The 57,671-nt window shown below is 65.1% G+C and carries 46 protein-coding genes, 1 tRNA gene and 1 riboswitch (1 of these 48 running past the window's edge); of the genes, 33 read left to right on the forward strand and 14 right to left on the reverse strand.

Annotated features, from left to right (window positions below; translation table 11 throughout):
- Positions 1 to 5,563, forward strand: a 5,563-nt coding sequence (locus QO207_RS21980; RefSeq protein ID WP_301534415.1) for an Ig-like domain-containing protein, incomplete at its 5' end; no start/stop codon positions are given.
- A 116-nt stretch (positions 5,564 to 5,679) separates the two neighbouring features.
- The gene (locus QO207_RS21985) at positions 5,680 to 6,009 is read left to right on the forward strand and encodes a tryptophan synthase subunit beta (protein ID WP_184587194.1); all 330 of its coding nucleotides are present in this window, start codon (positions 5,680 to 5,682) and stop codon (positions 6,007 to 6,009) included.
- Between the two features lie 955 nt (positions 6,010 to 6,964).
- Here the strand turns inward: QO207_RS21985 and lapD are convergent.
- The 3 genes from lapD to QO207_RS22000 form a co-directional block, all read right to left on the reverse strand.
- Positions 6,965 to 8,908, reverse strand: a complete 1,944-nt coding sequence (gene lapD / locus QO207_RS21990) for a cyclic di-GMP receptor LapD (protein ID WP_301534416.1) — start codon at positions 8,906 to 8,908, stop codon at positions 6,965 to 6,967.
- 74 nt (positions 8,909 to 8,982) lie between these two features.
- The gene (lapG, locus tag QO207_RS21995; RefSeq protein WP_301534417.1) at positions 8,983 to 9,666 is read right to left on the reverse strand and encodes a cysteine protease LapG; all 684 of its coding nucleotides are present in this window, start codon (positions 9,664 to 9,666) and stop codon (positions 8,983 to 8,985) included.
- Between the two features lie 190 nt (positions 9,667 to 9,856).
- Positions 9,857 to 11,830: an alkyl/aryl-sulfatase gene (locus QO207_RS22000; protein WP_301534418.1), complete on the reverse strand. Its 1,974-nt coding sequence runs from the start codon at positions 11,828 to 11,830 to the stop codon at positions 9,857 to 9,859.
- A 97-nt stretch (positions 11,831 to 11,927) separates the two neighbouring features.
- On the opposite strand from QO207_RS22000, the gene QO207_RS22005 reads away from it, so the two are divergent.
- Entirely contained in the window at positions 11,928 to 12,839 is a 912-nt protein-coding gene (locus QO207_RS22005; RefSeq protein WP_301534419.1) for a LysR family transcriptional regulator, read from the forward strand.
- Between the two features lie 336 nt (positions 12,840 to 13,175).
- Here the strand turns inward: QO207_RS22005 and QO207_RS22010 are convergent, their stop codons facing one another.
- Positions 13,176 to 13,433 (reverse strand): DUF1145 domain-containing protein, encoded by a 258-nt coding sequence (locus QO207_RS22010; RefSeq protein ID WP_301534420.1) that lies wholly within the window; start codon positions 13,431 to 13,433, stop codon positions 13,176 to 13,178.
- Between the two features lie 267 nt (positions 13,434 to 13,700).
- Positions 13,701 to 13,799, forward strand: a riboswitch (guanidine-I (ykkC/yxkD leader).
- A 57-nt stretch (positions 13,800 to 13,856) separates the two neighbouring features.
- Between QO207_RS22010 and QO207_RS22015 the strand changes: the two genes are divergently transcribed.
- The 16 genes from QO207_RS22015 to QO207_RS22090 all read left to right on the forward strand — a co-directional run bounded on the left by QO207_RS22015 (position 13,857) and on the right by QO207_RS22090 (position 31,770).
- Positions 13,857 to 14,921: a putative urea ABC transporter substrate-binding protein gene (locus QO207_RS22015; RefSeq protein ID WP_301534421.1), complete on the forward strand. Its 1,065-nt coding sequence runs from the start codon at positions 13,857 to 13,859 to the stop codon at positions 14,919 to 14,921.
- 143 nt (positions 14,922 to 15,064) lie between these two features.
- Positions 15,065 to 15,880, forward strand: a complete 816-nt coding sequence (locus QO207_RS22020) for an ABC transporter permease (protein WP_301534422.1) — start codon at positions 15,065 to 15,067, stop codon at positions 15,878 to 15,880.
- A complete protein-coding gene (locus QO207_RS22025; protein WP_301534423.1) occupies positions 15,877 to 16,683 on the forward strand; it encodes an ABC transporter ATP-binding protein in 807 nt (268 codons plus the stop codon). Before QO207_RS22020 ends, QO207_RS22025 begins: the two co-directional genes overlap by 4 nt.
- Positions 16,684 to 16,694: 11 nt before the next feature.
- Positions 16,695 to 17,414: an urea amidolyase associated protein UAAP1 gene (locus QO207_RS22030; RefSeq protein WP_301534424.1), complete on the forward strand. Its 720-nt coding sequence runs from the start codon at positions 16,695 to 16,697 to the stop codon at positions 17,412 to 17,414.
- A gap of 11 nt (positions 17,415 to 17,425) precedes the next feature.
- On the forward strand, positions 17,426 to 18,061 hold the full coding sequence (locus QO207_RS22035; RefSeq protein ID WP_081517598.1) for an urea amidolyase associated protein UAAP2: 636 nt from the start codon (positions 17,426 to 17,428) through the stop codon (positions 18,059 to 18,061).
- Positions 18,062 to 18,310: 249 nt separating this feature from the next.
- A complete protein-coding gene (locus tag QO207_RS22040; RefSeq protein ID WP_301534425.1) occupies positions 18,311 to 22,105 on the forward strand; it encodes a 5-oxoprolinase/urea amidolyase family protein in 3,795 nt (1,264 codons plus the stop codon).
- Positions 22,106 to 22,334: 229 nt separating this feature from the next.
- Entirely contained in the window at positions 22,335 to 24,143 is a 1,809-nt protein-coding gene (gene atzF / locus QO207_RS22045) for an allophanate hydrolase (RefSeq protein ID WP_301534426.1), read from the forward strand.
- Positions 24,144 to 24,381: 238 nt separating this feature from the next.
- Positions 24,382 to 25,458 carry a DUF2157 domain-containing protein gene (locus tag QO207_RS22050; RefSeq protein ID WP_301534427.1) on the forward strand — a complete coding sequence of 359 codons (1,077 nt, stop codon included), beginning with the start codon at positions 24,382 to 24,384 and terminating at the stop codon, positions 25,456 to 25,458.
- Positions 25,455 to 26,291 (forward strand): DUF4824 family protein, encoded by an 837-nt coding sequence (locus tag QO207_RS22055; protein ID WP_301534428.1) that lies wholly within the window; start codon positions 25,455 to 25,457, stop codon positions 26,289 to 26,291. The genes QO207_RS22050 and QO207_RS22055 overlap by 4 nt, the downstream gene beginning before the upstream one ends.
- An 88-nt stretch (positions 26,292 to 26,379) precedes the next feature.
- A complete protein-coding gene (locus QO207_RS22060; RefSeq protein WP_301534429.1) occupies positions 26,380 to 26,595 on the forward strand; it encodes a cysteine-rich CWC family protein in 216 nt (71 codons plus the stop codon).
- The gene (locus tag QO207_RS22065; RefSeq protein WP_301534430.1) at positions 26,595 to 27,293 is read left to right on the forward strand and encodes a pseudouridine synthase; all 699 of its coding nucleotides are present in this window, start codon (positions 26,595 to 26,597) and stop codon (positions 27,291 to 27,293) included. The genes QO207_RS22060 and QO207_RS22065 overlap by 1 nt, the downstream gene beginning before the upstream one ends.
- Positions 27,294 to 27,653: 360 nt before the next feature.
- Positions 27,654 to 28,706, forward strand: coding sequence for a L,D-transpeptidase (locus QO207_RS22070; protein WP_301534431.1), 1,053 nt, complete (start codon positions 27,654 to 27,656; stop codon positions 28,704 to 28,706).
- 128 nt (positions 28,707 to 28,834) lie between these two features.
- Positions 28,835 to 29,857 carry a L,D-transpeptidase gene (locus QO207_RS22075; RefSeq protein ID WP_301534432.1) on the forward strand — a complete coding sequence of 341 codons (1,023 nt, stop codon included), beginning with the start codon at positions 28,835 to 28,837 and terminating at the stop codon, positions 29,855 to 29,857.
- Positions 29,858 to 30,245: 388 nt separating this feature from the next.
- A complete protein-coding gene (locus QO207_RS22080; protein ID WP_301534433.1) occupies positions 30,246 to 30,992 on the forward strand; it encodes a murein L,D-transpeptidase catalytic domain family protein in 747 nt (248 codons plus the stop codon).
- 140 nt (positions 30,993 to 31,132) lie between these two features.
- On the forward strand, positions 31,133 to 31,384 hold the full coding sequence (locus QO207_RS22085; RefSeq protein ID WP_301534434.1) for a type II toxin-antitoxin system Phd/YefM family antitoxin: 252 nt from the start codon (positions 31,133 to 31,135) through the stop codon (positions 31,382 to 31,384).
- The gene (locus QO207_RS22090; RefSeq protein WP_301534435.1) at positions 31,384 to 31,770 is read left to right on the forward strand and encodes a type II toxin-antitoxin system VapC family toxin; all 387 of its coding nucleotides are present in this window, start codon (positions 31,384 to 31,386) and stop codon (positions 31,768 to 31,770) included. The genes QO207_RS22085 and QO207_RS22090 overlap by 1 nt, the downstream gene beginning before the upstream one ends.
- A gap of 12 nt (positions 31,771 to 31,782) precedes the next feature.
- Here QO207_RS22090 and QO207_RS22095 read toward each other — a convergent pair whose 3' ends face one another.
- Positions 31,783 to 34,656: an HD domain-containing phosphohydrolase gene (locus QO207_RS22095; RefSeq protein WP_301534436.1), complete on the reverse strand. Its 2,874-nt coding sequence runs from the start codon at positions 34,654 to 34,656 to the stop codon at positions 31,783 to 31,785.
- Positions 34,657 to 34,659: 3 nt separating this feature from the next.
- Complete coding sequence (locus QO207_RS22100) at positions 34,660 to 35,493, reverse strand: ABC transporter substrate-binding protein (protein WP_301534437.1); 834 nt, start codon at positions 35,491 to 35,493, stop codon at positions 34,660 to 34,662.
- 503 nt (positions 35,494 to 35,996) lie between these two features.
- On the opposite strand from QO207_RS22100, the gene QO207_RS22105 reads away from it, so the two are divergent.
- The 3 genes from QO207_RS22105 to QO207_RS22115 all read left to right on the forward strand — a co-directional run bounded on the left by QO207_RS22105 (position 35,997) and on the right by QO207_RS22115 (position 39,082).
- A complete protein-coding gene (locus tag QO207_RS22105) occupies positions 35,997 to 36,890 on the forward strand; it encodes an alpha/beta fold hydrolase (protein ID WP_301534438.1) in 894 nt (297 codons plus the stop codon).
- A 152-nt stretch (positions 36,891 to 37,042) separates the two neighbouring features.
- Positions 37,043 to 37,116: transfer RNA gene (locus QO207_RS22110), tRNA-Gly, on the forward strand.
- A 115-nt stretch (positions 37,117 to 37,231) separates the two neighbouring features.
- Positions 37,232 to 39,082, forward strand: a complete 1,851-nt coding sequence (locus tag QO207_RS22115) for a diguanylate cyclase (protein ID WP_301534439.1) — start codon at positions 37,232 to 37,234, stop codon at positions 39,080 to 39,082.
- Between the two features lie 10 nt (positions 39,083 to 39,092).
- Here the strand turns inward: QO207_RS22115 and QO207_RS22120 are convergent, their stop codons facing one another.
- On the reverse strand, positions 39,093 to 39,596 hold the full coding sequence (locus tag QO207_RS22120; RefSeq protein WP_301534440.1) for a BRO family protein: 504 nt from the start codon (positions 39,594 to 39,596) through the stop codon (positions 39,093 to 39,095).
- Positions 39,597 to 39,808: 212 nt separating this feature from the next.
- On the opposite strand from QO207_RS22120, the gene QO207_RS22125 reads away from it, so the two are divergent.
- Both QO207_RS22125 and QO207_RS22130 read left to right on the forward strand, forming a co-directional pair.
- Entirely contained in the window at positions 39,809 to 40,042 is a 234-nt protein-coding gene (locus QO207_RS22125; protein ID WP_301534441.1) for a DNA-binding protein, read from the forward strand.
- Between the two features lie 47 nt (positions 40,043 to 40,089).
- Complete coding sequence (locus QO207_RS22130) at positions 40,090 to 41,664, forward strand: hypothetical protein (protein WP_301534442.1); 1,575 nt, start codon at positions 40,090 to 40,092, stop codon at positions 41,662 to 41,664.
- Between the two features lie 42 nt (positions 41,665 to 41,706).
- Here the strand turns inward: QO207_RS22130 and QO207_RS22135 are convergent, their stop codons facing one another.
- Together QO207_RS22135 and QO207_RS22140 are read right to left on the reverse strand one after the other, a co-directional pair.
- Positions 41,707 to 42,918, reverse strand: coding sequence for a cytochrome c biogenesis protein DipZ (locus tag QO207_RS22135; RefSeq protein ID WP_301534443.1), 1,212 nt, complete (start codon positions 42,916 to 42,918; stop codon positions 41,707 to 41,709).
- Between the two features lie 98 nt (positions 42,919 to 43,016).
- Positions 43,017 to 43,289, reverse strand: coding sequence for a DUF2790 domain-containing protein (locus tag QO207_RS22140; RefSeq protein WP_301534444.1), 273 nt, complete (start codon positions 43,287 to 43,289; stop codon positions 43,017 to 43,019).
- A gap of 225 nt (positions 43,290 to 43,514) precedes the next feature.
- On the opposite strand from QO207_RS22140, the gene QO207_RS22145 reads away from it, so the two are divergent.
- From QO207_RS22145 to QO207_RS22160, 4 genes are all read left to right on the forward strand, one after another.
- Complete coding sequence (locus tag QO207_RS22145; protein ID WP_301534445.1) at positions 43,515 to 44,255, forward strand: response regulator; 741 nt, start codon at positions 43,515 to 43,517, stop codon at positions 44,253 to 44,255.
- Positions 44,252 to 45,562 (forward strand): HAMP domain-containing sensor histidine kinase, encoded by a 1,311-nt coding sequence (locus QO207_RS22150; RefSeq protein WP_301534446.1) that lies wholly within the window; start codon positions 44,252 to 44,254, stop codon positions 45,560 to 45,562. The genes QO207_RS22145 and QO207_RS22150 overlap by 4 nt, the downstream gene beginning before the upstream one ends.
- Positions 45,563 to 45,680: 118 nt before the next feature.
- Positions 45,681 to 46,319: a ferric reductase-like transmembrane domain-containing protein gene (locus tag QO207_RS22155; protein WP_301534447.1), complete on the forward strand. Its 639-nt coding sequence runs from the start codon at positions 45,681 to 45,683 to the stop codon at positions 46,317 to 46,319.
- Positions 46,320 to 46,398: 79 nt separating this feature from the next.
- Positions 46,399 to 46,914: a DoxX family protein gene (locus tag QO207_RS22160; RefSeq protein WP_301534448.1), complete on the forward strand. Its 516-nt coding sequence runs from the start codon at positions 46,399 to 46,401 to the stop codon at positions 46,912 to 46,914.
- A gap of 1,028 nt (positions 46,915 to 47,942) precedes the next feature.
- Here the strand turns inward: QO207_RS22160 and QO207_RS22165 are convergent.
- The 5 genes from QO207_RS22165 to QO207_RS22185 all read right to left on the reverse strand — a co-directional run bounded on the left by QO207_RS22165 (position 47,943) and on the right by QO207_RS22185 (position 51,369).
- A complete protein-coding gene (locus QO207_RS22165; RefSeq protein WP_301534449.1) occupies positions 47,943 to 48,365 on the reverse strand; it encodes an organic hydroperoxide resistance protein in 423 nt (140 codons plus the stop codon).
- 12 nt (positions 48,366 to 48,377) lie between these two features.
- A complete protein-coding gene (locus QO207_RS22170; protein WP_301534450.1) occupies positions 48,378 to 49,151 on the reverse strand; it encodes a DUF2063 domain-containing protein in 774 nt (257 codons plus the stop codon).
- Positions 49,144 to 49,989, reverse strand: coding sequence for a DUF692 domain-containing protein (locus QO207_RS22175; RefSeq protein ID WP_301534451.1), 846 nt, complete (start codon positions 49,987 to 49,989; stop codon positions 49,144 to 49,146). Before QO207_RS22175 ends, QO207_RS22170 begins: the two co-directional genes overlap by 8 nt.
- A 61-nt stretch (positions 49,990 to 50,050) precedes the next feature.
- A complete protein-coding gene (locus tag QO207_RS22180; RefSeq protein WP_301534452.1) occupies positions 50,051 to 50,596 on the reverse strand; it encodes a hypothetical protein in 546 nt (181 codons plus the stop codon).
- Between the two features lie 395 nt (positions 50,597 to 50,991).
- The gene (locus QO207_RS22185; protein WP_301534453.1) at positions 50,992 to 51,369 is read right to left on the reverse strand and encodes a RidA family protein; all 378 of its coding nucleotides are present in this window, start codon (positions 51,367 to 51,369) and stop codon (positions 50,992 to 50,994) included.
- Positions 51,370 to 51,819: 450 nt separating this feature from the next.
- On the opposite strand from QO207_RS22185, the gene QO207_RS22190 reads away from it, so the two are divergent.
- The 5 genes from QO207_RS22190 to QO207_RS22210 form a co-directional block, all read left to right on the forward strand.
- Positions 51,820 to 53,148, forward strand: coding sequence for an OprD family porin (locus QO207_RS22190; protein WP_301534454.1), 1,329 nt, complete (start codon positions 51,820 to 51,822; stop codon positions 53,146 to 53,148).
- A gap of 392 nt (positions 53,149 to 53,540) precedes the next feature.
- The gene (locus QO207_RS22195; RefSeq protein ID WP_301534455.1) at positions 53,541 to 53,885 is read left to right on the forward strand and encodes a hypothetical protein; all 345 of its coding nucleotides are present in this window, start codon (positions 53,541 to 53,543) and stop codon (positions 53,883 to 53,885) included.
- A 192-nt stretch (positions 53,886 to 54,077) separates the two neighbouring features.
- A complete protein-coding gene (locus QO207_RS22200) occupies positions 54,078 to 55,748 on the forward strand; it encodes a sensor domain-containing diguanylate cyclase (protein WP_301534456.1) in 1,671 nt (556 codons plus the stop codon).
- A gap of 384 nt (positions 55,749 to 56,132) precedes the next feature.
- Positions 56,133 to 56,936, forward strand: coding sequence for a gamma-glutamyl-gamma-aminobutyrate hydrolase family protein (locus QO207_RS22205; RefSeq protein WP_301534457.1), 804 nt, complete (start codon positions 56,133 to 56,135; stop codon positions 56,934 to 56,936).
- 395 nt (positions 56,937 to 57,331) lie between these two features.
- Positions 57,332 to 57,671, forward strand: partial view of an SDR family NAD(P)-dependent oxidoreductase gene (locus QO207_RS22210; protein ID WP_301534458.1) — the beginning only. 434 nt of this gene lie beyond the right edge of the window; the window shows 340 of its 774 coding nt (coding positions 1-340); its start codon is at positions 57,332 to 57,334; its stop codon lies off the right edge, out of view.

The raw sequence follows: 57,671 nt of genomic DNA on the forward strand, positions 1-57,671 counted from the left end.
GAAGACCACTCCGGAAGACACCGCTCTGAAGACCACTCCGGAAGACACCGCTCTTACCGGCAAGATCATCGCCAACGACGTGGACGGCGACAGCCTGACCTACACCGTGAAAACCGGCGCAGCGCCTGCCCACGGCACCCTTGTGCTCAACGCGGCCACCGGTGACTACACCTACACCCCGGCCAAGGACTACAACGGCGGCGACAGCTTCACCGTCAGCGTCAGCGATGGTCATGGCGGCACCGTCGACTCCGTGGTGACCATCTCCGTCACCCCGGTCAACGACGCGCCTACCACCAGCGACCAGTCCAAGTCCACCGCGGAAGACACCCCGCTGACCGGCAAGATCATCGCCAACGACGTCGACGGCGATATCCTGAGCTACACCGTGAAGACCGGCGCAGCTCCGGCCCACGGCACTGTCACGCTCAACGCGACCACCGGTGACTACACCTACACCCCGGCCAAGGACTACAACGGCCCGGACAGCTTCACCGTGCGTGTCAGCGATGGCCACGGCGGCACCGTCGACTCGGTGGTGACCATCTCTGTCACCCCGGTCAACGACGCACCGACCACCAGCGACCAGTCGAAGACCACTCCGGAAGACACCGCTCTTACCGGCAAGATCATCGCCAACGACGTGGACGGCGACAGCCTGACCTACACCGTGAAGACCGGCGCCGCGCCGGCCCACGGCACCCTCGTGCTCAACGCGGCCACCGGTGACTACACCTACACCCCGGCCAAGGACTACAACGGCGGCGACAGCTTCACCGTCAGCGTCAGCGATGGCCACGGCGGCACCGTCGACTCCGTGGTGACCATCTCCGTCACCCCGGTGAACGACGCACCGACCACCAGCGACCAGTCCAAGTCCACCGCCGAAGACACCCCGCTGACCGGCAAGATCATTGCCAACGACGTCGACGGCGATACCCTGACCTACGCCGTGAAGAATGGCTCCGCGCCGGCCCACGGCACCGTCACGCTCAACGCGACGACCGGTGACTATACCTACACCCCGACCAAGGACTACAACGGCAGCGACAGCTTCACCGTGCGTGTCAGCGATGGTCACGGCGGTACCGTCGACTCGGTGGTGAGCATCAACGTCACCCCGGTCAACGATGCACCCGAAGCCAAGAACGACAGCAAGTCCACCGGCGAGAACAGCGCCTTCACCAGCCAGGTGCCAGTGGCGACCGACGTCGACAGCGCGGTCAACGCCAACGGCTACAGCCTGGTCCAGGGCGTGGGCAGCGGTAACGGCAGCCTGACCTTCAACGCCAACGGCAGCTACACCTTCAACCCGGGCACCGACTTCGACACCCTCGCTCCGGGCGAAAGCCGCGAGGTGACCTTCACCTACACCGCCAAGGACGTCGAAGGCGCAGTCAGCGCACCGGCCACCGTGACCATCACCGTCAACGGCGCCAACGACACCCCCAACGGCGCCGACAAGACCATCACCCTCGACGAGGACAGCTCGCGCAGCTTCAGCGCCAGCGACTTCGGCTTCAGCGACGTCGACCACAACGACGCCCTCACCGCCGTGCGCATCGACAGCCTGCCCACCAACGGCACGCTGAAGCTCAACGGCAGCGCCGTGATTGCCGGCCAGGTGGTCAACGTCGCCGACCTCGGCAAGCTGGTGTTCGCCCCGGCGGCCAACGCCAACGGCAACAACTACGCGAACTTCACCTTCTCGGTGAAGGACAGCAACGGCGGCTTCGACACCACGCCGAACAAGCTGACCTTCAACGTCACCCCGGTGAACGACAACCCGGTGGCGGTGAACGACTCGTACTCGCTGAGCGGCCTGAAGGGCAACTACTGGGGCTACAACGAAGGCCCGGACGGCCTCAACCTGACCACCCTGAGCCAGGTGACCAGCTTCATGAACGGTCACACGCCCAGCGCCACCTTCACCTCCACCAGCCTGAACTACAACCTCGGCGGCGGAGACCTGGGCGGCGACGGCAACCTGCAGAAGTTCCTCGGCAACGACGCGCAGAGCCTGAACACCGACCCGGCGAACACCTCCGATGCGATCATCCAGCTCACCGGCCTGGTGAACCTCAATGCGGGTTCCTACCAGTTCCGCGTGAATGCGGACGACGGTTTCATCATCCGCATCGACGGCAAGGAAGTCTTCAAGTACGACGGCAACCAGAGCCCGACCGGCCGCGAATCCGCCGTCTTCAGCATCGCCGACAGCGGCAATCACCAGATCGAGATCGTCTACTGGGATCAGGGTGGCCAGGCCCAGCTGCAGGTCGAACTGCGTCCGCAGGGCGGCACCTACAGCGTGCTCGGCGGCACCCCGCTGACCCACACCGTGGGCGAGCTGGTGACCAACGAAGACACCCCGCTGACCATCGCCCCGCAGACCCTGCTGGGCAATGACAGCGACGTGGATGGCGACTCGCTGTCGATCATCAGCGTCCAGGGTGCCGTCAACGGCAGCGTCAAGCTGGAAGGCGGCAACGTCGTGTTCTCGCCGAACAAGGACTTCAACGGCAACGGCAGCTTCACCTACACCATCAGCGACGGCCACGGCGGCACCAGCACCGCGACCGTCACCGTTGGTGTGACCGCGGTCAACGATGCGCCGGATGCGAAGAGCGACAGCAAGTCCACCGGCGAGAACACCTCGATCAGCGGCCAGGTTCCGACCGCCACCGACGTCGACAGCGCCGTGGATGCCAACGGCTACGCGCTGGTCAGCGGCCCGAGCGCCGGCACCCTGACCTTCAACGCCAACGGCAGCTACGTGTACAACCCGGGCACCGCATTCGACTCGCTCAATGCCGGTGAAACCCGCCAGGTGACCTTCACCTACACCGCCAAGGACGTCCAGGGCGCCGTCAGCGCTCCGGCCACCGTGACCATCACCATCAACGGCGAGAACGACGCCCCGACCGGCGCCGACAAGACCGTCAGCCTCAACGAGGACAGCAGCCGCACGTTCAGCGCTGCCGACTTCGGCTTCGCCGACAAGGACAGCGGGGACGCCCTCAAGGCCATCCGCATCGACAACCTGCCCACCGCCGGCAGCCTGACCCTCAACGGTCAGTCGGTCACCGCCGGTCAGGTGATCGCCGTCAGCCTGCTCGCCAGCCTGGTCTACACCCCGATCGCCAACGCCGCCGGTTCGGCCTACGCGACCCTGAAGTTCTCGGTACAGGACGGCCACGACGCCTTCTCCGGCTCGTCCAACACCCTGACCTTCAGCGTCACCGCGGTGAACGACGCGCCGCTGTCGGCGGACGCCTCGGCCAGCCTGTATGCCGGCAAGACCTACACCTTCGGGCTCAAGGACTTCGCCTTCAGCGATACCGCGGACTCGGCCAACGGCCAGAACCACAGCCTGCAGAACGTCGTCATCAAGGCCCTGCCGGACTCCGGCAGCCTGCTGCTCAATGGCGTTGCAGTGAAGGCCGGCCAGGCCATCAGCGTCAGCGACGTCTCCGGCGGCAAGCTGACCTTCGTGCCGGACGCCTCGGGCGCCAACGCGCACTTCAGCTTCGCCGTGCAGGACAGCGGCGGCACTGCCAACGGCGGGGTCGATACCTCGGCGACCTACGGCTTCGACCTCCACGTCGGCCAGGTGCAGATCCCGACCACCACCCCCAACGGCGACAACGACCTCACCGGCGGCTCGGGTGACGACGTCATCCTCGGCGACGTGGGCGGCATCAAGACGCTCACCCAGGGCGGCACCAACTACAACATCGCCCTGGTGGTCGACACCTCCGGCAGCATGGCCTGGAACCTTGCCGGCCAGTCCGGCAGCACCGCCGACTCGCGGATGAAGCTGGTCAAGGACGCCCTGGTCAGCCTGGCCAACGAACTCAAGGGCCATGACGGCATCATCAACATCGCCCTGATCGGCTTCCAGAGCACCGCCAGCCTGAAGGTCAGCATCTCCGACCTGACCAGCGCCAACATCGACAAGCTGGTCACTGCCATCAACGGCCTGTCCGCCACCGGCGGCACCGATTACCAGGCGGCGTTCGAGCAGGCGGTCAGCTGGTTCAACGGCAAGGCCAACGGCTACACCAACCTGACGCTGTTCCTCACCGACGGCGACCCGACCGAGTCGAAAAACTACGGTGACGGCTCCAGCACCAGCACCAGCATCGTCAAGGAGTCGGCTCAGGCGTTCGTTACCCTCAGCGGCCTGAGCGAAGTGCGTGCCATCGGCATCGGCACCAACGTCAACTCGGACATCCTCAAGCACTTCGACAACACCAGCGTCACCGGTGTCGATACCTCGATGGCCCTGGCTGCGGCGAAAACCTCCACGCTGTTCACCTTTGACAACGGCAGCGCGCTGCCGGGCTGGACCCTGTCCAAGAGCTCCACCGGTACCGTCGCCATTGCCAACAGCAAGCTGGCCCTGACCGACACCCATGCCGCTGGTTCCAGCTCGGCCATCAGTTCGGACCTGACTGTCGCCAAGAACAGCATGTCGACCTTCAGCTTCGACTTCGCCGACACCATGAGCCGTGGCGATACCTTCACCTGGTCGCTGCAGAAGAACGTCGACGGTGTCTGGACCACGGTCGAGACCAAGACGCTGGCGTTCAACGCAAGCAATACCACCTACACCACCGGTGCAGTGGGCGAAGGTACCTACCACCTGAGCTACGAGCTGAACGACACCACCAACAACGGCAGCACCGCTGGCGTCACTATCGACAACATCAAGCAGACCACCACCGCTTATGCGCCGACCGGCGAAGTGGACATCGTCAAGCAGGCCAGCGACCTCACCGCCGCCCTGCATGGTGGCACCACCTCCACCGAGCTGGCACCGTCCGGCAACGACACCATCCATGGTGGCGCAGGTGACGACATCATCTTCGGTGACACCATCAACACCGATAACCTGCCCTGGGGCGTCAACGGCAACCCGGCGAAACCATCGGACATGCCAGCGGGTTCGGGAGTCAGCGCGCTGTCGGCGTTCCTGGAGCTGAAGAACGGCCATGCCGCGACCAGCGACGAGATGTACGACTACATCAAGAACAACCACGCGCTGTTCAACGTCGAAGGTGACACCCGTGGCGGCAGCGACCACCTGTACGGTGGCGATGGCAACGACATCCTCTACGGCCAGGGCGGCAACGACTTCCTGTTCGGCGAGAATGGCAATGACATCCTCATCGGCGGCACGGGCGACGACCAGCTCACTGGCGGCAAGGGCAACGACATCCTCACCGGCGGTGCGGGTGCCGACCTGTTCATCTGGAAGGCGGGCGACGTCGGCAACGACATCATCACCGACTTCAAGGCGAGCGAAGGCGACCGCATCGACATCAGCGACCTGCTGCCGGACACCGCGCACAACGACATCCTCAGCTACCTGAAGGTGGATACCACCACGTCGACCCTGCAGGTGAGCACCACCGGGCAGATCAACAACGGCGGCGCGGCGGACGTCACCATCAAGCTGAGCGGCGTGGATCTCTCCAGCTACGGCTCGACCTCCACGGAAATCGTCAACAAGCTGGTGGCGGGCTCCGATCCGGTGGTCAAGACTGAGCATCACTGATCCCAGGTTGCCGCCAGGCAGCCAACCGGTCAGGCTCTGACACGGCGACAGCGGGGCCATCCTTCGGGATGGCTCCGCTGTCGTTCCTTCACATCACAAGCAATGGGGACGGGCCGATGCTGTACATCCAGCGCAACGCCGACGGAAAAATCGCGCGCGTCGAAGACGCCGAGTTCGACGGAGCCACCGGCAAGCTGCCGGCGGACCACCCGGACATCCAGGCCTGGGCGGCCGAAAGCAGCCTGCTGCAACTCAAGCAGAGCGACCTGGACATGATCCGGGTACTGGAAGACCTGATCTCGGTGCTGATCACCAAGGGCGTGATCCGCATCACCGACCTGCCGCCGGCGGCACGCTCGAAACTGCTCAACCGCACCCAGGCCCGTGAAGCCCTGGGCGGGCTGACCCGGCTGATCAACGACGACGAGGAAACGGGGCTGATCTGAGCCCCGTTTTTTTCTGGCTCAGGTGTTGGCGCTCGGCTTACCTATAACCGCACCCATGAGCCGCCCCTGCCGGCTGATGCCGACGCCCAGGCTCGCGTAGGAGCGGACCCTGTCCGCGAAATCCCGCGCGACGTACTCCGCAGCCTGGCATTACAACCACCCTTCAACACAACCTGTAGGAGCGAGCTTGCTCGCGAACCGCACTCTATCTCCCTCCCCGGCAGGACGCTGACGACGTTCAGGCTGTCGGCGCGGGTCCATCGATGGGTATCGCTGCGCTCCACGCCATCCTACGTTGGTGCCTCACCGTGACTTCGGTGCGGGTGGGCGCTCTGATCGCGGACAAGGTCCGCTCCTACGAAAAGCTGTTATACCGGTGCGGGGATGGTTCGCGAGCAAGCTCGCTCCTACGAAGAGCGAATCTCTGGCTCTGGCTCTTGAAGACTTCCAGAGAAACATCCGCACGCGCCGAATGCCCCGTTCAGGAGGCCTCGTTGAAGCGGAGTTTCAGGGGTTGAGCGACATGGATGTCGCGAGAGCGCTGTCGGGCCAGGGACGGCCCGTCAGCGCGTGCCCCTGAAACTTCGCTTCAACGAGGGTATTTTTCGCCTAGGCGAAAAACCGGATGTCCGGGGCAAGCCTTTTGGTTACTTTTCGGCGTTTGGAAAAGTAACTCGCCCGAGGGGGCGAAACGAGAAGCCCGCGCGCATGCCGAAGCGGCGCAGAACATCCATGCTGAAGCAGCATCATGCGGGCATGGGCTAGCTCCTACAGCGCATTGAAATCCAGTGTTTCTCGACGAGCGCGGAGCCCGCCGCGCAGGACATCGCGGACAAAGTCCGCTCCTACGCAACCGTGAACCCCGGCATCAACCTGTAGGAGCGAGCTTGCTCGCGAACCGCCGGCAAGACCGGCGTCGCAACGACAAGGCCGCCACCGCACGCACAAACTCAGATCACCACGGCGCCGGCCCACCAAACAACTGCCCCTGCACGCCCTGAATCCCCATCTCCTTCAGCACCCGGAACTCCCCCGCCGTCTCCACGCGCTCGGCGATCAGCGGCAGGTCGATGCTGTGCGCCGCCCGCTGCATGGCCTCGATGAACAGGCGCTTGTCGTTCTCCTGGTCGATATGGCGGATGTGGCTGCCATCGACCTTGAGATACGCCAGCCCCAGCCGCGCCAGGTTACCGATCATGCTGAAGCGCCCGCCGAAGTGCTGCAGGCTCAGGCGATAGCCCAGCTCGCCAAGGCGGCGGGTCAGGGCTTCGAGTACCGGCTGCGCCGGCAACTGGTCTTCTTCCAGCTCCAGGGTCAGGCGCCCGGCGAACTGCGGATGCTGGCGCAGCAGGTCGAACACCCGAGTGGTCGCCCACTCGTCGCGCAGCAACGCAGCAGAGAGGTTCAGCGCCAGCGGGCGGTTGTGCCTGGCCATGTCGGCCAGCACGCTTTCGAGCATCAGCAGGTCCAGCCGTGCGGTCCAGCCGAAGCGGTCCAGCCAGGGCAGGAAGCGCCCGGCGGCGATGCTGCCGCCCTGCCCGTCCGGCAGGCGCGAGAGCACCTTGTAATGCAGCACCACCTGCGGGTCGGCGCAGGACACCACCGCCTGGAAGTGCAGCTGGAAGCGCTTGTGCATCAGCGCCTCGTCGAGCAGTTTGTGCCAGGTGTGACGCTCCTCGGCGACCGGCTTGGCGCCGCCCTGGAGGAAGGCCCAGCAGCTGTCGTTCTGTCGCTCGGCCTGCACCAGTGCCTCGTCCGCGCGCTGCAGGAGGGCCTGGGCGGAGTCGCCGGAAACAAAGGGCACCAACCCCAGGCACGCCACCGGGCTGACATCGCTGGCACCGGTGGTGGCCAGCGCGGCAAGCATGCCCTCCAGGCGCATCGCCAGGGTCGGCGCTTCCTCGGGCATCAGCCCCGGCGCCAGCATCACGAACTCGCCGCCACGGCTGCGCGCCAGGGTGAAGCCGGCGCCCAGTCCCTGCCCGGAAAGGCGCAGCTGGTCGGCCACGGCCTTGAGCAACTGGTCGACGCGCTGGCCGCCCAGGCGCTGGTTGAGGCCGGCCAGATCGTTTACCCGCAGCACCAGCAGCACACCGCTGCTGACCTGGTCTTCGGCGCTCAAGCGGTTGTGCAGCTGCATGTCGAAGAAGCGCCGGTTGCCCAGCCCGGTCAGGCTGTCCTGATAGGCCTCGTCGCGCAGGCGTTCGCTGCGTTCGGCCTGCTCCTGGAACAGCGCCTTGAGCTTTTCCACCATCTGGTTCATCGCCTGTACAACGCGGCGCAGCTCGGGGGTGCGCGGCAGCTCGGGCAGGCTGAGGAATTCGCGGCGGGCGATGGCGTGGGACTGCGCCACCATGTAGTCCAGCGGGCGCAGCTGGCGGCGCAGCAGGATGGCGCCGAGCACGGCGCTGGCGATGCCGCACAGCACCAGCCAGAGCAGGCTGCCCAGGGCGCTCTGCCAGAGTTTGGCAATGGCGAACATCGGGTGGCTCTGCACCTCGACCCGCGCCGCCTGGGTCCAGCCGCGGCTGACGATGGCGTCGCCGCCGGCCGAGTGCAGGTCGATCAGTGTGACGAACCACTGCGGCACCTTGGCCGCCACCGCGTCAGGCACGCCGGTGCGCTCGACGATGACCTTGTTGGTGGCCAGGTCGATCACCCGGATGCTCTCGAAGTAGCCGCTGTCGAAGATCGAACTGACCATCAGCTCGACCATCGCCGGATCGTCGATGTTCGGCGTCAGCGACAGCCCCAGCGCGGTGGCCGCGTCCTGGGCGTGGGAGCGCAACTGGTTGCCGTACTGCTCGCGGGAGCTTTCCAGGCTGACCATGAAGCCACCGGTGAAAGCGACCACCAGGAACAGGCAGATGGCGATCAACAACTGTTTGAACAGGGACATCGTGTCTCCAGGCTCCCTCGTCGGAGCTAATCGTATCGGTACAGCGCTCGTTTCTGTGGCTGGTCGCTCAAAGGCTATTCATCCAGCGGGAAGCCTTCGGCCTTCATTTTCTTCAACAGGTCCTGCCAACGCGAAAGCCGCTTGCTGTCGCCCACCTGCTTGCCGCCGCCCGCGCCACTGCCGGCCAGCCACAGGCCCTCGCCGTTGAAGGCGTAGACCGGCTGCAGGTCGCTGCGCTGACTGGCCGGCAGGATGCTGCCGATCAGGTTGTCCAGCACCAGCGGCACGGCGTCGGGCCGCGAGTAGTACGTCAGCACCATGTGCGCCTGGTTCAGGCGCAGCGCCTTGACGTAGGTTATGCGCAGCTTCTGTGCCGGCACGCCGAGATGCCGCAGGCTCATGTACTTGGCGATGGCGAAGTCCTCGCAATCGCCAGCGCCCTTGTACAGCGCCTCCACCGGAGTGGCCCAGTAGTCCACTTCGTGCCAGAGGCTCAAGTCGTCGGTGAAGCGCAGTTGGTCGTTGAAGAAGCGATTGACCGCCTGCAGCTGGTCGCGTTCCGCTGCAGCGGACTGCTGCGCGAGCAGCTTCTGCCAGGCATCGATGCGCAGCTGGCCCTCCCCCAGCGGCCCGTAGAGGCGCGTTGACTGCTCGCTGATCAGCTTGAAGTTCCACTCGCTCTGCTGCGCCCCCGCCAGCACGCCGAGCGAAGTCACCAGCACCAGGGCCAACGACCCCGGCCAGCAACGGCGCAACATCCTGGGAAAACGGCTGAACACGTTCGCGACTACTCGACTGCGAGCACCGGCAACCAGCTGCCGGCGCAAGCGTCGCATGGTGCAGACTGGCCGCGAAAAAAACAATGGCACAATGCGATCATCGCAATGTGCCATCTAGTGCTGGCGCGGCCTGCAGGGGAGCCGGTTGCGCCAGAGGGGAAGGGATCAGTCAGCTCTTCTGCGGCGGCGTGACGATGTCGAACCAGAAGTTGAAGTCCTCCAGCAGGCCGAACAGCTTGGGCAGCAGCAGCGGGTTGCCCGAGCTCTTGAGCTTGCCCTCGAACACCAGACGCACCGGCGAGACCTGCTTGAGCATCAGGCGGTTGAGGTCGGCACGGTCGATGGTCACGGTCTGCCCGGCGTTCTCGCTCTGCACACCCTTGATGTTGTTCAGGTGCGAGTTCTTCAGCTCCAGCAGGTATTGCTCGTTCTTGTCCGGCAGCACCAGGTTGATGGAGAAGTCTTCGCCTTCGGCCTTCTCGGCGTTCAGGCGTACGCCCAGGTAGTCGAACAGCAGGCCGGTATCCATCGCCGCCAGCGCATCGGGGCTGCCCGACTTCATGGTCGGCAGGTCACGCGGCACGCCGTTGCGCAGCTCCTGCGCGGCCGCCAGGTAGCTGTTGCGCCAGCCGGCGTTCTCCGCCTGGTAGCCGAGCTGCTCCAGGGCGTCGGCCTGCAGGTTGCGCGCGGCCTGGTTGCTCGGGTCGGCGAAGACCAGCTTGTTGACCACCTCCACTACCCAGCGGTATTCGCCCTTGTCGAACGAGGCCCTGGCCATCTGCAGCAGGTGGTCGGCGCCGCCCATGTACTCGACGTACTTCACTGCCGAGTCTTCCGGCGCCAGCGGGTTCAGCGTCGCCGGGTTGCTGTCGTAGTAGCCCAGGTACTTGTTCACCACCGCGCGCACGTTGTGGCTGACGCTGCCGTGGTAGCCACGGTTGAACCACTCGTTGGCCAGCTCCGGCGGCACCTTCAGGCGCTCGTGGATCTGGTTGATGGTCACCCCGTTGTTGGCCAGGTGCAGGGTCTGGTCGTTCAGGTAGCCGTACATGTCGCGCTGCTTCTCCAGGGTGTGGACGATGTCCTCGTGCCCCCAGCGCGGCCAGTTGTGCACGGCGAACATCACCTCGGCCTGGTCGCCGAAACGATGCAGCGCCTGGTTGATGTACTTGCTCCAGCCCAGCGGGTCGCGGGTCTCGGCGCCGCGCAGGGTGTAGAGGTTGTGCAGGGTAGCGGTGACGTTCTCGGCCATCAGCAGCGCCTTCTGCTGCGGCAGCCAGACGTTCATCTCCGCCGGCGATTCAGTGCCCGGCGTGTTCTGGAAGGTGAAGGGCACGCCATCGATGTCCATGTCCACCAGCTCGCCATCGACGGTCTTCGTCGGCGCGATGATGCTCATCGGACCGTGGGCGACGCCCTTGCCGATGGCCATGTCGACCTGGCCGTTCGGCCCCTTGGGCAGCAGCGTGCCGTACTGGTAGGTGGCGCGGCGCAGCATGGCGTTGCCAGCCAGCACGTTCTCCTTGATCGCCGCTTCCATGAAGCCCTTGGGCGCGATGATCTGCACCTCGCCCTTGTCCACCTGCTCCTGGCTGACCAGGCCTTTGACGCCGCCGAAGTGGTCGATGTGGGCGTGGCTGTAGATCACCGCACGGATCGGCTTCTGCCCCAGCTCCTGGCTCACCAGCGCGTAGGCGGCCTTGGAGGTCGCCGGGGTGGTCAGGGTGTCGATGACGATCCAGCCGGTCTTGCCTTCGATGAAGGTGGTGTTGGCGAGGTCGAAACCGCGCACCTGGTAGATGCCGTCGGTGACCTTGAACAGACCGTAGCTGAGGTTCAGCTGGGCCTGGCGCATCAGGCTCGGGTTGACGCTGGCGACATCCTTGGCGGCCTTGAGGAAGTCATAGCCGCCCAGTTCCCAGGCAACTGTGCCGTCCTCGTTCTTGATCACCAGGTTCTCGGGGCGCTTGATCAGGCCCTTCTCCACACGGTCGAAGTCGGCACGGTCACTGAACGGCAGCGACTGGCGCACCTGCTCCTGGGCAGCTTCGGTGAAAGTGGAGGGTGGCTTGGGCTGTTCGGCGGCGACCAGCAGGCCGGGGCAGAGGCTGGCGACCAGCACGGCAGCGGAAAGACGGGACATCGGAGGGCTCCGGAATTTGTTGTTGTGCTCGCACTATGCCGGCCGTCGCGTTAATAATTCCAATGCATTCCAAATTCATAATCAATGCAGGAAGCGCATGAGCGATCTTCGCCAGCTACGCCACTTCGTCGCCCTGGCCGAACACGGCCACTTCGCCCGCGCCGCCGATGCGGTGAATCTTAGCCAACCCGCCCTGTCGCGCAGCATCCAGGCTCTGGAAGGCCAGCTGAGTTGCCAATTGGTGGACCGCAATCCGCGCGGCGTCACCCTCACCGCCCACGGCCGGCTAGTGCTGGAGCACGCCCGCCGCCTGCTGGCCGGCGACCGCGCGCTGAAGAACGCCGTGCTGCAGATGGCCGACCTGGAAACCGGCGAACTGCGCCTGGGCGCCGGACCCTTTCCCGGCGCGCGGCTGATGCCGCAGGTGCTGGCGCGCTACAGCAGCGCGCACCCGAAGGTGTCGATCCTGCTGTCCATCGAGAACTGGAGCGAGCTGCACCAGCGCCTGCTGGACGACGAGCTGGAACTGTTCATCGCCGACTATCGCGAACTCGAAGGTGACAGCCGCCTAGACATCCTGCCGCTACGGGTTCACCGGGGCGTACTGTTCTGCCGACCGGGGCATCCACTGATCGGCACCGAGGCGTCTGTAGAACACGTGCTCGACTACCCGCTGGCCGGCCCGCGCCTGCCGCGCGACGCCCACGAAGGGCTGGCGCGTACCCTCGGCCGCGAGCAGCCGCTGAGTGTGCAATGCGATGACGTGCTGATGCTCAAGGAACTGGTGAAAGGCAGCGACGTGCTCTGCCTGGCGACCTGGGATGTGGTGGCCGCCGATGTGCAGGCCGGGACCCTGGCGCTGCTGCCCTGGCCCAGCAGCGGTGACGTCGCCGGGCGTGGCTCCGCCTACGCCCTGGTGCGCCACGCCAGCCGCAGCCTGTCGCCGGCGGCCAGCCAGTTCGTGGAAATGCTGCTGGAGGAAGACGCGGCGTTCAACGCCGCGTCGTGAGCGCTCTGCGCACAATGGCGTGGAGCGAAGCGATACTCATCAGGACCACGCCTCAACGATGCCACCCCTGGTACGGGCCACCGTAGTAGGCCGGCGGCGGCGGTGCCGGACGGTAATAGTGCGGTCGATCACGCCAGCCTCCATGGTCATGCTCGTAGACCACACAGCCGGTCAACGGAAGGATCATCAGTACTGCAGCGAAGATACGACGCATGGCGCCTCCATCAAGCGAGACGGCCGCCCTGCCGGATGCAGGGCGTACATTCTTCCGGTCTCGCAAGATCAGACATTTCCTTCAGAAGGCGGTGCCGCAGCGAAAGGTAAAGCTTGGGTAAATCAGCCGTTTACAGTTTCCAGGCGGCGCAGCTTGCGGCCCTGCAGGTGCAGCACGCCGAACAGCAGCACCTGTACCTGCTCCAGCCAGGAGCGACGGCGAGCCAGCAGCAGCACCTCGCCCAGGTGCACCACCAGCAGGATCGCGGAGAGCCACAGCAGCGGGCGATGCAGCTCGCCGAACGGGTAGATCAGGTTGAGCACGGCGGCGAGCCAGAACATGGACAGCGCCCCCTTGGCGAAGCTCAGCAACTCGGACATGGCGATGGAATCCTCGAAGGTGAAGGTCGCAGCAGTCTGCCGCCCGGCGCGCCCCACACGCTCCTGTCTTTCGACTGGCCCTCGCACCAGGATGCGGCGGCGCGCTTCATTTGAGGGCGCCCGGATGCCCTCGCTTGCAGCGAAAAACCTCCGCCGATCCAGCGCAGCCCTTCTGCCCCGGCACTTTCGCCGACTTGGCACGCCGCTCGCTTTGCAATTGGTGTGCAGGAGAGATCCGAACCATTCGGACAGCGGCACCACAATCTGACAATGGATGACTAGGGTTCCGGCTCGCGCAGCGAGTGACTGGTCCGAGAGTCATCGACCTCCAGCGAGGTTACACGGCGGGACAAAAGCCCGGGAGACGAGAGCGACAAGTGCCGCCCGACTCCTGCCTGCCCGCCCATCGACTGGAGATGCTCCATGCGCAAGCCCCTTCTGACCGCCCTGTTCGCCGCCGGCCTCGCCGCCTTCAGCCTCTCGGCCGGCGCCGCCGCGAAGAACAGCTTCAACCTCTGCTGGACCATCTACGCCGGCTGGATGCCCTGGGAATATGCGGCCAGCCACGGCATCGTCGACAAGTGGGCGAAGAAGTACGGCATCGAGATCAAGGTCACCCAGCTCAACGACTACATCGAGTCGATCAACCAGTACACGGCGGGCCAGTTCGACGGCTGCACCATGACCAACATGGACGCCCTGACCATCCCCGCCGCCGGCGGCGTCGACTCCACCGCGCTGATCGTCAGCGACTTCTCCAACGGCAACGACGGCATCGTCCTCAAGGGTGAAGGCAAGACCCTGGCCGACCTCAAGGGTATGAACGTCAACCTGGTGGAGCTATCCGTCTCCCACTACCTGCTTGCCCGCGCCCTGGAGAACGCACGTCTCAGCGAGAAGGACGTGAAGACGGTGAACACCTCCGACGCCGACATCGCCGCCGCCTTCAACACCGACGACGTGCAGGCCGTGACCACCTGGAACCCGATGCTCGCTGAGGCCCGCGCCAAGCCGGGCACCACCGAGGTGTTCAACTCCAGCCAGGTCCCCGGCGAGATCATGGACATGATGGTGGTCAACAGCGCGGTCCTGAAGGACAACCCCGCGCTGGGCAAGGCGCTGACCGGCGCCTGGTTCGAAACCGTGGCGCTGATGCAGGGCGAAAGCGCCGAGACCCGCGCCGCGCTGGAGCACATGGCCAAGGCCTCGGGCACCGATCTCGCCGGCTACCAGAGCCAGCTTGCCACCACCAGGTTGTTTGCCACGCCGAAGGAAGCACTGGCCTTCGCCACCAGCCCGAAACTGCCGGCGACCATGGACAAGGTCGCGGCCTTCTCCTTCGCCCACGGCCTGCTCGGCGAGGGTGCGAAAAGCGCCGAGGCGGTCGGCATGAGCTTCGCCGGCGGCCTCACCACCGGCGACGCGCAGAACCTCAAGCTGCGCTTCGACCCGACCTACGTGCAGATGGCGGCCGACGGCAAGCTCTGAGGCTCTTGGGCTTTTCGTAGGAGCGAGCTTGCTCGCGAACCGCATGACACCTGGGTGCCAAGCGGAACTCCGTTCGCGAGCAAGAACTGGGCGTCCCCCTCGCTCCTACAAGTAGCCTCCACCGCGATCAACAGGTACGACCCATGCGCCTGATCAACCGAACCCCCGACCGCAGCGGCCGCCTGTTCCTCGTGCTGCTGCCCTTCGCCCTGCTGCTGTTCGCCTACTTCGCCGGCTCCACCTCACGGTTGGCGGAGAACCCCAACGACAAGCTGCTGCCCAGCGCCGCGCAGATGGCCGACGCGGTGAACCGCCTGGCGTTCAGCGAAGACAAGCGCACCGGCGAGGTGCTGTTCTGGCAGGACACCGGCGCCAGCCTGCAACGCCTTGGCATGGGCCTGTCCATCGCCGCCCTGCTCGGCCTGGTGCTGGGTATCGCCGCCGGCAGCGTGCCGTTGTTCGGCGCACCGCTCTCGCCGCTGCTCACCGTGCTGTCGATGATCCCGCCGCTGGCGATCCTGCCGGTGCTGTTCATCGTCTTCGGCCTCGGCGAGCTGTCCAAGGTGGTGCTGATCGTCATCGGCGTCGCCCCCTGCGTCGCCCGCGACATCGAACAGCGCGCCCGGGAAATCCCCCGCGAACTGCTGATCAAGGCGCAGACCCTGGGCGCCAGCACCTGGACGCTGATCCTGCGCGTGGTGCTGCCGCAGCTGCTGCCGCGCCTGCTGATCTCCCTGCGCCTGATGCTCGGTTCGGCCTGGCTGTTCCTCATCGCCGCCGAGGCCATCGCCTCCACCGACGGCCTGGGCTACCGCATCTTCCTGGTGCGCCGCTACCTGGCCATGGACGTGATCCTGCCCTACGTGGTGTGGATTACCGCGCTGGCCTGGCTGATGGACTGGGCGCTGCGCGCGCTCACCCGGCGCGCCTTCCCCTGGTACGAAGGAGGCAAGGCATGAGCTTCATCCAGGTGAAGAACGTCTGGCAGGAATACGCCGGCAACGTGGTGCTCGAACGCCTGAATCTGGAAGTGAAGGAAGGCGAGTTCTGCACCCTGGTCGGCGCCTCCGGCTGCGGCAAGTCCACCTTCCTGCGCCTGCTGCTCGGCCAGGAACGCCCCAGCCGTGGCGAGCTGCTGCTCGAAGGCCAGCCGCTGGCCGCAGAACCCGACCCCAGCCGTGGCGTGGTGTTCCAGCGCTACTCGGTGTTCCCGCACCTGACCGTGCTCGACAACGTCGCCCTCGGCCTGGAACTGCCGCGCTCGCCGCTGCTCGGCCGGATGTTCGGCGCCGCCAAGCGCGAAGCCCGAGAACAGGCCGCCGAACTGCTCAAGCGCGTTGGCCTCGGCCACGCCCTGCAGCAGTACCCGAGCGCCCTCTCCGGCGGCATGCAGCAACGCCTGGCGATAGCCCAGGCGCTGGTGATGAAGCCGCGTGTGCTGCTGCTCGACGAACCCTTCGGCGCACTCGATCCCGGCATCCGCAAGGACATGCACGCCCTGCTGCTGGAGCTGTGGCAGGAAACCCGGCTCACCGTGTTCATGGTCACCCACGACCTCGCCGAGGGCTTCAGCCTGGGCACCCGCCTGCTGGTCTTCGACAAGGTCCGCCACGACCCGCAGGCGCCCAATGCCTACGGCGCTCGCATCACCTACGACATCCCGCTCAACGCCGACCGCCGCGCGGCCCGCGCCGCCCTGCCGGCCACGCTCGCCGCGCGCCTGCAACCGGCCGCCGAGCCCGCGATCACGCCGGCCKACTGAAGGAACCCGCCATGAACGAACTGCGCACCACCCTCTATGAAGATACCGTCCCCGGCGGCGGCCACAACTCCTTCGTCCTCAAGCGCGGCCAGCTACTGCGCCTGACCGACCTGGAAGGCGGCGGCAACGCCAGCGTGCTGCTGTTCAACGCCGCCGAGAAGAGCGAGCGGCTGAACCTGCCCGACAGCCTCAAGTGCCAGCACACCGCGCGCCTCACCGCCGGCCACTGCCTGTACTCGGACATGGGCCGCGTGCTGGCCGCCATCACCGCCGACACCTGCGGCTGGCACGACAGCCTCGGCGGCGTGCTCAACGCCGCCGAAGTACAGGAGAAGTACGGCGCCGGCCGCTATCAGGAACTGCGCAACGGCTTCCACCGCAACGGCGCGGACAACCTGCTGGTGGAAATGGGCAAGTGGGACATGCGCCTGCAGGACCTGCTGATGTGCCTGAACCTGTTCAGCCGAGTGGACGTCGACGCCGACGGCTGCTTGCGCTTCGCCCAGGGCAACTCGCAAGCCGGCGACTACGTCGAGCTCTATGCGCCGATGGACACCCTCGTCGTGCTCACCGCCCTGCAGCACCCGCTGGACCCGCACCCGCAGTACGCGCCCAAGCCCATCGGCCTGACCTGGCAGCAGGTCGCGTCCGACGGCATCAGCGTGCTCTGCCGCACTTCCCGCGCGGAGAACGGCCGCGGCTTCCACAACACCGAACGCCAGTACCTGTAAGGAGCGCGAGCATGCCCATCGTCCCCAGCGACAAACACCCCGAAGCCTGCGTCTCGCGCACCCTGATCCCGGCCGGCGAACCCAGCCTCACCGAACTCAAGGCCGGGCAGACCCTGCGCATCCTCGACCTGGAAGGCAACCAGGCGGTGGACACGCTGTTCTTCAGCGCCGCCAACCCACGCGAGCGCTACGACGTGCAGCGTACCCTGCGCAAGCAGGGGCAGGTCTACCTCAGCGCCGGCAGCGTGCTCTGGTCCAACCTCGGCAACCCGATGCTGACCATCAGCGCCGACACCTGTGGCCGCCACGACACCCTCGGCGGCGCCTGCGCCCAGGAAAGCAACACCGTGCGCTACGCCCTGGACAAGCGCTACATGCACAGCTGCCGCGACAACTTCCTGCGTGCCAGCCTGCACGACGGCCGCCTGACCAAGGCCGACATCAGCCACAACATCAACTTCTTCATGAACGTGCCGGTCACTGCCGAAGGCGGCCTGACCTTCGAGGACGGCATCTCCGGCGCCGGCAAGTACGTCGAGCTGCTCGCGCACATGGACGTCATCGTCCTGATCTCCAACTGCCCGCAGCTCAACAACCCCTGCAACGGCTGGAACCCGACCCCGGCGGAGTTGCTGGTATGGGACTGATGCGGCTGCAGGCGCTGCGGCGCTGGCTGTACGCGCTGAGCCAGAGCCGGAGTGCTCAATGCAGCCCAACACTCCGAGTGGCGAGTACCTGTAGGAGCGAGCTTGCTCGCGAACAGACTTCGCCCGAGCCCCGGAGCTAAGCAGGGTTCGCGAGCAAGCTCGCTCCTACGAAAAGCGTCTGCGCCACGGACGACCGTGGTGCGCAAAGAATGACGGCGGGACGGCCCGCCACCCCATGGGGACGCCCTCATGTTCGACAAGCTCCTGATCGCCAACCGCGGCGCCATCGCCTGCCGCATCCTGCGCACCCTGCGTGAGCTGCACGTAGAAGGCGTGGCCGTCTACTCCGAAGCCGACGCCGCCAGCCTGCACATCCAGCAGGCCGCCCAGGCCATCAGCCTCGGCGAAGGCCCGGCGTCGAACACTTACCTGGTGGTCGAGAAGATTCTCCAGGCTGCCCGCGCCAGCGGCGCGAAAGCGATCCATCCCGGCTACGGTTTCCTCTCCGAGAACGCCGCGTTCGCCGAAGCCTGCGAAGCCGCCGGCATCGCCTTCGTCGGCCCAACACCGGAGCAACTGCGCCTGTTCGGCCTCAAGCACACCGCTCGCGCGCTGGCCCGCGAGCAGGGCGTGCCGATGCTCGAAGGCACCGACCTGCTGGAAGACCTTGACGCCGCCCTGCGTGCCGGCGAGCAGGTCGGCTACCCGGTGATGCTCAAGAGCACCGCCGGCGGCGGCGGCATCGGCATGCGCGTGTGCCGCTCGGCGGACGAACTGCGCGATGCCTTCGACGCGGTAAAGCGCCTGGGGCAGAACAACTTCAGCGATTCGGGCGTGTTCATCGAGAAATACATCCAGCGCGCCCGGCACCTGGAAGTGCAGGTGTTCGGCGACGGCCACGGCGAAGTGATCGCCCTCGGCGTGCGCGACTGCTCGGTGCAACGGCGCAACCAGAAGGTGCTGGAAGAGACCCCGGCGCCCAACCTCCCCGCCGGCATGGCGCAAGCCCTCTGCGCAGCGGCAATCCAACTGGCAAAAGCCGTCAGCTACCGCAGCGCCGGCACCGTGGAGTTCGTCTACGACAGCGAGGCGCAGCGCTTCTACTTCCTCGAAGTGAACACCCGCCTGCAGGTCGAGCACGGCGTCACCGAACAGGTCTGGAACGTCGACCTGGTGCGCTGGATGATCGAGCTGGCCGCAGGCGACCTGCCGTCCCTGGGCAAGCTGGCGGCAACGCTGAAGCCCAGCGGCCACGCCATCCAGGCGCGCCTCTACGCGGAAGATCCGGGCCGCGACTTCCAGCCCTGCCCCGGCCTGCTCACCGCCGTGCAATTCCCAACGGCCGACGGCAAGGCGCTACGCATCGACACCTGGGTCGAGGCCGGTTGCGAAATCCCGCCCTACTTCGACCCGATGATCGCCAAGCTCATCGCCTGGGCGCCGACCCGCGAACAGGCCAGCGCCGATCTCGACCGCGCCCTCGGCAAAAGCCAGCTCTACGGCGTGGAATGCAACCGCGACTACCTGCGGCAGACTCTCGCAGACGCCCCCTTCGCCAGCGGCTCGCCCTGGACCCGCTGCCTGGAAGGCCTGCGCTACCGCGCGCAGACCTTCGAAGTGCTCAGCGCCGGCACCCAGACCAGCGTGCAGGACTACCCCGGCCGCCTCGGCTACTGGGCCGTGGGCGTGCCGCCGTCCGGGCCGATGGACGACCGCGCGCTGCGCCTGGGCAACGTACTGCTGGGCAACCCCGAAGGTGCCGCCGCCCTGGAAATCACCATGAGCGGCCCGACCCTGCGCTTCAACACCAACGCCGTGGTGGCCGTCACCGGCGCAACGTTGCCGATCAGCCTGGATGGCATCGAGCAGCCGATGGACACGGTGCTGCTCATCGCCGCTGGCTCCACCCTCAGCCTCGGCACCGTTGGCGGCGCCGGCGCGCGCAGCTACCTGTGCCTGCGCGGCGGCCTGCGGGTGCCGGACTACCTGGGCAGCAAGAGCACCTTCACCCTCGGCCAGTTCGGCGGCCACGGCGGCCGTGCCCTGCGTGCCGGTGACGTGCTGCACCTGACGGAGCTGGCGGACGACAGCCACGGCGCCAGCCTGCCGCCAGAACTGCGTACCGAGCTGCCAGCCGTAAGGCAAATCCGCGTGATCTACGGCCCCCACGGCGCGCCGGAATACTTCACCCCGGCCTACATCGAGACCTTCTTCGCCACCGACTGGGAAGTGCATTTCAACTCCAGCCGCACCGGCGTGCGCCTGATCGGCCCGAAGCCGGAATGGGTGCGCGAGAGCGGCGGCGAGGCCGGGCTGCACCCGTCGAACATTCACGACAACCCCTACGCCATCGGCGCGGTGGACTTCACCGGCGACATGCCGGTGATCCTCGGCCCGGATGGCCCGAGCCTGGGCGGCTTCGTCTGCCCGGTGACGGTGATCGAGGCCGACCTCTGGCAACTCGGCCAGCTCAAGGCTGGGGACAAGGTGTGTTTCCTGCCGGTATCCATTTCCGGAGCCCGTAAACTGGCCGCTCTTCGTAGGAGCGAGCTTGCTCGCGAACCGCATATCGCCGAAGTGCCAGGTGGAACTCCGTTCGCGAGCAAGCTCGCTCCTACAGGTGTACAAGCCAGCTCCGCTGCTCCCGGCTCCCCCTCACCCCAGCCCTCTCCCAAAGGGAGAGGGGGCAGTACGGAGCTGCCGGTGATTGCCGTGCTATCCGGCCACGCGGACAGCTCCCTCTCCCGCTTGCGGGAGAGGGCGGGGGGTGAGGGCAGCCCGAGCACCATGCTCACCTCCCCCGTCGTCCTCGACCTCGGCCAGGACGACACCCGCCTGCTCGCGCGCCTCTCCGGCGACACCCACCTGCTGCTGGAAATCGGCCAGCCCGAGCTGGACCTGGTCCTGCGCTTCCGTGCCCACGCGCTGATGCAGGCGCTGGAGGCGAAGGATCTTGCCGGGGTGATCGACCTCACCCCCGGCATTCGCTCGCTGCAGGTGCATTACCAGCCGGAAACGCTGCCGCTGCAGAGCCTGCTGGAAACCGTCGCCGGCCTGTGGGACGCCGTCTGCGCCGCGCAGGACCTCAAGGTGCCCTCGCGCATCGTGCACCTGCCGCTGTCCTGGGACGATCCGGCCTGCCAGCTGGCCATCGAGAAGTACATGACCACCGTGCGCAAGGACGCGCCATGGTGCCCGAGCAACCTGGAGTTCATCCGCCGCATCAACGAGCTGCCGGACCTGGAGGCGGTGTACCGCACCGTGTTCGAAGCCAGCTACCTGGTGATGGGCCTGGGCGACGTCTACCTCGGCGCTCCGGTGGCCACGCCACTGGACCCGCGCCACCGCCTGGTCACCACCAAGTACAACCCGGCGCGCACCTGGACCGCGGAAAACTCCGTGGGCATCGGCGGCGCCTACCTGTGCGTCTACGGCATGGAAGGCCCCGGCGGCTACCAGTTCGTCGGCCGCACCCTGCAGATGTGGAACCGCTACCGCGAGGTCGCGGCGTTCGACGGCAAGCCGTGGCTGCTGCGCTTCTTCGACCAGGTGCGGTTCTATCCCGTGTCCGCCGAGGAGCTGCTGCGCATCCGCCGCGACTTCCCGCTGGGCCGCTACCCGCTGCGCATCGAGCACAGCGAACTGCGCCTGGCTGACTACCAGCAGTTCCTCGCCGAGGAAGCCGAGAGTATCGCCGCCTTCCGCAGCCACCAGCGCGCCGCCTTCGATGCCGAGCGCGAGCGCTGGATCGCCTCCGGCCAGGCGCACTTCGAGAGCGAGGAAGCTGCCGTCGACACCGGCGAGGACGCCCCGCTCGGCGCCGGCCAGCACGCCGTCGAAAGCCACATCGCCGGCAACCTCTGGCAGGTGCAGGTAGAAGCCGGCGCCAGCGTGAAGGCCGGCGACATCCTGGTGATCCTCGAATCCATGAAGATGGAAATCCCCCTCACCGCCCCGCGCGACGGCGTGGTGCGCGAGGTCCGCGTGCAGCCTGGCTCGCCGGTGCGCGCCGGGCAGCGGGTGGTGGTGATGGAGGAGGCCTGAGCAGGTCTGCCAAGAGCACAGAGCCCCTCACCCCAGCCCCCTCTCCCGCAAGCGGGAGAGGGGGCTGTTCGGAGCAGGCGGACGCATTCGATTCATCCTGAATCCACGGCCCGGCCGGTGGATTGAACCCAACACCCCGTCGGACTGCTCTTCCCCCTCTCCCTCCGGGAGAGGGCCGGGGTGAGGGCAATCCGAGCGAAGCACTGATAGGCCCAAAGGAATCCCAACCATGCCCACCACCTTCGACCTACGCCTCGCCACCCTGCGCACCGCCTACCGCGAGGGCCGCGCCACGCCGCGCCAGCTGATCACCGAACTGCGCGACAAGGCCGCCTCGCTGAACCCGGACTACCACCTGTTCATCCACCTGCTCAGCCTGGAAGAACTGGAACCCTACTTCGCCGCGCTGGAGGAAAAATCCCCCGAAGCGCTGCCGCTCTATGGCATCCCCTTCGCCATCAAGGACAACATCGACCTCGCCGGCATCCCTACCACCGCCGCCTGCCCGGCCTTCGCCTACACGCCAAAAGTGTCGGCGGCGCTGGTGCAGCAACTGATCGACCTGGGCGCCATCCCGCTGGGCAAGACCAACCTCGACCAGTTCGCCACCGGCCTCAACGGCACCCGCTCGCCCTACGGCGAATGCCGCAACAGCGTGCTGCCGGAGTTCGCGTCAGGCGGTTCCAGCGCCGGTTCCTCGCTGGCCGTGGCGCTGGGCGTGGCGAGCTTCGCCCTGGGCACCGACACCGCCGGCTCCGGCCGCGTGCCGGCAGCGCTCAACGGCCTGCTGGGGCTCAAGCCGAGCAAGGGCCTGCTGTCCAATACCGGCCTGGTGCCGGCCTGCCGCACCCTGGACTGCATCACCTACTTCACCGCCAGCGCCGCCGAGGCCAGCGAGCTGCTGGGCCTCACCGCCCGGCTCGACCCGCTGGACGGCTACAGCCGCGCCAATCCCGCCTGGAACGACGCCAGTGCCTTCGGCGCGCCCAAGCCCTTCCGCTTCGGCGTCCCCTGCGCCGACCAGCTGGAATTCTTCGGCTGTCACGAAGGCCCGGTGTTGTTCACCGATGCCCTCGACCAGCTCAAGGCACTGGGCGGCGAGGCTCGGGAAATCGACTTCGCCCCTTTCCTCGAAGCCGCGCGCCTGCTCTATGAAGGCCCCTGGGTGGCCGAGCGCTACAGCGTGGCGGGCGAGCTGATCGAGCGCGACCCGCAGGCCGTGCTGCCGGTGATCCGCGATGTGCTGGCGAAAGCTCCCGGCGCCACCGCCGTGCAGGCGTTCCGTGCGCAGTACCGGCTGCAGGAACTCAAGGCGCAGTGCGATGCGATCCTCGCCGACCTCGACTGCGTGCTGACCCCCACCATCGGCCGGCCGGTGACGCTGGACGAGCTGCACGCCGAACCGGTGAAGCGCAACTCCGACCTGGGCTACTACACCAACTTCATGAACCTGCTGGACTACGCCGCCGTCGCCGTGCCCAGCGCCATCATGGGCAACGGCCTGCCCTGGGGCGTGACGCTGTTCGGCCGCGCCTTCACCGACCAGTACCTGCTCGGCGTGGCCGACGCCCTGCAGCGCCGGCACAACCTGCCGCTCACCGGCGGCAACGCCATAGCCCCAGCATCCTCCGCCAACCCCGCGCGCAACGACCGTGCACGCCTGGTGGTGTGTGGCGCGCACCTGGACGGCCTAGCGCTGAACTGGCAACTGCGCCAGCGCGGCGCGCGCCTGCTGCGCGCCACCCGAAGCGCCCCGGCCTACAAGCTCTACGCCCTGGCCGGCGGCCCGCCGCTGCGTCCCGGCATGCTGCGTGTGGCCGAGGGCGGCGTGGCCATCGAAGTGGAAGTCTGGGAACTGCCCAGCGCCGAGCTGGGCTCCTTCCTTACCGGCATCCCCGCGCCGCTGGGGCTGGGCAAGGTACAACTGGAGGAGGGCAGCTGGGAAACCGGCTTCATCTGCGACCCCTGGGGCCTGGACGGCGCCGAGGACATCAGCCGCTTCGGCGGCTGGCGAGCCTGGCTGCAGAGCCGGAGCTGATCACCAGGGGATTCCGTAGGGCGCATGACGCGCCAGCGTTATCCGCCACGCCGGATCGGCGGATAACCTGTTCCAGGTTATTCGCCCTACGTTTCTACGACGCTCCGAAAACCGATCCGCGCGTAGGAGCGGACTCCGTCCGCGATGACCTGCCCCCGCGCAAGGGTTACCCAGTACCCGTGGAACCCCGCCCCGCCGACAGCTAGAGTTCAAGCATCCCCCGCCGCGAGGAGCGGTCATGCCCGAACTCAGCCACCAGCAGGCGCAGCGCCGCGTCGATGACATCCTGGCCTTCGAGCGCGAGCTCGGGCGCCTGCAGGACGAAGGCGCCCTGCGTCTGGACAACGCCCAGCGCGAAGGCCTGCACCAGCACCAGCAACGCCTGCTCGCCGACTACCGCGCGCGCTTCGACATCGATCGCGACAGCCAGGACCATCGCCTGTCGCTGGGCATGCGCATCGCCTCCTTCCTCGGCGCGCTGGCCCTGGCGGCGAGCCTGTTCTTCCTGTTCTACCAGTTCTGGGGGCTGTTTGCGGAGACCGCCCAGGTGGTCATCCTCATCGCCGCCGCCCTGGGCAGCCTGCTGCTGACCCTGGCCCTGCAGCAGCGCGACGCCTCCGGCTACTTCGCCAAGCTGGCAGCGATGCTGGCCTTCGCCTGCCTGGTGCTGAACGTGCTGATGATCGGGCAGATCTTCAATATCACGCCCTCCGACAAGGCCCTGCTGCCCTGGGCCGCCTACGCCCTGCTGCTGGCCTACACCTGCGATGCGCGCCTGCTGCTGGCCACCGCGCTGATCTGCCTGATGGGCTACGTCGCCGCGCGGGTCGGCACCTGGAGCGGCGCCTACTGGCTGGACGTGGGCGAGCGCCCGGAGAACTTCTTCCCCGCCGCGCTGCTGATCTTCCTCGTCCCCTCGTTCATCGCCCAGGGCCGCTTCGACGGCTTCGCCGCGATCTACCGGGTGTTCGGCCTGCTCGGGCTGTTCCTGCCGATGCTGGTGCTGGCCAACTGGGGCGGCGGCAGCTACCTGCCGCTGGGCTTCGGCGCGGTGGAGCATCTGTATCAACTGCTCGGCTTCGTCGCCTCGGCGCTGGTCATCTGGCTCGGCGCGCGCCGCGAGTGGCCGGAAGTGGTGAATACCGGGCTGACCTTCTTCGTCATCTTCCTCTACACCAAGTTCTTCGACTGGTGGTGGGAGGTGATGCCCAAGTACCTGTTCTTCCTCGTGCTGGGCCTCTGCGCGGTGCTGATCCTGCTGATCCTGCGGCGCCTGCGCAGCGCCCACGGCCTGCTCGGAGGTGCCAGCGCATGAACTGGACACGCACCCACGCACTGCTCGGCGGCGTCGGGCTGATCCTGCTGGTCAACGCCGTCGCCCTCGGCGGCGTAGCCTGGAACCGCTCGGGCGAGGCGGACAGCCGGCTGCCGCTCAGCCAGCGCGAACTGCTGCGCAACAGCTCCTGGCACAACGAGAACAGCGGGCTGAGCCTGCGCCTGCAATGGCGTTTCCCCAGCGAGGACGAATACGCCAAGCCACGCAGGCTGGCCTGGGCGCCGCAGATCACTGCCAGGCAGATGGAAGAACTGGGCTTCGCCATGCCCGAGCAGGTCGACGACAACAGCGCCCGCCACTTCGACCGCCAGCAATCACGCGCCGCCCTGCTGGTGCTGGAACTCGACGGCCCGCTGTACCAGCGTGAACTGCAGCTGGCGCGCAAGCATCTGGAGGAGGCGCAGCAAGCTGCCAACGCAGCGCCGGACAACCACAAGCTGGACTACGAGCTCAAGTACGCCCGCAGCGCCCTGAACAGCGAGGAAAAGCACGCCAGCCGCCTGCTGCTCAAGGACGTAGGCCTCCACCAGGCCGCCCTGCGCCAGCGCTACCCGGACCGTCAGCGCTACCTCATCGTGCAGGGCCGGGTGCGGCCGATCTCTCAGCTCCACGAGCACATCTGGACCCTGGGCGGCACCGCCAGCGCCCTGGGCCTGGACGCCATCAACGTGCCGCACCACTGGCGCGAGAGGCTGGACGAGATCACCGCGCAACCCAACCGGGCAGCCGACAGCCGCGCACAACCCTTCGTCGCCGAGGTCGCCTTCGGCAGACGGCTGGAGCCGTGGATCGACAAGGTCGAAATGCCCTGAGCAGCCGGGCGCCGATCCGAATCCGCTTGCGCGAGCCCGGCTCGCGCTGCACCCTGTGCGCCCGCAGCAACCCTCGCCCTGAGCGGCCATGAACGACGCCATCCTCGACCCCAGCCGCTGTCCGCTATGCGGCCAGTCCAACCGCTGCACCCAGGCCGATCCGGCGCTGGAAGGCCAGCCGTGCTGGTGCTTCAGCACACGCATCGACCGCAACGCCCTTGAGCGAATCCCACCCGAGCTGGTCGACCGCGCCTGTCTGTGCCCACGCTGTGCTGCAGGGCTGAAGGACGACGAGAGCGCCTGATGCGTCTGGACCGTTTCATCGCCAACCTGCCCCACCTGAACCGTCAGCAGGCCCGCCAGTTGCTCGCGGAAGGCCGCCTTCGCGTAGACGGCCAGGTGGTCCGCGATGGCCGTCACGAGGTGCGCGAATTCTCTCGCGTGGAACTGGACGCCGAGCTGCTGCAGGCCGGCAGGCCGGCGCGCTACTTCATGCTGCACAAGCCCGCCGGCTGCGTCAGCGCCACCCGCGACGCCGAGCACTGCACCGTGCTCGACCTGCTGGACGAGCCGGACAAGGACGAACTGCACATCGGCGGCCGCCTGGACTACAACACCACCGGCCTGCTGCTGATCACCAACGACGGGCAATGGTCGCGACGCATGACCCTGCCGGGGCGCAAGCTGCCCAAGATCTACTACGTCGAGACCGAAGACCCGATCGAGGAGCGCTACATCGCGACCTTCGAGCAGGGCCTGTACTTCGCCTTCGAAGACCTCACCACCCTGCCCGCCCAACTGGAAATCCTCGGCCCGCGCGCCGCTCGCCTGACCCTGCACGAAGGCCGCTACCACCAGGTTAAGCGCATGTTCGGCCACTTCCAGAACAAGGTGACGCGGCTGCACCGCGAAAGCATGGGCAGCCTCACCCTCGACCCGGACTTGCAACCGGGCGAATACCGCGTGCTGACGACACCGGAAATCGCCGAGCTGGACGCGTAGGGGCAACTGTGTGTCTCTGAAAGTCCGTACCTGGGCCTCCCTCTCCCTAACCCTCTCCCTGAAGGGAGAGGGGACTGGTTCAGTGCAGGCTGACACCAAAGTGTCCGACGGCACGGACTGCGCCCCCTCCCTGCAGGGACAGGCCGGGGGAGATCCCCTCTGCACAGAACTTCACGTAGGAGCGGACTCCGTCCGCGATTGGCATCCGCGCTGAAGAAATCGCGGATGAATCCGCTCCTGCGCTCCGCGCCTCATCCAACGTTCCGAAAATACCTACGCGCACCGTTCAGCCCGGCGGTTTGCAGCCCGGCTCGCCGCTTGGCTAAGCTCCCTGCCATGCCCGCGTTCCAAGGAAAGGTAATGAAGAGACTGTCGGTAGCCCTGCTGATCGCCCTCAGCGCCAGCGTCGCCTTTGCCAACCCGAGCAAGCCCTCGCCGCTCGCGGACCTGCAGGCCGCCCTGAAGACGCTCAAGCCCGGCCAGTTCCTCTGGTACCCGGAAATTTCCCCGGCGGGCCCGGTCACCCTGGTGGTCAGCCTCACCGAGCAGCGCGCCTACGTCTACCGCAACGGCATCGCCATCGGCGTGGCGACGGTGAGCACCGGCAAGAAGGGCAAGGAAACCCCCACCGGCGTGTTCTCCATCCTGCAGAAGAAGGTCGAGTACCACTCCGACCTCTACAACAGCGCGCCCATGCCCTACATGCAGCGCCTGACCTGGGACGGCATCGCCCTGCACGCCGGCAACCTGCCCGGCTACCCGGCTTCCCACGGCTGCATCCGCCTGCCCATGGCGTTCGCCAAGAAGCTCTACGAAGTCACCGGTTTCACCTCCACCACGGTGATCATCTCCGACGCCAAGAGCTCGCCGGTGGAGGTCTACCACCCCGGCCTGCTCGCCCCCATCGTCAGCGATGGCCGCGCCGCCGGCCCGCACGACGACAGCGCCATGGTGGTGCCGTTCTGGAGCGATCCGGGCGCGGAGAAAGGCCCGGTTTCGGTGCTGGTCAGCCGTGCCGACCGGCGCCTGTACGTCTATCGCGGCGGCCTGCAGATCGGCACCGCGCCGGTGGCCTTCGAACACCCGGAAGAGCGCACCGGCGTCGCCGCCTTCTCCCTGATGCAGAAGCCCTCCCAGGAAGAAATCGACAGCGACAACCCCAACCTGCGTTGGACCAGCGTGCAGGTCAGCGACCCGCAGCGCGGCCTGACGCCCGCCGAGCAACTGGGCAAGTTCAGCCTCGACCGCGAATTCCTGCGCAGCCTGCTGGCCAGCATGGATGTGGGCAGCACCCTGGTGATCACCGACCTGCCGTCCACCCGCGACATGCGCAGCAACCCGGACTTCACCGTGATCACCACCAACGACCGCAAGGCGGAGCAGAAACCGGTCAAGAATCAGTCTGTCGAGTGATCAGAAGGGGCCGGTATTTTGGCCCCATACCGCCAGAACTCTCCTACGGCTCTTTCACCACCTGACCGTACAGCCGCCCAGGCAATCGCTCTATCGTGCTAGCTCGCTTTCCTCTTTCCGAGTGCTCGATGAAGAACCTGTTGTTCCCTTTTCTGCTACTCGGCCTGGGCGCTGGCCCGGCCTTCGCAACGCCACAAACCGCCTCCCCGCTGAGCAACCTGCCCGCCGCCGTCGCCTCGCTCAAGCCCGGCCAGTACCTGTGGTACCCGGAAATCTCCCCGAGCGGCCCAGTGACGCTGGTGGTCAGCCTCACCGAACAACGGCTCTACATCTATCGCAACGGTATCGCCATCGGCGTGGCCACGGTCAGTACCGGGCGCAAGGGCAAGGAGACTCCGACTGGCGTCTTTACCATCCTGCAGAAAGAGGTCGACCATCGTTCCTCGCTCTACAACGATGCCGCCATGCCCTACATGGAACGCCTGACCTGGGACGGCGTGGCCCTGCATGCTGGCGGCCTCCCGGGCTACCCCTCCTCCCATGGCTGTGTCCACCTGTCGCTGGAGTTCGCCAGGAAGCTGTTCGCCATCACCAGCACGACCACCACCACCGTGATCATCTCCAACGCGCAGAGCGCGCCGATGGACGTCGATCACCCCGGCCTGCTGGCTCCCATCGTCAGTGGCGGCCGCCCCGAAGGCGTGGCGGAAGACGGCGAACAAGCGCCGCACTGGAGCGACTCGAACGACCGCAGCCAGCCCGTGGCGATCCTCATCAGCCGCGCGGACCGGCGCATCTATGTCTACCGCGGTGGCCAGGAGATCGGCACCGCCCCGGTCACCTTCCAGCACCCGGAGCGCAGCACCGGAATTGCCGCCTTCTCCCTGCTGAGCAAGCCCAGCGCACAACAGATCCAGGACGACAGCCCCAACCTGCACTGGAACGCCGTCCAGGTCAGCGACCCGCAGGAGGGTCTGACCCCGGAGCAGCAGTTGGGGAAGGTCAAGCTGGATCGGCAGTTCCTCCACAACCTCCTCGCCAGCCTGGATGTCGGCAGCACCCTGGTGATCACCGATCTGCCATCCACGCGCGACATGCGCAGTGCGGACTTCACCGTAATCAGCAGCAATGATCACAAGCCCGGGCACTGACCGGCTCAAGAACCAGGCCATGGTGTGAGCAATCACGACGCACTGCGGATTTCCCCTACAGCGCCCTCATATTTCTACGGCTTAGCCGACGGGGACATCCCAGTAATCTGTAGTCCTCACCAGCGGACAGACGGCCTCAAGCCGGCCGTGCAAGCAGCCGAAGTATTTCGAAACAACAGGAATATCGGCGCCTGTCCGCGGTGAGCTCTTCACTCGGATCGCCAAGCGATGCGCCGCCCCGCGGCGATCCGCTGCAGCGATAAGTTCGTAATTACCGACGGGCGGGACCATACTTGATCAAAAAACAACCACAGGACTGGTCAAAAATCGCGCACAATGCGGCGTTTCCCAGAAAAAACCATATCGATTCAACGGGAATGTTGTATTCATGCTGACTTTTTTGAAGTTACGGGGGTTCTTCCGGATTTCGCTCGCCAGTGCCGCGCTCTTTGCGATCGGTAGCTGGCAGACTGCGTCCGCCGCCCGCCTGCCCACCGCCGAGGAACTGCACCGCCTCGCGCCGGCCACCAACACCGAGACCCTGCGCCTGGCGCTCAGCGCGCTGCAGTGCGCCAGCACGCAACTGGGCGGGCAGAATCGCCTGCTGACGGTCATCGACTACTCCAAGCCGTCCCGCGACAAGCGCCTCTGGGTCTTCGACCTGAAGCAGCGCAAGCTGCTCTTCGAAGAGTGGGTCGCCCACGGCAAGAAGAGTGGCGACGACATGGCCACCTCCTTCTCCAACCGCCCCGAGAGCTTCCAGTCCTCGATCGGCCTCTACCAGACCGGCCAGACCTACAGCGGCAAGCACGGCCGTTCGCTGCGCCTGCTGGGCCTGGAACCGGGCTTCAACGACAACAGCGAAGAGCGCGCCATCGTCATGCACGCCGCCGCCTACGCCGATCCCAAGGTCGTCCCCGGCCTCGGTCGCCTGGGCCGCAGCCTGGGCTGCCCGGCCGTTCGCCCGCAGGTCGCGCAGAAGCTGATCGACACCGTGAAGAACGGCAGTTACGTGTTCGCCTACTACCCACAACAGCAGTACCTGAAGACCTCGCAGTTCCTCGCCGGGCAAAGCTGCACCGTGGCGAAGAACCCGCAGATCAACCGCTACGCGTCGAACCTCGCCAAGCGCTGATCGATGTTCGCTCCGCGAATGCAAACCGCCGGCTGATGCCGGCGGTTTGCGTTTGGATTGCCCGCTCCTGGCCGCTGGGCTAGCATCGATCCAAGTTAGTTCACTTGATTAGCTAACCCGACGCTCATCGAGGCTCAACCATGAATCGCGATATCGAAGTCGTGAACATCCATGATGCGAAAACCAATCTGTCCCGCCTGGTCGACCTCGCCAGCAAGGGGCAGCCCTTTATCATCGCCAAGGCCGGCAAACCCCTGGTGAAGGTAGAAGCCATCGACGACAAGCCGAAGGCAATCATCGGTGCGCTCAAGGGGATCTATCCCGCCGTGGACGATATCGACGCGCCCTTCGCCGATGACATCGCCAACCTGTTCGGTGGCGAGGCCGACTGATGCGCCTGTTGCTCGATACCCACGTCCTGCTCTGGGTGCTGACCGACGATCCACGGCTGACCGCGAACACCAGAAAGCTCATCCTGGCCGAAGAAACCGACCTGTTCTTCAGCGCCGCCAGCATCTGGGAAATATCCATCAAGAACGCGCTGAAGCGTGCGGACTTCCCCTACGACCCGAGCATCGTGCGCCAGGCCCTGCTGGAGAATGGCTACAACGAACTGCCCATCACCGGCGAGCACTCGATTTTCGTCGGCACCCTACCCGCCCTGCATGCCGATCCCTTCGACCGCATGCTGGTAGCGCAGGCCAACGTGGAAGGCATGCTGCTGCTCACCCACGACAGCAAGATCGAGGGCTATCCGGGGCCGATCCGCAAGATCTGACCGGCCCCCGGCTCAGGCCTTCACCCCGTCGAGTATTTCCAGGATTGCGCGCACATCCACGGCATCCATCTGCTCGGGGTTGAGGAAGCGCTCGCCGTACTCGCGGTACACGCCCTGGCTGATGAACAGGCGGAACAGGTCGGCGTCGATATGCTGGTCGCGGGCCATGAAGGCGAGGATCTTCAGTGACTCGGACAGAGTCTTGGGCGCCTTGTACGGGCGGTCGGCGGCGGTCAGGGCCTCGAAGATGTCAGCGATGGCCATGACCCGCTCGGGGATGCTCATCTGCTCGCGGTTGAGCCGGCGCGGGTAACCGGTGCCGTCCATCTTCTCGTGGTGGTTGGCGGCGATGGTCGGCACCCGGCGCAGGTGGCGCGGCAGCGGTAATGTCGTGAGCATCATCAGGGTGTGGACGATGTGCTCGTTGATCTTGAAGCGCTCTTCCTCGGTCAGCGTGCCGCGGCGGATGCCCAGGTTGTACAGCTCGCCATAGTTGCTCGCGTACGGCGGCAGGCGCATGTCGAAGCCCCAGATGTTGCGCGGGTCGTCCTTCACCACCGGCGGCTTGCGCTCGCCCCACATCACGCGGTGCTCGGGCTTGTCGGCCAGGAGGAATTCCTCGGCGGGCAGCGGCTGCACCGGCCGCCCTTGCAGGCGCTCGGCCTCGTCGTGGGAGATGCCCAGGCGATCGTCGAAATAGCGCAGCCAGCGGCGCTCGCCGATCTGCTTGAGGCGTTCGATGTCCTCGTCCTTCATGAATTCGCCGCCGACGTTGGCCTGGGCGACGAAGGCGTAGTCCTCGCGCAGCGCCTCGTGCATCGCATCGCGCCGCGCGGCGAGCAGGCCGATGTCGTTGCCCTCGGCGATGCCGCGCCAGTAGTCCAGCTCGATGTCGCGCCAGATCACCTCGAAGCGCGTGCGGATTTCGTGCAGGCGGTTGTACAGGGTCTCCAGCTTGGTGGCCTTGTCCACCACGTACTCGGGGCTGGTGATCTTGCCGCAGTCGTGCAGCCAGGCGGCGATCTGGAATTCGTAACGCTCGACATCGCTCATGCCGAAGCCGGCGTATTCGCCGTCGGACGAATCGATGACCTTCTGCAACAGCAGGTCGGCCAGCTGCGGCACGCGCTCGCAGTGGCCGCCGGTATAAGGGCTCTTGGCGTCGATGGCGTCGGCCAGCAGCTTGATGATGGCGTCCAGCAGTCTCTGCTGGGCCTCGATCAGCTGGCGCGTCTCGATGGCCACGGCGGCGGCGCCGGAGAGCTCCTCGACAAAACGCTTGAAGGGTTTGCGCGGCTGCTGGCTGCGAGCACCCTCCTCGGCCAGCTGCAGCACCAGGATGCCCAGCAGCTCGTCGCTGCGGTTGCGCAGCGAGACTTCCAGGTACTGCCCGCGATTGGCCAGGGCCTGGTCCACCCGCTCGGCCAGCTGCGACTCGGTGAAGCCTTCGATCAGCATCGACTGCGGGTACTGCTCGCCGTTCACCGTACAGGCCAGGCGCAGGCGGCATTCCTCGTCTTCGAGCAGGTAGACCGCGCCGCCCATCACGGCGGTTGCCTCGACCAGGCGCGACAGTACGCCTTCGAGCATGTTGTCCAGGCGCGTTTCACGGCTCAGGGTCAGGGTGATCGCCTGGAAGTTATGGATGGTGCGCGACATGCTGCCCATCACGCTGCTCAGCTCGCGGACCTCGGCGATCTTCGAATCGACGCCAACCGGCCGGGCGAAGTCGAAGGCGGCCAGGGCGCCCACCTGGTCGGCCAGCGCCCGCAGCGGACGGGCAATGCGCCGGCCGATGTACCAACCGATCAGCAGCAGCACCAGCAGCAACGTGCCGCTCCACAAGGCCTGGTTGAACAGCAGTTGGCGTGCACCAGCCAGCAGCTCGGCGGCGGGAATCGCGATCAGCACCCGCACCTCGTTGCTGGTGAAGTTCGACAGCGGCACCCAGATGCCGTACCAGTCCTCGCCGCCCACCCGGTAGGACTGCGGTTTGCCAGCGGGCACCGCCTCGGCATTGAGCTCGCTCAGGCTAGGAACGTTCAGTTCGTTCAGCGTGGCCAAACGCAATTCGTTGCCTTCATGGACCATCAGCTTCGCCAGGTCCGGATAGGCGATCACCGTGCCCTTGCCGTCCACCACCGCAAGCTCGGTATGCGCCGTCTGGCGCAGCCCACCCATCTCGCCACCGAGGTCGTTGACCGAGGCGTCCATGCCGATCACCGCCGCGCCGTCGACACTGCGGTGCGCCAGGGTCAGGCCGATCTCGCGGGTAGTGAAGAACACGTAGGGCTGGGTCAGCACCGTCCTGCTGGTGTTGCGCGCCTCGGTGTACCAGGGGCGCGGGCGCGGGTCGTACTGGTAGTCGGGGCGGTCTTCCACGCGCAGCAGGCGCAATTCGGAATCGTAGAAGCGCCACTCGCCGCGCAGGCCGCCCTTGCCGTCGAGGGTCTGGCTCTGCACCAGGTACATCGCAGCCTCCGGAGCCTGCACCGCCTTGCGCACTTCCGGCACACGCAGTGCGCGGATCAGCAGGAACTCGCCGTTCGGGTAGCCGATGTACACCGCACTCAGGGTACGGTTGGCGCGCAGGTTCTCCACCAGCATCGGCAGGCGGTCGAGGCGCGCCGGCAGGTTGTCGGTCTGCGAAATGGGGTCATGGGTCAGCAGGCGCAGCGCGCTTTCCGCCGGGTCGAGCAGGCGGCGAATGCGTTCGTTGATGGTCGCGCCCAGCTGGCTGGCCGACTCCCCGGCCGCCGTCACCAGCGCGCCCTCCACGCCACGGTAACCCTGGACCAGCAACGCGCCCGCCAGCACCAGCATGCTGGCGATGATGGCTCCCGCCACCAGCAGTTGCAGCGGGATACCCCGTTTGAATGCCTTCATCCTTTACCAGCCTCTGTCCGTGGAGCCGTAGCGATAGCCGCTGTCGAGCAATCCTTCCGCCACCTGCGGCGATGCATTCCGACGCATGATCCGCGCCAGGGTGCCGTCCAGCCACAGGGTTTCCATCAGGCGCAACCATTCGGCGCTTTGCGCCGGGGTGAAGCGCTTGCGCGAGAGCATCAGGTTGTGGGGTGTCGCCGGGCCGGGCATCACATCTACCACATGAAAGCGTTCACGTTGACGACGATCGGCGACCGAGCCGGCAAGATTCATCTCGTGGCCGATCACCGCCTCCACGTCGCCATTGAGCAGCGCGCTGAAGCGGTTGGTGTCGTCCTTGTATTCCACTACCCGCCCCTCGGCCCGGAGGATGCGCAGCATGCCGTCGATAAAGGCGCCGTGGCGGTAACCGGCGATCACCCCGATGCGCGCGCCGGGCATGTCGTGGAAGGCGTCCAGGCTGTTTATCTCGCCCAGGTCGTCGCGCACGATCAGCTTGTTGCGCATATAGAGGTAGGGCAGCAGATAGGTGTAGGTGCGCCGCTGCGGCGTGGCGACGCCGCTGGTGCCCATCTGCAGGTCGCCGCTTTCGAGCATCCGCCAGACCTCGTCGCGCGGGCGCACCGAAGCGCTGAACTGGCAGCCGGTGCGCCGGCTCAGCTCGGCAATCAGGTCCGGGTCGATGCCGACGTCATCGTGGAAGAACACCACGTTGCGCGTGTAGGCGACGCTGATCGGCTGTTCGCAGCCATAGCGATCCTCGGCCATGGCTTCCGCACACAGCCACACGGCCGGAGCCAGGACCAGCAACAAGCGCAATCTTCGGTGAAATGCCATGAACCCGCTCCGCACGCGGTATCGGCCTCAGGGGGAGCACGGCATGGACGCTCGTCTTCGGCAGGGGGGAGTTACAGCTATCACAAGAGTGTAATCCGGCTTCTCCAAAGCGCCGGACAATCGCGCAGAGAAATGTCACTTCGTCGGAATCCGCTCCGCCGATGTGACTCAAGCGCCCAGCGGCGGTTGCGTCGGCCGAACGGTGCTGCTTAACTCAGGCCCAAGCGTGACCCATGAGTCACACGCTGCATCCAAGAAAGTTTTTCGCGGCACGCAGTTCCCCCAAGCCGCCCCTTCCCCGCCTGATCAATACCCCGAATCCGCACCTTCAACGGCGCCGGAAATCGTGCCTATTGATGCTCCAACCATTTGAAAATTAAGAGATTGTTAACTTTCGTCGAGTGACATGAAGCTGTCACGCCAAGACGCTTTCCTCTGCCTGGGTACTTTCTTCGCATCCGCTGGTGGGTGCGCACCATGACCTGCGTCTGGAGGAATACGACATGAGGCCGGAAACCGCCGTCGTCGAGATTCAGCAACATCGGGTACACACGGAGTTTCACGCCAACAGGGAAGCGCGCCAGACCATCATCCTGGTCAATGGCTCGCTGGCGACCACCGCCTCCTTCGCGCAAACGGTGAAATACCTGCAACCGCACTTCAACGTCGTCTGCTACGACCAGCCCTACGCGGGCCAGTCCAAGGCCCACAACGACTGCCGTGAGCCGATCACCAAGGAATACGAGGCGCAGCTACTGCTCGACCTGATCGAGCACTACCGCGCCGACGTGGTGATGTCCTTCTCCTGGGGCGGCGTCGCCACCCTGCTCGCCCTGGCGCAGCGCCCGGCGCGAATCCAGAAGGCGGTGATCAACTCCTTCTCGCCGCTGCTCAACGCCTCCATGCTCGACTACCTGCACCGCGGCCTGGACTACCTCTCCGCCTGCGACCGCGCGAACATCGGCAACCTGGTCAACGACACCATCGGCCGCTACCTGCCGCAGCTCTTCAAGCGCTACAACTTCCGCCACGTCGCCGGCCTCGACGAGCACGAATACCAGCAGATGCACTTCCACATCTGCCAGGTGCTCAAGCTCAGCGCCGACAGCTACATGGAAAAATTCGCGGCCATCGACATCCCGCTGCTGTTCATGAACGGCGAGCTGGACATCTACACCACCCCGGCCGAAGCCAAGCTGTTCCAGCAACTGATCCGCGACTGCGAGTTCCGCACCATCCGCAACGCCGGCCACTTCATCGACGTGGAACACAAGAAGGCCTGGCAGGAAACCCAGGACGCCCTCCTGACCTTCCTCCAGCCCCAGCGCCACCCAGTCCTGGCCAGCCCCTACCTGCCCAGTAGCCAGGGCGTCCCCATCGCCGCCATGGTGGGCTGATGCAGCCAGCGCACACGGCCGGGGGCCGGCCCCAGACCTTCCGCCCCCGGTTTTTCATTGCGTAGATTTCGTTGCAGAAAGGGCGCCGCCCGAGCAGCTCGCCGGCCAAGGCTTCACTAAGCCCCGCCCTTCTGGTAAAAAGGCACCCCCAAGCGGGCGTCGTATAATGGCATTACCTGAGCTTCCCAAGCTCATGACGAGGGTTCGATTCCCTTCGCCCGCTCCAGAATCCCAAGCAAAAGCCCCCGGCAGCGTGAGTTGCCGGGGGCTTTTGTGTTTTTGGCGTCGCCAAAGCCTGTCTTGTAAACTCCCTGGCACACCAACATTCCCGGACCCGCCGTATGCCAGCTCCCGCCCCGCACCGGCAATCCCTGTCCTGGCTCCTGCTCACCCTCCTGTTGATATTGATCCGCCCCGTTTGGGCCGATCAGGTAGTTGACGCGGCGGCTGTCACTGCTGAGCCCCTGTCGCTTACCACCTACGTTTCCGTACTCGAAGACCCAACCCGCGCCCTGACGCTGGCGGATGTGCAATCCCCCGAGCAGCAGGCGCGCTTCAAGGGCGATCAGCCACCGGGGAGTTCGTTGGCGATGGGGTTCACCCGTTCGGCGTTCTGGTTGAAGTTGAAGCTGGGCAACCCGAGCGATGCGCCGCTGCAGCGCATGCTGGTGGTGGAAAACCCGCGCATCTCTCATGTGCAGGCGAACATCCCGCAAGCGGATGGCTCGTACAAGACGATCAACACCGGCAGCGATGTGCCGCAATCGAGCAAGGTCTACCCGAACCGCAACTTCGTCTTCCCGCTGAATCTGCCGGCGCAGTCGGAGCAGGTGGTGTACCTGCGGGTGGAGTCGAGCATCGGCTTGCTGGTGCCACTACAACTGTGGCCGGTGAAGGCGTTCCACGCCTACGAGCGCGACGACTACACGGGCAAGGCGTGGTACTTCGGCATCGCGGTGGCGATGATCCTGTTCAACCTGATGCTGCTGCTCGCCCTGCGCGACCCGATCTACCTGCTCTACGTGGTGTTCGTCAGCTGCACGGCCTCGGCGCTGGCGATCAAGAATGGCCTGGCGCCGGACTGGTCGATCCTCGGCGTGCCGCTCAATTCGAACATCGTCTACTACTCGGGCGTGTCGCTGGCCCTCGCTGCGCTGCTGCTGTTCGCGCGGCGGATGATGCAGCTGGACCGCATCCTGCCGCGCCTGGACTGGGTGCTGCGCGGGATGATCGTGCTCTATCTGCTCAGCCTCGTCGCCTATGCGTTCGCGCTGCCCTACGTGTCCCGCGCGGGCATCATGCTGAACTTCGCCACGGCGGTGGTGCTGCTAGTCGCGGCCATCGTCTGCGCCTTCAAGCGCCAGCGCAGCGCGTTCTTCTTCCTCGCCGCCTTCGCCCTGCTGATGCTCGGCGGGGCGATGACCTCGCTGCGCGCCATGGGCATCGTGCCGACCAACCTGTTCACCGTGGACGGCCTGCAGCTGGGTTCGGCGATGGAGATGATCGTGCTGGCCTTCGCCCTCGCCGACCGCTTCAACGTGATGCGCCGGGAGAAAACCCGGGTGCAGGAGGAGCTGATCCAGGCCCAGCAGCAGCTTGTGGATAACCTGCGCAGCTCCGAGCACGAACTGGAGCAGCGCGTCGCCGAGCGCACCGACGAACTGCGCGAGCTGAACAACCAGCTGGAAGCCATGAGCCTGACCGATGCTCTCACCGGCATCGCCAACCGGCGCCGCTTCGACCAGGTGCTGGAACAGGAATGGGGCCACGCGCGCCGCTCCGGCGAGCTGTTGGCCCTGGCGATCGTCGATGTGGACTGGTTCAAGCGCTACAACGACCACTACGGCCACCCGGCCGGCGACGCCTGCCTGCGGGACATCGCCCAGGCGCTGGCGACGACGGTCAACCGCTCCACCGACCTGGTAGCGCGCTATGGCGGCGAAGAGTTCGTCTTCCTTGCGCCGATGACCGACCTCGCCGGTGTGCGCGGCATGGCGAACAAGCTGCTGCAGGCGGTGGAGAACCTCGCCCTGCCCCACGAGCTTTCGCCGCTGGGGCGGGTGAGCGTGAGCATCGGTGTCGCGGCTTCGCTGCCAGGCAAGGAAAGCTCGGCAGAAGCACTGGTAGAGCGGGCAGATGCGGCGCTGTATGAGGCGAAGAAGCAGGGGCGGAATCAAGCGGTGGGCGGTTAGATTCCCGGCTTCAATCGACTGGCCGGTCGCCACGCAACTTCCCCAACCAGCCACCGACACCCGACGATATCGTGCTGAACTTCGGCACATCATCCCAGGAAACCCACAGGCGCCCCTGCCAGTCGAGGACCGTTACCCGGTCGCAACGCCAGCTCATCTGGACGCGCCGGGGACGCTGCGGATCGACGCGCCCCTGATCGCGCAGCAGTGGGATCACATCGTCCGACAGCCAGCGCGCTACCGTGCGGTACTCCGCATGACCATAGCGGATCAGTGCCTTGTACAGCGCCGGCTCGTTGATTACCTCGGCCTTCTCCTCGCTGCCACGGGCCTGCAGCAGCCAGACCGTTCGCACCTTATCGCCCGACACCTTCCCCGCCAGACTCTGCGGATGCCGTAGGCCGAGCAGCCGCGCGAAGTCTTGCGCAACGATCCAGGGCTGGTCGTCGATCAGCACACCGCGCAGGTAGTGGTTGTTTCGCGTGAAGGTGGTGGCGGTGTAGAGATCATCCATGGCTAGCCTCCAGGGGCTGGAAAAAGCGCTCCACTGCTTCGAGTCGCCAAGCTCGAGATGAGTGAGCTTTCGAAAGGGAGAGCGAATGCGCAGGCGCAAGGCTTCCCGTTCGAGAGAGGTTGGGTCAGTATTCAAGCCACTACAGCGGCGAGGCATATGGACATTATCCATAATTTCGCCTTTATGGCAATATTCCATAATGAGAATTTTCAATGGCCCAGGGCATGGCCGATAGAGCGCTGCAACTACTAGAGCTGACCAGCCTCAAGGATTTAGCTGAGGTGAACAGTAAAGAATACGTACGCTGGCAGAGTATCAAACGGAAAAAAGCGAGATTTGCGGTCGATGAGTTGGAACAGCTTGTCGCACTCTATCCCCAGTATCGTTGGTGGTTGATAACAGGAGAGCCACTGCCAGAAGCTGGCCAAACAGTCCCTGAAACATAATTATTCTCTCCCAGAACTTAATCGCACTGACAACTTGGAAGTATAGAATGCGAGACATAAACACTGAAACATTAAAGTTAACAAAGCGAGCAGAAAATAACACAATCAATCTAGTTAGCTCCTTTGTTGAGCTCGGCCCTGTAATCCCTGTCCTCTCCATTCCTGAAAGCCAAGTAATATATGGAAGAAGGGGGACAGGAAAAACGCACATACTCCGCTACCTAGACAATAGCATTCACAATAGAAAAGAGTGCAGCATATACCTTGATATGAGGGTAATTGGCTCTACTGGCGGAATTTATGCAGATGAAAGACTGCCACTAAAAGAGCGCGCAACCAGGTTGCTCTCAGACACCCTGATAGCAATTCACGAAAGGATTCTTGAGAAGATAACCAAGGCCGAAGAACCATACGTTACCGCGGAGATTCTTCCTCTACTTGACGAATTCGTGACCAGCGCCACTGAAGTAATTGTGGACGGAACGGTAGCCACTGAGAAGACCGAAAACACATCACTGAGTGAAAGCAGAAGCTTACACATGGGGGTAAAATCGGGCAGCCAGCTTACTCTCGACTCAAAATTATCACTCGGGATTGACACTAAAAACTGTGAATCAAAACGCACTTCCGCTTCTGGCTCCGAAAAGCTCCGCGTCCATTTCGGATCACTCAATAGCGCCGCTTCAAAACTTATAGCAAAGCTTCCAAAGCAAAGACTATGGATTATCTTAGACGAGTGGAGCGAAGTTCCGCTTGACTTACAGCCGTTCCTAGCCGACCTTCTTCGAAGAACACTTTTCCCCACGCCCGGAGTTGCAATAAAGATTGCTGCCATCGCGCAGCGCAGCAATTTCAGAATCCCGGATGGGAACTCAACCTATATCGGGCTTGAGCCGGGAGCAGATGTAGCCGGCAGCCTAAACCTAGATGAATTCCTTGTTTTCGACAACGAAGCCCCTCGAGCCATGGAATTTTTCGGGACCATGCTTCATCGTCACTTAAAGTCTATATCTGACGATCAAGATATTTTCTCTAGTAAATACCCGGAACCACGAAACCTAATAAACGACCTTTTTACTCAGATCAATGCATTTGAAGAATTCGTCAGAGCATCCGAGGGAGTTCCACGTGATGCTATCAACATCCTATCTTTGGCTGCGCAACGAGCAGACAAGTCAAAAATATCAGTCCCTGACGTTCGAATTGCTGCAAAAAACTGGTATAGCCGATATAAAAGCAAAGCGATTGCTAGCCGACAAGAAGCTATAGAGCTTTTAAACTGGATAATTGACGAAGTGATCCAGCACCGGCAAGCAAAAGCCTTTCTAGTTCCGAGCGACCTAAACAACGACCTCATTGACTTCCTATATGACGCCCGAGTCTTACACATACTGCGAGAGGGGATATCAGCCCAAGATATTCCTGGAAAAAGATTCAATGTCTATTCCATCGACTACGGATGCTATGTAGACCTCATAAATACAATAAAAGCCCCTAAAGGGCTATTCCAAGCCGATGATAACGAGAAATACTCTGAGGTCCCACAAAACGACTATCGCTCCATCCGCAGAGCTATTCTCGATATACAAGATTTCAAAAGAAGAACGCACTCGTTGTTTTAACCCCCTAAGAGGGCGGCCAATCTAGCCGCCCTCTTAGGCATATCAATTCTTTCTCCCCCTCTCCTTCAACAGCGCCTGAATCACCTGCTCCTGCTCCCCATACCCGCCCTCGCCGATCGACAGGTGACGAATCCGCCCCTGGGCGTCGATGAAGTAGTGCGCCGGCCAGTACTGGTTGGCGAAGGCGTTCCAGATCCGGTACTGGTTATCCAGCGCCACGGGGTAGTGAATGTCGTGCTGCTTCACCGCCTCGCGGACATTGGCCGGGACCCGTTCGAAGGGGTATTCCGGGGTGTGCACGCCAATTACCACCAGGCCCTGGTCGGCATATTTCTTCGCCCAGGCGTTCACATACGGCAGGCTGTGCTGGCAGTTGATGCAGTCGTAGGTCCAGAAGTCGACCAGCACCACCTTGCCACGCAGGTCACGCAGGTTCAGTTCGGGGCTGTTGATCCATTCCACTGCGCCTTGCAGTTCCGGCGCCGGGCCGAGGTCCGGCAAGCGCTCGGCGCCGTGGGCCATGTCGCCGGGCATCAGTTGGCTGATAAGCGCGGGCACGCCGTCGATGACCTGGCGCTCAAGGCTGTTCACCAGCGTGGATGAACTGCCGGAAGCCAGTTGCGCGCTGGTGCCGCTGGCAATGCCGACGACGGCCAGCAGGGCGAGTACACCGGTGGCGCGGCGCAGGCCTTCGATGACGGCCATGCGCGGCCGCAGTTGCTGCATCAGCCGGCGACCGGCGAACAGCACGATGCCCAGCACCGTGGCGCTGCCCAGGCCGTAAGCGAACAGCAGCAGGCTGGTCTGCGCACTCGGGCCTTGCAGCATGGCGCCGGAGAGAATCAGCCCCAGCACCGGCCCGGCGCAGGGCGCCCACAGCAAGCCGGCAGCGAAGCCCAGCACCCACGCGGAAAGCCCCGGAGGCAGGCGGCGGGACTCGCCGTGCAGGCGATCACCGAGCCACGCCCAGGGCTTGGCCAGCCAGTCACTGAAGCGCGGCCAGAGCAGGGCAACGGCGGAAACCGCCAGCAGCGCGAGGGCGAAGTAACGGCCCCACTCGCTGGCGGCGATCACCCAGTTGCTGGAGACGGTCGCCAGGCTCGCCAGCACGGCGAAGCCGCTGGCCAGGCCGAGCAGCGTGACCCACGGCGACCACGTCGGGCCGCCGGCGCGCTGCAACAACAGCGGCAGTACGGGAAGGATGCAGGGGCTGAGCAGGGTCAGCGCCCCGCCGAGAAAGGCGATGAGCAACATGGGCACCTCGGTGGGCCGGCGGCCCGTGGGGTTCACGCTTGGGATAAACGCCAGGGGAATAAACGCCGTGGCCGTCCATGGCTGCGGCCGAGGGGAAATCAGCCGCCTTCGTTGCAGTTGGTGGCGAACTTGCGATAGGCCAGGCTGTGCGGCTGGCCGCTGGAATCCAGGTAGTCCATGCGGGCGTTGACGATGCCGCAGTCGTACGGCGAGGCGCTCTCTTCGTGGATGGCCAGGACGCGTTTCACATCGAGTTTCTGGCCGTAGTGGTAAGTCTCGGCGGGCTGGGTGTCGGCGGCCTGGGCGCTGAAGCTGGCGAAGGCGGCGATGGCGGCGAAGAGGCAAGCGTTGGCGAGTTGGATGGCTTTCATGGTGGTTCTCCTGTCCGGTGTCGGGTTTGGCCGGCGGTGGCTGTGTGCCTCGCCGTTGCTGCCCATTTCACGTTCAGGAGGTATCGGGCTTGTGTCGCCCAAGGCCCGGGTTTGCCGCGCCGGGTATCGGCGGCGGCTGTAGATACAGTGGAATACAAAGCACGGCAGGCAAGCGCGGCGCTGCGCTATAAACTCGCCTCAACCCACTACGAACGAGGCACCGGCATGGACCATGTCGATCACGTACTGATCGTCGACGACGACCGCGAGATCCGCGAGCTGGTCGGCAACTACCTGAAGAAGAACGGCCTGCGCGTCAGCCTGGCGGGAGACGGCCGGCAGATGCGCGCCTTCCTCGATGGCAACAGCGTCGACCTGATCGTCCTCGACATCATGATGCCCGGCGACGACGGCCTGAAGCTGTGCCGCGAGCTGCGCGTGGGCAAGCACAAGTCCACCCCGGTATTGATGCTCACCGCGCGCAACGACGAGACCGATCGCATCATCGGCCTGGAAATGGGCGCCGACGACTACCTCACCAAGCCCTTCTCCGCCCGCGAACTGCTGGCGCGGATCAACGCCGTGCTGCGCCGCACGCGCATGCTGCCGCCGAACCTGCAGGTCAGCGAGGCCAGCCGGCTGATCGGCTTCGGCCGCTGGAAGCTGGACACCACCGCGCGCCACCTGCTCGATGAAGACGGCACCCTGGTTGCCCTGAGCGGCGCCGAGTACCGCCTGCTGCGGGTGTTCGTCGATCACCCGCAGCGCGTGCTCAGCCGTGAGCAACTGCTGAATCTCACCCAGGGCCGTGAAGCGGACATCTTCGACCGCTCCATTGACCTGCTGGTCAGCCGCCTGCGTCAGCGCCTGCTGGATGACGCTCGCGAGCCGGCCTACATCAAGACGGTACGCAGCGAAGGCTACGTCTTTGCCCTGGCCGTCGAACTGTTAGAGCCCAACGCATGAAATCCCTCCTGCACTGGCCACGTACGCTGGCCGCGCGCCTGGCGCTGATCTTCCTCGCCGGGCTGGTGTTCGCCTACAGCCTGTCGTTCTGCTCGCAGTTCTACGAGCGCTACCAGAGCGCACGCAGCATGATGCTGGGCAACCTGGAGACCGACGTCAGCACCGCAGTCGCCCTGCTCGATCGCCTGCCGCTGGACGAGCGCGAAAGCTGGCTGCCGATGGTGCAGCGCCCCAACTACCGCTACCGCCTGGATGGCGGCGAACCCGGCGAGCCGATGAACATGGCGCAGGCGCCCATGGCCGCGACGTCCATCGCCGACGCCATCGGCCCGCGCTACGCGCTGCGCTTCGAGACCATTCCCGGCTCCGCCCAGCACTTCCAGGCGCACCTGAAGCTCGCCGACGGCATGCCGCTGACCATCGACGTGACGCCCAAAGGCGTGCCGGTGGCGCAGTGGTTGCCCTGGGTGCTGGTCGTGCAACTGGCGCTGCTGCTGTTCTGCACCTGGATCGCCGTGCGCCTGGCGATCCGCCCGCTCACGCGACTGGCCCAGGCCGTGGATCACCTCGACCCCGACGCCCCGGCGCCGGATCTGGACGAACGCGGCCCCAGCGAAGTCGCCTACGCCGCCCGCGCCTTCAATGCGCTGCAAGGCCGCATCGGCTCCTACCTCAAGGAGCGCATGCAACTGCTTGCCGCCATCTCCCACGACCTGCAGACGCCCATCACGCGGATGAAGCTGCGCGTCGAGCAGATGGATGACTCGCCCGAACGCGAACGCCTGTGGAGCGATCTGGAAGAAATGCAGCACCTGGTCCGCGAGGGCGTGGCCTACGCGCGCAGCATGGACGGCGCCAGCGAGGCCGCGGTGAAGGTCAACCTCGATTCCTTCCTCGACAGCCTGGTCCTCGACTACCAGGACAGCGGCCAGGCCGTGGCGCTGCAGGGCAACAGCAACGCCGTACTGGAAACCCGCCCCCACGCGCTGCGCCGGGTGCTCACCAACCTGGTGGACAACGCGCTGAAGTTCGGCGGCTCGGCCCAGGTGGAAGTCGAGCGCGATAGCCAGGGCGTCGTGTGTGTTCGTGTAACGGACGATGGCCCCGGCATTCCCGAGGAAGAACTCGCCGAAGTGGTAAAGCCTTTCTACCGGGTGGAAAGCTCGCGTAACCGCAGCACCGGCGGCACCGGTCTGGGGCTGGCGATTGCCCAGCAGCTGAGCCAGGCACTGGGCGGCACGCTGACCCTGTCCAACCGCGCCAGTGGCGGGCTGTGCGTGCAGCTGGAGCTGCCGCCCGCGAAGTGATCTACAGAGAGATACAAGACGGCCTTTCCCGGACACAACCGGGATAAGGCCCGTCGCCAAGATGGCTCCACGAACAGCGGCGGCACCCCGCCCGCCGCGTTCCCCAAAGGAGCCTGCCATGAACCGCCTCGCCGAACCTGCCCGCCTGCATGGCTGGCGCCTGTTTTCCCTGCTCTCGCTGCTGGTGCTGATCGCCACCGCGCTGGCCCTTTGGTCCCAGCCGCAGTGGGTGGAAGCGCTGCGCAGCTCGATCCGCGTCACCGCCCGCACCTCCTTCGCGCTGTTCCTCGCCACCTTCCTCGCCTCGCCCCTGGCGGCGCTGGCACCGAGCGACTTCACCCGCGGCCTGCTACGCGAAAGACGCTTCCTCGGGCTGGCCTTCGCCTTCTCCCACGCTGTGCACGCGGTGCTGATCATCCTCTACGTGAAGTTCTTCCCCGAGACCTTCTGGCACGGCCGCAGCGTCGCCGCGAACATCCCCGGCTCGGTCGGCTACCTGTTCATCATCCTGCTGACCATCACTTCCTTCCCCTACGCGGTAAAGCTGCTCGGCGCCCGCGTCTGGAAAGGCCTGCACAGCGCCGGCACCTGGGTGATCGCCGGGGTGTTCTTCCTGTCCTTCTACAAGCGCCTGCCGATGGGCTCCTGGTACCCGCTGGGCTTCGGCCTGATCTTCAGCGCCATCGCCTTCAAGCTCATCGCCAAGCTGGCCGTGCGCCTGCGCCGTAGCGAGCGCCCTGCGCTGCCGAATGCCTGATCCCGACGTTTCCGCTACCGGGCGAAAGCCTTGCCCGGCGGCCCAAGCCTTGCCCACGACTTTGCCCATGAGGTGCATCATGACCCTGCTGACCCTGAACCCGCTCAAGACTGCTTTCGACCAACTCGATCGCCTCGCCGCCTGGGGCTGGGACATCCCGCTGCGGCTGTTCCTGGCCTGGGAATTCTTCGAATCGGGCCTGGAGAAATGGCACGGCGACAACTGGTTCGAACAGATCCACGCCAGCTTCCCCTTCCCCTTCAACCACTTCTCCGCCGGCTTCGACTGGCAGGTGTCGATGTGGGCCGAGCTGATCGCGCCGGTGTTGTTGCTCCTTGGGCTGGCGACCCGTTTCGCCTCGGCCTCGCTGATCGTCGTGACCATCGTCGCCATTGCCGCCGTGCACTGGCCGGCGCAGTGGTCGAGCCTGGCGGAACTGGCCCAGGGTTACTCGATCACCGACCATGGTTTCGGCAACTACAAGCTGCCGCTGATCTACCTGGTGGCGTTGCTGCCGCTGGTACTCAAGGGCTCGGGCGCGCTGAGTGTCGATGGGGTGGTGCGGCGGGTCCTGGGGGCTTCCCGGACGGTCTGAACGGCTGCTGATTCTTATGTTCTGCGTGCAACGCCCTCTCCTATGGAGGGGGCGTTTTCTTTTGTCTGCGGGAAATTCGTGCGCGCCTGCGCCATGCGAACTGCCACGGAGCGCTCCTGATACAACGTAGCCCGTCGTGCAGGTTTCGCGGACAAGGTCCGCTCCTACGAAAAGCCGCGTCGTTCGGGTATTGGACCGTAGGGCGCATAACGCGCCAGCGTTATCCGCCGACGTGGCATCGGCGGATAACCCGTTCCGGGCTATTCGCCCTACGCAAATCGATGGGTATCGCTGCGCTCCATACCATCCTACACATGCGCTTTCCGGGGAAAACGGCAGGGCTCGGTTCGCGAGCAAGCTCGCTCCTACGAAAAGCCAATGCAGCACCCCGCCCAGGCTCTGGCTCTGGCTCTGGCTCTGGCTCTGAAGATTTCCAGAGAAATATCCGCGCACTCCGAATGCCCCGTTCAGGAGGCCTCGTTGAAGCGGAGTTTCAGGGGTTGAGCGACATGGATGTCGCGAGAGCGGCGATGGGCCAGGGATGGCCCTTCGTCGGGGGACGCCTAGTTCGTGCCCCTGAAACTTCGCTTCAACGAGGGAATTTTTCGCCTAGGCGAAAAACCGGATGTCCGGGGCGAGACCTTTGCCCACTTTGGGTGGGGCGGCCATCCGTCGTTTGCCAAAGTGGGTCGCCCGAGGGGGCGAAACACGAAGCCCGCGCGCACGCCGATGCGACGCTGGAACTCCCGGCCCGAAGCAAAAGCATCGCGGACAGAGTCCGCTCCTACGCGGTCGGGAATACCGGAGTCAGCCTGTAGGAGCGCCCTGCGGGCATGGTCCACGCTTACGAATGAGCACCGTGCATAACCGACGATTGTAGGAGCGAGCTTGCTCGCGAACGGATTTACCGACGACTCCGAAGCGGGGCAGGTTCGCGAGCAAGAACCAGGCGCCCCTCGCTCCTACGAAAAGCAAAAAGCCCGCGCACCGATGAAGGTGCGCGGGCTGCGCTGTGGATAAAAATGCGATCAGGGAATCACAAACCCCACCTCGATATTGCCGCGAGTAGCCTTCGAGTAAGGGCAGATCTGATGCGCCTCATCGACCAGCTTCGCCTTGTCCTCCGCCTCCAGCCCCGGCAGGTGCACTGTGAGCTGGGCGGCCAGGGCGAAGCCGCCGTCGGTGGTGTTGCCTAGGGACACTTCGGCGTCCACCGCCACATCGGTCGGCAGGCGGATGTTCAGCTTCTGCCCGGCGCGGCGCAGTGCGCCGATGAAGCAGGCCGACCAGCCGATGGCGAACAACTGCTCAGGATTGGTGCCGGGGCGGCCGGAGCCGGGCGGGCTCAGGGGCAAATCCAGCTCGCCGTCGGTGGTCTGGCCGCGGCCGTCGCGGCCACCAGTGGTGTGGGTGTGGGCGGTGTAGATCACGGTTGCCAGGGTGTCGGTCATGACGCTTCTCCTTTAGGGGCGATGCAATGGGGGGCGACGTGGAGTGGTGCAGTTCGGGCGGGTGCCGAGCACCACGCCCTGTTCCTTCAGGCTGCTCAGCAGGGCGATGCCCTGCCCTTCGATGGCAGCCAGTTCGACGCCGGCGATTTCCGCCAGCGCCTTGAGGTGTTGGCGACCGGTGAGCTGCCACTGTTGCAGCGACACCAGCAGAGCATGGGCCAGCGGCGCCAGGCGCGAGAAGTACACCTTCAGGTCGGTATCCCGGCGCGCCAGCAGCAGCGTCGGTTCGGCTGGCGCCTGCTGCGGGATGTGACCGGGGCCGATATGGCTCACCGGCCAGGCATACGCCAGCGGCGCAGCGAGAGCGGACAGCAGCGGCACACCGTCGAGCAGGTCGCCGTCCGGATCATGGGCCGGCTCGGCGCTGTCGCTGAGCAGCAGCGCGGTCTCGATGAATTCGTAGTGCGCCAGTTCGACGATCCAGCCAGGCTGCTCAGCGAGGCCTTCGAGGTATTCGACGAACTCGCCGGCGACTTCGGTGAACAGCGGCGTCTGGCAGCGGAAGCTGGCGTAAAAGTCCTCGGTCAGTGCCTGCCACCGTTCGCGCGGCAGGCTGGCGTGCAGCACCGGGAAGTTGCCAGCCAGCAGGGATTGCAGGTTGCCGAAGAACAGTTGCCGGTACACCGCCAGGCGCCGCGCTTCGAGGCCGGGCGGCGGCTCATGGGCCTGCGGGTCACGGATGTAGCGGGTCATGCGCAGCTGCTGTTCGCGCAGGGACTCAGCCATGACGCACCTCCGGCTGGCGCACCGCCGTTTGCAGTCCGCGGATGTAGTTCACCTCGCCAAGCAGTTCAGCCAGCGGCGGCAGGTTGAAGTCGCGCTCCAGCAGGGTCGGCACGCTGCCCAGGTGCTGGTAGGCGCTGGCCAGCAGGTTCCAGACGTCGTCCTTCACGGCGGCGCCATGGGTGTCGACCTTCAGGTCCGGAGCTTCATCGTAGTGGCCGGCGACGTGCAGGCAGACGACGCGCTCGGCCGGTACACGGGCCAGGAAGCTGGCGGCGTCGTAGCCATGGTTGTGGGCGTTGACGTAGAGGTTGTTGACGTCCAGCAGGAGGTCGCAGTCAGCCTCGCCGAGCACCGCCCGGAGGAAGTCGATCTCGCTCAGCGCCTGGTAGGGCGCGGCGTAATACGAGATGTTTTCCACGGCGATACGGCGGCCGAGGACGTCCTGCACTTCACGGATGCGGCTGGCGATATGGCGCACGGCCTCGTCGGTGAAGGGCATGGGAATCAGGTCGTAGAGGTGGCCCTCGTCGGAGCAGTAGCTCAGGTGTTCGCTGAACAGCGGCACATTGTGCTGATCGAGGAACTCGCGGACGCGGCCAAGGAACACGTGGTCCAGCGGCTCGGGGCCGCCGAGGGACAGCGACAGGCCATGGCAGGACAGCGGGAAGCGTTCGGCCAGGCGCGCCAGACCTTCGCCGTAGCTGCCGCCGACGCCGATCCAGTTGTCCGGCGCGACTTCGAGGAAGTCCACGGCGCCATCGTCCATGGTCAGCAGCTCGGGCAGCATGGCGCGGCGCAGGCCTAGGCCGGCTCCCTGCAGGGGTGCGGTGGTAGTCATGGCGATCTCCTTGGCGAAGTGCCCTCCCCGGCCTGAGGCGCGGGGAGGTGGTCGGCGGCGGTCAGTTCTTGGCCTGGCTCAGCTTGCTGTACAGGTCGGACGGGAACGGCTTGCCGTTGGCGTCGAACTGGTTCTTGCGGAACTGGTAGACCTCGGCCTCGGAGAGGTAGCCGTCGTGATTGGCGTCGATGGCATCGAACTCGGAACCGGCCTTGGGCGCCACGGCCAGCAGTTCGGCGCGGGAGACGCGACCGTCGTGGTCGGCGTCGGTGCGGGCAAAGGAGGCGTCGCCACACTTGCCTTCACCGCACTTGCCCTCGGCGCCGGTTGCCTTGGCCTGGGCGCCATCGGCACCGCATTTGCCTTCGCCGCACTTGCCTTCACCCTGGGTCGCCTTGGTCTTGGCCTTGGCTTCGTTGGCAGCACCGCACTTGCCCTCGCCACACTTGCCCTCCCCGGCCTTGGCGGCGGAAGCCAGCTGGTAGCCCTGCGGCAGGGCCTCGACGGCGAAGGCGGAGGACGCCAGGTTGAGGCCTCCAGCCAGGGCAACCGCGAGCAGACCGAGTTGGGATTTCGAGCGCAGGCCTTTTTTCGAGAGTTGGGTCATGGTGCTTCTCCAGATGCTGTGGCGCGGGCTGCGCCGGGTCATGCCGCAAGGGCGAATCCCTGGAACGGAGCGCTGGAGGATTTCCCTGCCGAAGCGCCGTGTCGTTCGGGTAGGGCTATTTCGCCGCAGTGATGTATCGCGGACGTATCGGCGTCGGGAGGCTTTTGTATGCGTGTGTCCGCTCAGGGAGCGGCGGATACAAAGGAATACATTCGGGAGGGCTGGAGCGGGGGCGGTTCGCGAGCGAGCTCGCTCCTGCGCAGAGCAGCAGGGCTGCTCGACCGTAGGAGCGGACCTTGTCCGCGAAAGTATTCCGGCGCGCCGTGCATGGCACCGGAAAAAGAAAAGGGCCGCAAAGCGGCCCTGTCGCGGGATTGGCCCGCGCTGGCGAAGCCTTAGCTCGCGCGCTTGGCCGCGATGGCAGTGACTTCCACCTTCATGCCTTCGACCGCCAGCTCGGAGATGCCCACAGCGGCGCGCACCGGGTAGGGCTTGGCGAAGAAGCTGCAGTACACCTCGTTGAACGCGGCACGGTCGGCCATGCTGGTGAGGTAGATGGTCAGGTGCAGCACGTGGTCCAGGCCGCTGCCGGCCTTTTCCAGGGCCAGTTGCAGGCTGCGCAGGGTCGCCACGCTCTGGGCCTTGATGTCGCCCAGTTCCAGGCTGCCGTCCTCGAGGGTCGGGATCTGCGTGGAAACCAGCAGGCCGCCGAAGCCGGCGACGTCGGAGGAGATCGATTCAGGGTCCGCGTCGGGGATGAAGGTAGGCGTCATGGGACAAATCTCAGCTATCGGTGAATGGGGCACGTCGTCGCACGAGGTGCGGCGGTCGGGTCGCGCAGCTTAGCCGCATCGCTACGCCGCGTGCCATGTCACCGTGCCCGCAGCTCCCGAATACGGCCGTATTGCCTATATCCATGAAACTTCAAAATGAGTTATGGCAACTTCACGAAAGTGCGGATTATTACAATTTTAGACATACACCTTTTCATAATCCGTGATTTAAACGACGAACTCTTTCGGCATTATGACGTCGGCTCTCCCACGCTTGGAGCAATTCGTGGGGGAATACAAAGCCAGTTAACTGCAACAATGCCAACGCAACTTCCTGCGATTTTCCGCCGTGGTCAATCCATGTTCGGATTCATTGTGCCTGCCTATAAAAATGTCCGGCTCTCACGCACCTCATCGAGCCGGTCCTCCAAGACTCTAGGGGCAATATCCATGAAGCACCTCAAACGCAGCGCCATCGTCCTCGCTGTTTCCGCCGCCGCCAGCCAGTTCGCCAGCGCCGAGCCCTTCGTCACCGACCAGGCCGCTGCCAAGGGCTTCGTCGAAGACGCCAAGCTCGACGTGCTGCTGCGCAACTACTACTACGACCACGACGGCAAGAACGGCGCTGGTGACAACCGCGACTGGACCCAGGGCTTCCTGGCCAACTTCTCCTCCGGGTACACCCAGGGCACCGTCGGCTTCGGCGTCGACGCCTTCGGCTACCTGGGCATCAAGCTCGACGCTGGCGGTGGCCGCGCGGGCACCGGCAACCTGCCGGTAGGCAACGACGGCAAGCCGCAGGACGACTACGGCAAGGCCGGCGGCGCACTGAAGGTGCGCATCTCCAAGACCGAGCTGAAATTCGGCGACATGCAGCCGACCGCCCCGGTGTTCGCCGCCGGCGGCACCCGCCTGATCCCGCAGACCGCTTCGGGCTTCAACCTGTTCAGCAGCGAAATCGAAGGCCTGGACCTGGAAGCCGGTCACTTCACCTCCGGCACCAGCCCGGTCACCACCGCCCGTGACGGCGGCCTGTGGGCGGCGTATGCCGGCCGCGAGACCAGCGACGTCGACTTCCTCGGCGGCAAGTACGCGATCAACGACAACCTCAGCGTTTCGCTGTACGGCTCCGAGTTCAAGGACATCTGGCGCCAGTACTACGGCAACGTGAACTGGGTGCTGCCGGTCGCCGATGAGCAGTCGCTGGCCTTCGACTTCAACATCTACCGCACCAACGACGAAGGCCAGGCCAAGGCCGGCGAGATCAGCAACACTACCTGGTCGCTGGCAGCCGCCTACTCCTTCCTGCAGGCGCACACCGTCACCCTGGCCTACCAGAAAGTCCATGGCGACACCCCGTTCGACTACGTCGGCTTCGGCGACGACGGCGATGGCGCCACCGGTGACTCGGTGTTCCTCGCCAACTCCGTGCAGTACTCCGACTTCAACGGTCCGGGCGAGCGCTCCTGGCAGGTGCGCTACGACCTGGCGATGGATACCTACGGCGTACCGGGCCTGAGCTTCATGGCCCGCTATGTGAATGGTACCGGCATCGACGGTACTCATGCCGACGCCGATGGCGACTATGCCGGCATGTACGGCGAAGACGGCAGCCACCACGAGACCGACCTGGAAGCCAAGTACGTGGTCCAGGAAGGCCCGGCGAAGGACCTGACCCTGCGCATGCGCCAGGCCTTCCACCGCGCCAACTCTGACCAGACTGAGGCCGACAACAACGAACTGCGTCTGATCGTCGAATACCCGCTGTCGATCCTGTAATTCAGCGCAACTCTTCAGCGCAACACTCTGGCTGATTTATTGGCCGGGGCAACTTTCGGATTCGTCTGACTGTTTGCCCCGTGCCCAGTCGAGATTATTACGCCCGCGCAGAAAGTCTCTTCCCGGAATAACGGTTTATCCCGCTGCTGCAACTTTCTAGAATCACCCCATCTTCCCGCTTCCGCACTTTCCCTGCGGAAGACAACTCCTGACGTTGATATTGTGATTGCTCCTTCGACGTCCTTCGAGCCGCTCCCCTGGAGCGGCTTTTTTTATTCCGCGGTTTTCATCCCCGCAGGCTTTCTGAACAAAAACTGATCGATTTGTCGAACCGGTCGGTCCAAACCTTCGACGACGCGGCGATCCCGCCCGCAGCGAAGGAGGCACCTCAGATGAGCACGATGACTCTGGAAGGCTGGTGCAAGACCACTGCCGAGCAGAAACCCACCCCGCTGGAAGACATCCGCTTCTACGTCACCGACGTGGACCGCCTGCACCTGGAACAGGCCGAGGAATACCTGCAGAAGAACGACCAGAAGGAAATGATGGTCGATGCCGACATGAACACCCTGGAACTGCAGATGCCCGAGGGCTACGGCCCGCTGGCCGACTGCATGTTCCGCGTGTACCTGGGCGGCACCGAGCACCGCGGCCAGTTCCACCTGGTCGGCCATCGGGCCAGCGATGGCAGCCTGATCTACACCAATGCCGTGCTGATCGACCAACTGATCAACTGACGGCCATCGACCCTGCCGCCCACTCCGGGCGGCGGCTCCCCGTGCACGCTCGTCGCCGCCGATGCAGGCGGAGATTGTGGCGGCTCACCTGCCCGTGATTTCATAAAGCCACCTGCGTCCGCCTGCCGCATGTCGAGCGCGCGGCCAGCCCAGAGAACCCCGCCCATCCTCCGTTGAAGAAGCTGCTATCGGATGCGAACTTCCAGTGAACCTGGGGTAAAGGAGTACGGGCAATACGACAGCCTGCTGCGTCTGGCCCGCCATGCCGGTGGCGATTGCGCCGTGCTGCTCGTCGACCTGCGCGGCCATCTGCTCGGCCAGAGCGGCATCGACGATGCCGAAGCGCTGTCGCTGGCCACCCTCCTCTCCCTCGATGCCGCCACCAGCCCACTGCGCCACCACGGCCGCAGCCTGCACCTGCTGGCCAGCGAAACGCTGCGCGACGAGGAAGGATTCCCCCAGGCCCGCCTGCTGTTGCTCGACAACCGCGAGCGTCGCCTCGACGACACGCAGCAGGCCCTGCTGCAGGACGTGATCAAGCTGGGCGAAGCCCTGCTGGAACACCTGCGTGCACCGCGCCGGGAAAGCGAGCGCCGGCTGACCCTGGCGGTCACCGGCAGCGGCACCGGCATCTGGGATCGCCAGGTGCAGAGCGGCGAGATCCACTATTCCAGCGCCTGGAAATCCCTGCTTGGCTACAGCGACGACGAGGTCGGCTGGCGCATCGAGGATGCCTACACCCGAGTGCACCCCGACGACCTGGGCTACGTGCAGGCGACCATGCGTGAGCATTTCGAAGGCCGCAGCGAATCCTACGAAGTGGAGCACCGCCTGCAGCACAAGGACGGTCACTACATCTGGGTCTGCAGCCGCGGCAAGGTGGTCGAGCGCGATGCCGCCGGCAACGCCCTGCGCATGCTCGGCACCACCACCGACATCACCGCCCTGCGCCTGGCCGCCGAGCAGCTGCGTGACAGCGTGCAGTTGCTGACCGACCTGACCAATGAAATCCCCGGCATGGTCTTCCAGTTCCGCCGCCTGCCCGACGGCACCGGCACCTTCCCCTATGTCAGCGCCGGCGTGCTGGACATCTACGGCATGCGCCCGGAACAGGTGCATAACGACTCCAGCTTCCTGCGCCAGGTCATCCACCCGGAAGACCTCGCCACGTGCCTGGCCTCCCTGGAGAACTCCGCCGCCCAGATGCAGCCCTGGCGCCACGAATACCGCGTGGTGATCCCCGAGCGCGGCGTACTCTGGCGCCAGGGCAACGCGCATCCCAAGCGCCTGGATGACGGCAGCCTGATCTGGCACGGCTTCATCACCGACATCACCGAGCGCAAGCGCATCGAAGCCGAGCTGCAGCTGCTGGCGACCACCGACTACCTGACCCAGCTACCCAACCGCGGCCACTTCATGCAACTGATCGAAGCGGAGCTGGGCCGCGTACAGCGCAATGTCGAGCGCAGCGCGGCGATCCTGATGTGCGACATCGACCACTTCAAGTCGATCAACGACCGCTGGGGCCACGCCGTGGGCGACGAGGCGCTGCGCCACTTCGCCGGCATCCTCGCGCGCGCCATCCGCCGCATCGACTTCGCCGGGCGCATGGGTGGCGAGGAGTTCGCCGTGGTGCTGGGCGATGCGGATATAGCCAGCGCCGAGACCTTCGCCCAGCGCCTGCAACAGCAACTGGCCGACCAGCCGCTGATGCACGGCGGCCAGCGCATCCCGCTGACCATCAGCATTGGCGTGGCCACGCTGGCGACCGACGACAGCTCCGCCGAGGCTGCCCTCTCGCGCAGCGACAGCGCCCTGTACCGCGCCAAGCAGAACGGTCGCAACCGCGTCGAGAGCCACTGAAGGCAAACCCGCGAGGCAGAGCGCGCCGCCCGGCGCGCCTGTGGGTGATCCCGAACAGAGCCATGAAAAAATGTGCAGAATTTTTCACCATTAGCGCTGCGCGTTTTAAATAATGGACTTTTCAGCACGCTCGGTTATTTGAAAAAATCCTTTAAAAACAAGATGTTGAAATAATTGTCCGACAAGAATTCGGCCATTATTTTTGACGCCCTCTGTCGAATTTGTTTGACATATTTAACGGCTCTGGCAGGCTGGTAGGCAGGTTTCGACCGGGAATCATCGCCTTCTGTGCGCTCCCGGCAGTGCTCGAGGCCTCAGGTAGCGCTCCTTTCAGCTGCGCGCCTGCACAAAAACGATGGGCTGCAGCTCGTCCAAAGGTGACATATGTCCAACAGCAACATTGGCAACAAGAAACAGACTCTCCGTAAACCCGTCGTACTGATGTCCATGGGCAGCCAAGAGCGCAAAGGCCACGACTATCAGGTAATGACCCACAAATACATCGTGCCCCTGGTTGAACAGTCCGATTGCGTGCCGGTACTGGTTCCGACCTGCTGCGGCATCGAAGACCTCGAGCAGTACCTGGACATGGCCGACGGCGTGTACCTGACCGGCGCCGGCAGCAACATCGATCCGTCCCTGTACGGCCAGGAGAACGAAACTCCCGGCAAGGGCCAGGACAAGGACCGCGACAACTTCGACATCCCGTTGATCAAGGCCGCCATTGCCCGTGGCCTGCCGATCTTCGGCGTGTGCCGCGGCATGCAGGAAATCAACGTCGCACTGGGCGGTGATATCTACCAGAAGGTCTATGCCGAGCCCGGCTTCAATGACCATCGCGAGAACCCCGAAGACCCGGTCGATGTGCAGTACAGCCAGGTCCACGGCGTTCGCCCGATCCAGGGCAGCTGGTTGCAGAAACTGCTGGGCGACGAGATCCGCGTCAACTCGCTGCACGGCCAGGGCCTGAAGAACCTGGGCAAGGGCATCGAAGCCATCGCCCACGCCGAAGACGGCCTGGTCGAGGCGATCCACGCTCCGACCCTTTCGCCCTTCCTCTTCGCAGTGCAGTGGCACCCGGAGTGGCAAGCCGCGAAGAACCCTGACTCGGTGAAGATCTTCCAGGCGTTCGGCGATGCTTGCCGCGCCCAGGTGAAGAAGAAGCAGGCCCGCGCACTGGCTGCCTGATTCGCTTCCCGCGTCATGAAAGAGCCCGGCCTTGTGCCGGGCTTTTTCGTTTCCGCTCCTTTGCAGAAGCAGCCGTCTTCCTTCAAGAATCCGTGCTTGGGTTTTCCCCCCTCACCCCAACCCTCTCCCTCAGGGAGAGGGGGTGGATCGAGCCGGCTGACGCCACGGTTTCGTCCTACACCTAACGGTCCCCTCTCCCCCTGGGAGAGGGCTAGGGTGAGGGCCGATCTCGAGCGCCGCACTACCAGGTTGAGGCAGGCCGCTCTTTGGAAAGCCTTGCGACGGCACTCCTCGACGTCATCAGCCGCGCGAATGGCGCACCCTGCACGCCCTTGAGGACACATCCGGCTAACCTTGGCGGTCAGCGAACTCGCTTTGATGAACAAGGTGCAGCCATGAGCAACGATCTCTTCTCCCTGGCCGGCAGGACCGTGCTGGTCACCGGCGCTTCCAGCGGCATCGGCGCGCATCTGGCACGGGTGGCCGCGCAGGCCGGCGCCCGCGTGGTCCTCGCAGCCAGGCGTACCGAGCGGCTGGCGCAGCTGGCGGATGCGATCCGCGCCGAAGGTGGCCAGGCCCACGCCGTGGCGCTGGACGTGACCGACCGCGCCAGTGTCGAGGCCGCCTTCGACAGCGCCGAGGCAGCGTTCGGCGTGGTAGACGTGGTGCTCAACAATGCCGGCATCGGCAATGGCCAGCGCGCCCTGGAAGTCAGCGAGGAAGACTGGCGCCACA

The organism is Pseudomonas sp. CAN1 (assembly GCF_030462585.1).
Lineage (GTDB): Bacteria > Pseudomonadota > Gammaproteobacteria > Pseudomonadales > Pseudomonadaceae > Pseudomonas.

Excerpts from the sequence above, each read along its gene's own strand:
- QO207_RS21985 (WP_184587194.1), top strand. The coding sequence starts at position 5,680 with ATGCTGTACATCCAGCGCAACGCCGACGGAAAAATCGCGCGCGTCGAA.
- lapD (WP_301534416.1), bottom strand. The coding sequence starts at position 8,908 with ATGTCCCTGTTCAAACAGTTGTTGATCGCCATCTGCCTGTTCCTGGTG.
- lapG (WP_301534417.1), bottom strand. The coding sequence starts at position 9,666 with ATGTTGCGCCGTTGCTGGCCGGGGTCGTTGGCCCTGGTGCTGGTGACT.
- QO207_RS22000 (WP_301534418.1), bottom strand. The coding sequence starts at position 11,830 with ATGTCCCGTCTTTCCGCTGCCGTGCTGGTCGCCAGCCTCTGCCCCGGC.
- QO207_RS22005 (WP_301534419.1), top strand. The coding sequence starts at position 11,928 with ATGAGCGATCTTCGCCAGCTACGCCACTTCGTCGCCCTGGCCGAACAC.
- QO207_RS22010 (WP_301534420.1), bottom strand. The coding sequence starts at position 13,433 with ATGTCCGAGTTGCTGAGCTTCGCCAAGGGGGCGCTGTCCATGTTCTGG.
- QO207_RS22015 (WP_301534421.1), top strand. The coding sequence starts at position 13,857 with ATGCGCAAGCCCCTTCTGACCGCCCTGTTCGCCGCCGGCCTCGCCGCC.
- QO207_RS22020 (WP_301534422.1), top strand. The coding sequence starts at position 15,065 with ATGCGCCTGATCAACCGAACCCCCGACCGCAGCGGCCGCCTGTTCCTC.
- QO207_RS22030 (WP_301534424.1), top strand. The coding sequence starts at position 16,695 with ATGAACGAACTGCGCACCACCCTCTATGAAGATACCGTCCCCGGCGGC.
- QO207_RS22035 (WP_081517598.1), top strand. The coding sequence starts at position 17,426 with ATGCCCATCGTCCCCAGCGACAAACACCCCGAAGCCTGCGTCTCGCGC.
- QO207_RS22040 (WP_301534425.1), top strand. The coding sequence starts at position 18,311 with ATGTTCGACAAGCTCCTGATCGCCAACCGCGGCGCCATCGCCTGCCGC.
- atzF (WP_301534426.1), top strand. The coding sequence starts at position 22,335 with ATGCCCACCACCTTCGACCTACGCCTCGCCACCCTGCGCACCGCCTAC.
- QO207_RS22050 (WP_301534427.1), top strand. The coding sequence starts at position 24,382 with ATGCCCGAACTCAGCCACCAGCAGGCGCAGCGCCGCGTCGATGACATC.
- QO207_RS22055 (WP_301534428.1), top strand. The coding sequence starts at position 25,455 with ATGAACTGGACACGCACCCACGCACTGCTCGGCGGCGTCGGGCTGATC.
- QO207_RS22060 (WP_301534429.1), top strand. The coding sequence starts at position 26,380 with ATGAACGACGCCATCCTCGACCCCAGCCGCTGTCCGCTATGCGGCCAG.
- QO207_RS22065 (WP_301534430.1), top strand. The coding sequence starts at position 26,595 with ATGCGTCTGGACCGTTTCATCGCCAACCTGCCCCACCTGAACCGTCAG.
- QO207_RS22070 (WP_301534431.1), top strand. The coding sequence starts at position 27,654 with ATGAAGAGACTGTCGGTAGCCCTGCTGATCGCCCTCAGCGCCAGCGTC.
- QO207_RS22075 (WP_301534432.1), top strand. The coding sequence starts at position 28,835 with ATGAAGAACCTGTTGTTCCCTTTTCTGCTACTCGGCCTGGGCGCTGGC.
- QO207_RS22080 (WP_301534433.1), top strand. The coding sequence starts at position 30,246 with ATGCTGACTTTTTTGAAGTTACGGGGGTTCTTCCGGATTTCGCTCGCC.
- QO207_RS22085 (WP_301534434.1), top strand. The coding sequence starts at position 31,133 with ATGAATCGCGATATCGAAGTCGTGAACATCCATGATGCGAAAACCAAT.
- QO207_RS22090 (WP_301534435.1), top strand. The coding sequence starts at position 31,384 with ATGCGCCTGTTGCTCGATACCCACGTCCTGCTCTGGGTGCTGACCGAC.
- QO207_RS22095 (WP_301534436.1), bottom strand. The coding sequence starts at position 34,656 with ATGAAGGCATTCAAACGGGGTATCCCGCTGCAACTGCTGGTGGCGGGA.
- QO207_RS22100 (WP_301534437.1), bottom strand. The coding sequence starts at position 35,493 with ATGGCATTTCACCGAAGATTGCGCTTGTTGCTGGTCCTGGCTCCGGCC.
- QO207_RS22105 (WP_301534438.1), top strand. The coding sequence starts at position 35,997 with ATGAGGCCGGAAACCGCCGTCGTCGAGATTCAGCAACATCGGGTACAC.
- QO207_RS22115 (WP_301534439.1), top strand. The coding sequence starts at position 37,232 with ATGCCAGCTCCCGCCCCGCACCGGCAATCCCTGTCCTGGCTCCTGCTC.
- QO207_RS22120 (WP_301534440.1), bottom strand. The coding sequence starts at position 39,596 with ATGGATGATCTCTACACCGCCACCACCTTCACGCGAAACAACCACTAC.
- QO207_RS22125 (WP_301534441.1), top strand. The coding sequence starts at position 39,809 with ATGGCCCAGGGCATGGCCGATAGAGCGCTGCAACTACTAGAGCTGACC.
- QO207_RS22130 (WP_301534442.1), top strand. The coding sequence starts at position 40,090 with ATGCGAGACATAAACACTGAAACATTAAAGTTAACAAAGCGAGCAGAA.
- QO207_RS22135 (WP_301534443.1), bottom strand. The coding sequence starts at position 42,918 with ATGTTGCTCATCGCCTTTCTCGGCGGGGCGCTGACCCTGCTCAGCCCC.
- QO207_RS22140 (WP_301534444.1), bottom strand. The coding sequence starts at position 43,289 with ATGAAAGCCATCCAACTCGCCAACGCTTGCCTCTTCGCCGCCATCGCC.
- QO207_RS22145 (WP_301534445.1), top strand. The coding sequence starts at position 43,515 with ATGGACCATGTCGATCACGTACTGATCGTCGACGACGACCGCGAGATC.
- QO207_RS22150 (WP_301534446.1), top strand. The coding sequence starts at position 44,252 with ATGAAATCCCTCCTGCACTGGCCACGTACGCTGGCCGCGCGCCTGGCG.
- QO207_RS22155 (WP_301534447.1), top strand. The coding sequence starts at position 45,681 with ATGAACCGCCTCGCCGAACCTGCCCGCCTGCATGGCTGGCGCCTGTTT.
- QO207_RS22160 (WP_301534448.1), top strand. The coding sequence starts at position 46,399 with ATGACCCTGCTGACCCTGAACCCGCTCAAGACTGCTTTCGACCAACTC.
- QO207_RS22165 (WP_301534449.1), bottom strand. The coding sequence starts at position 48,365 with ATGACCGACACCCTGGCAACCGTGATCTACACCGCCCACACCCACACC.
- QO207_RS22170 (WP_301534450.1), bottom strand. The coding sequence starts at position 49,151 with ATGGCTGAGTCCCTGCGCGAACAGCAGCTGCGCATGACCCGCTACATC.
- QO207_RS22175 (WP_301534451.1), bottom strand. The coding sequence starts at position 49,989 with ATGACTACCACCGCACCCCTGCAGGGAGCCGGCCTAGGCCTGCGCCGC.
- QO207_RS22180 (WP_301534452.1), bottom strand. The coding sequence starts at position 50,596 with ATGACCCAACTCTCGAAAAAAGGCCTGCGCTCGAAATCCCAACTCGGT.
- QO207_RS22185 (WP_301534453.1), bottom strand. The coding sequence starts at position 51,369 with ATGACGCCTACCTTCATCCCCGACGCGGACCCTGAATCGATCTCCTCC.
- QO207_RS22190 (WP_301534454.1), top strand. The coding sequence starts at position 51,820 with ATGAAGCACCTCAAACGCAGCGCCATCGTCCTCGCTGTTTCCGCCGCC.
- QO207_RS22195 (WP_301534455.1), top strand. The coding sequence starts at position 53,541 with ATGAGCACGATGACTCTGGAAGGCTGGTGCAAGACCACTGCCGAGCAG.
- QO207_RS22200 (WP_301534456.1), top strand. The coding sequence starts at position 54,078 with ATGCGAACTTCCAGTGAACCTGGGGTAAAGGAGTACGGGCAATACGAC.
- QO207_RS22205 (WP_301534457.1), top strand. The coding sequence starts at position 56,133 with ATGTCCAACAGCAACATTGGCAACAAGAAACAGACTCTCCGTAAACCC.